This is a genomic window from Microbacterium sp. Ag1 (genome assembly GCF_001005635.1).
GTDB classification, from domain to species: Bacteria; Actinomycetota; Actinomycetes; order Actinomycetales; family Microbacteriaceae; genus Microbacterium; species Microbacterium oxydans.
Genome location: NZ_LBCR01000027.1, coordinates 1 through 55,410 on the forward strand (window position 1 = coordinate 1; position 55,410 = coordinate 55,410).

At 69.6% G+C, this 55,410-nt stretch carries 56 protein-coding genes (1 of these 56 only partly in view); 34 read left to right on the forward strand and 22 right to left on the reverse strand.

The features are described 5' to 3' along the window. Positions 1-235 precede the first annotated feature (235 nt). Together AAY78_RS06075 and AAY78_RS06080 are read right to left on the reverse strand one after the other, a co-directional pair. Positions 236-1,384, reverse strand: coding sequence for an MFS transporter (locus tag AAY78_RS06075; protein WP_046747450.1), 1,149 nt, complete (start codon positions 1,382-1,384; stop codon positions 236-238). Continuing rightward, positions 1,381-2,283: a MurR/RpiR family transcriptional regulator gene (locus AAY78_RS06080; protein WP_046747451.1), complete on the reverse strand. Its 903-nt coding sequence runs from the start codon at positions 2,281-2,283 to the stop codon at positions 1,381-1,383. The genes AAY78_RS06075 and AAY78_RS06080 overlap by 4 nt, the downstream gene beginning before the upstream one ends. A 164-nt stretch (positions 2,284-2,447) precedes the next feature. Here AAY78_RS06080 and AAY78_RS06085 point away from each other — a divergent pair, with 164 nt between their 5' ends. From AAY78_RS06085 to AAY78_RS06130, 9 genes are all read left to right on the forward strand, one after another. Next, a complete protein-coding gene (locus AAY78_RS06085) occupies positions 2,448-3,995 on the forward strand; it encodes an ABC transporter substrate-binding protein (RefSeq protein WP_046747452.1) in 1,548 nt (515 codons plus the stop codon). A 66-nt stretch (positions 3,996-4,061) separates the two neighbouring features. Then, entirely contained in the window at positions 4,062-5,033 is a 972-nt protein-coding gene (locus tag AAY78_RS06090) for an ABC transporter permease (protein WP_046747453.1), read from the forward strand. Further along, entirely contained in the window at positions 5,030-5,917 is an 888-nt protein-coding gene (locus tag AAY78_RS06095) for an ABC transporter permease (RefSeq protein WP_046747454.1), read from the forward strand. The genes AAY78_RS06090 and AAY78_RS06095 overlap by 4 nt, the downstream gene beginning before the upstream one ends. Then, a complete protein-coding gene (gene murQ, locus AAY78_RS06100) occupies positions 5,914-6,819 on the forward strand; it encodes an N-acetylmuramic acid 6-phosphate etherase (RefSeq protein ID WP_046747455.1) in 906 nt (301 codons plus the stop codon). The genes AAY78_RS06095 and murQ overlap by 4 nt, the downstream gene beginning before the upstream one ends. Continuing rightward, positions 6,819-8,009, forward strand: a complete 1,191-nt coding sequence (locus AAY78_RS06105) for an anhydro-N-acetylmuramic acid kinase (protein WP_046747456.1) — start codon at positions 6,819-6,821, stop codon at positions 8,007-8,009. Before murQ ends, AAY78_RS06105 begins: the two co-directional genes overlap by 1 nt. Continuing rightward, on the forward strand, positions 8,006-8,554 hold the full coding sequence (locus tag AAY78_RS19200) for a GNAT family N-acetyltransferase (RefSeq protein ID WP_052748667.1): 549 nt from the start codon (positions 8,006-8,008) through the stop codon (positions 8,552-8,554). Before AAY78_RS06105 ends, AAY78_RS19200 begins: the two co-directional genes overlap by 4 nt. Continuing rightward, the gene (locus tag AAY78_RS06115; protein ID WP_052748668.1) at positions 8,551-9,750 is read left to right on the forward strand and encodes an enolase C-terminal domain-like protein; all 1,200 of its coding nucleotides are present in this window, start codon (positions 8,551-8,553) and stop codon (positions 9,748-9,750) included. The genes AAY78_RS19200 and AAY78_RS06115 overlap by 4 nt, the downstream gene beginning before the upstream one ends. Further along, complete coding sequence (locus AAY78_RS06125; RefSeq protein WP_052748669.1) at positions 9,747-10,886, forward strand: serine hydrolase domain-containing protein; 1,140 nt, start codon at positions 9,747-9,749, stop codon at positions 10,884-10,886. Before AAY78_RS06115 ends, AAY78_RS06125 begins: the two co-directional genes overlap by 4 nt. Next, entirely contained in the window at positions 10,883-12,511 is a 1,629-nt protein-coding gene (locus tag AAY78_RS06130; protein ID WP_046747458.1) for an ABC transporter ATP-binding protein, read from the forward strand. The genes AAY78_RS06125 and AAY78_RS06130 overlap by 4 nt, the downstream gene beginning before the upstream one ends. 44 nt (positions 12,512-12,555) lie before the next feature. On the opposite strand, the gene AAY78_RS19880 is transcribed toward AAY78_RS06130, so the two are convergent. From AAY78_RS19880 to AAY78_RS06150, 5 genes are read right to left on the reverse strand one after another with little or no spacing between them, the layout of a single operon-like run. Continuing rightward, complete coding sequence (locus AAY78_RS19880; protein WP_164734122.1) at positions 12,556-12,720, reverse strand: hypothetical protein; 165 nt, start codon at positions 12,718-12,720, stop codon at positions 12,556-12,558. Next, positions 12,717-13,295, reverse strand: coding sequence for a YdeI/OmpD-associated family protein (locus tag AAY78_RS06135; RefSeq protein WP_046747459.1), 579 nt, complete (start codon positions 13,293-13,295; stop codon positions 12,717-12,719). Before AAY78_RS06135 ends, AAY78_RS19880 begins: the two co-directional genes overlap by 4 nt. A gap of 3 nt (positions 13,296-13,298) precedes the next feature. Further along, complete coding sequence (locus tag AAY78_RS06140) at positions 13,299-14,120, reverse strand: HAD-IIA family hydrolase (protein WP_046747460.1); 822 nt, start codon at positions 14,118-14,120, stop codon at positions 13,299-13,301. Positions 14,121-14,152: 32 nt separating this feature from the next. Beyond that, positions 14,153-14,782, reverse strand: a complete 630-nt coding sequence (locus AAY78_RS06145; RefSeq protein WP_046747461.1) for a metal-dependent transcriptional regulator — start codon at positions 14,780-14,782, stop codon at positions 14,153-14,155. A gap of 9 nt (positions 14,783-14,791) precedes the next feature. Further along, positions 14,792-15,448 (reverse strand): TetR/AcrR family transcriptional regulator, encoded by a 657-nt coding sequence (locus tag AAY78_RS06150; RefSeq protein ID WP_046747462.1) that lies wholly within the window; start codon positions 15,446-15,448, stop codon positions 14,792-14,794. Positions 15,449-15,529: 81 nt separating this feature from the next. Between AAY78_RS06150 and AAY78_RS06155 the strand changes: the two genes are divergently transcribed. Together AAY78_RS06155 and AAY78_RS06160 are read left to right on the forward strand one after the other, a co-directional pair. Further along, the gene (locus tag AAY78_RS06155) at positions 15,530-17,143 is read left to right on the forward strand and encodes an amidohydrolase (protein ID WP_046747463.1); all 1,614 of its coding nucleotides are present in this window, start codon (positions 15,530-15,532) and stop codon (positions 17,141-17,143) included. A gap of 62 nt (positions 17,144-17,205) precedes the next feature. Beyond that, a complete protein-coding gene (locus tag AAY78_RS06160; protein WP_046747464.1) occupies positions 17,206-18,651 on the forward strand; it encodes a Na+/H+ antiporter NhaC family protein in 1,446 nt (481 codons plus the stop codon). A gap of 15 nt (positions 18,652-18,666) precedes the next feature. Here AAY78_RS06160 and AAY78_RS06165 read toward each other — a convergent pair whose 3' ends face one another. Next, positions 18,667-18,966, reverse strand: a complete 300-nt coding sequence (locus tag AAY78_RS06165; RefSeq protein ID WP_046747465.1) for a hypothetical protein — start codon at positions 18,964-18,966, stop codon at positions 18,667-18,669. A gap of 19 nt (positions 18,967-18,985) precedes the next feature. Next, a complete protein-coding gene (locus AAY78_RS06170) occupies positions 18,986-20,254 on the reverse strand; it encodes an Nramp family divalent metal transporter (RefSeq protein WP_046747466.1) in 1,269 nt (422 codons plus the stop codon). Positions 20,255-20,348: 94 nt separating this feature from the next. On the opposite strand from AAY78_RS06170, the gene AAY78_RS06175 reads away from it, so the two are divergent. Then, complete coding sequence (locus tag AAY78_RS06175) at positions 20,349-20,987, forward strand: TrmH family RNA methyltransferase (protein ID WP_046747467.1); 639 nt, start codon at positions 20,349-20,351, stop codon at positions 20,985-20,987. Between the two features lie 19 nt (positions 20,988-21,006). On the opposite strand, the gene AAY78_RS06180 is transcribed toward AAY78_RS06175, so the two are convergent. Next, positions 21,007-21,318 carry a hypothetical protein gene (locus AAY78_RS06180; protein ID WP_046747468.1) on the reverse strand — a complete coding sequence of 104 codons (312 nt, stop codon included), beginning with the start codon at positions 21,316-21,318 and terminating at the stop codon, positions 21,007-21,009. Positions 21,319-21,436: 118 nt separating this feature from the next. Next, positions 21,437-22,759 (reverse strand): MATE family efflux transporter, encoded by a 1,323-nt coding sequence (locus tag AAY78_RS06185; RefSeq protein WP_046747469.1) that lies wholly within the window; start codon positions 22,757-22,759, stop codon positions 21,437-21,439. 84 nt (positions 22,760-22,843) lie between these two features. Between AAY78_RS06185 and AAY78_RS06190 the strand changes: the two genes are divergently transcribed. Further along, positions 22,844-23,413 (forward strand): J-domain-containing protein, encoded by a 570-nt coding sequence (locus AAY78_RS06190; protein WP_052748670.1) that lies wholly within the window; start codon positions 22,844-22,846, stop codon positions 23,411-23,413. A gap of 66 nt (positions 23,414-23,479) precedes the next feature. Here AAY78_RS06190 and AAY78_RS06195 read toward each other — a convergent pair whose 3' ends face one another. Both AAY78_RS06195 and AAY78_RS06200 read right to left on the reverse strand, forming a co-directional pair. Next, positions 23,480-23,968, reverse strand: a complete 489-nt coding sequence (locus AAY78_RS06195; protein WP_046747471.1) for a DoxX family membrane protein — start codon at positions 23,966-23,968, stop codon at positions 23,480-23,482. Beyond that, positions 23,965-24,420 carry a DM13 domain-containing protein gene (locus AAY78_RS06200; protein ID WP_046747472.1) on the reverse strand — a complete coding sequence of 152 codons (456 nt, stop codon included), beginning with the start codon at positions 24,418-24,420 and terminating at the stop codon, positions 23,965-23,967. The genes AAY78_RS06195 and AAY78_RS06200 overlap by 4 nt, the downstream gene beginning before the upstream one ends. A gap of 167 nt (positions 24,421-24,587) precedes the next feature. On the opposite strand from AAY78_RS06200, the gene AAY78_RS06205 reads away from it, so the two are divergent. The 5 genes from AAY78_RS06205 to AAY78_RS06225 all read left to right on the forward strand — a co-directional run bounded on the left by AAY78_RS06205 (position 24,588) and on the right by AAY78_RS06225 (position 29,986). Further along, positions 24,588-25,322, forward strand: coding sequence for a response regulator transcription factor (locus tag AAY78_RS06205; protein ID WP_046747473.1), 735 nt, complete (start codon positions 24,588-24,590; stop codon positions 25,320-25,322). Next, a complete protein-coding gene (locus tag AAY78_RS06210; protein WP_052748671.1) occupies positions 25,319-26,473 on the forward strand; it encodes a sensor histidine kinase in 1,155 nt (384 codons plus the stop codon). Before AAY78_RS06205 ends, AAY78_RS06210 begins: the two co-directional genes overlap by 4 nt. A 10-nt stretch (positions 26,474-26,483) precedes the next feature. Further along, positions 26,484-28,448, forward strand: a complete 1,965-nt coding sequence (locus AAY78_RS06215) for a M13 family metallopeptidase (protein ID WP_046747474.1) — start codon at positions 26,484-26,486, stop codon at positions 28,446-28,448. Positions 28,449-28,558: 110 nt separating this feature from the next. Next, positions 28,559-29,524: a serine hydrolase gene (locus tag AAY78_RS06220; RefSeq protein WP_046747475.1), complete on the forward strand. Its 966-nt coding sequence runs from the start codon at positions 28,559-28,561 to the stop codon at positions 29,522-29,524. Positions 29,525-29,566: 42 nt separating this feature from the next. Then, a complete protein-coding gene (locus AAY78_RS06225; RefSeq protein ID WP_046747476.1) occupies positions 29,567-29,986 on the forward strand; it encodes a hypothetical protein in 420 nt (139 codons plus the stop codon). 12 nt (positions 29,987-29,998) lie between these two features. On the opposite strand, the gene AAY78_RS06230 is transcribed toward AAY78_RS06225, so the two are convergent. Next, a complete protein-coding gene (locus tag AAY78_RS06230) occupies positions 29,999-31,441 on the reverse strand; it encodes an MFS transporter (RefSeq protein WP_082108591.1) in 1,443 nt (480 codons plus the stop codon). A gap of 69 nt (positions 31,442-31,510) precedes the next feature. Here AAY78_RS06230 and AAY78_RS06235 point away from each other — a divergent pair, with 69 nt between their 5' ends. Beyond that, positions 31,511-32,200, forward strand: coding sequence for a GNAT family N-acetyltransferase (locus AAY78_RS06235; protein WP_046747477.1), 690 nt, complete (start codon positions 31,511-31,513; stop codon positions 32,198-32,200). Between the two features lie 19 nt (positions 32,201-32,219). Here the strand turns inward: AAY78_RS06235 and AAY78_RS06240 are convergent, their stop codons facing one another. Continuing rightward, complete coding sequence (locus tag AAY78_RS06240) at positions 32,220-33,689, reverse strand: peptide MFS transporter (RefSeq protein ID WP_046747478.1); 1,470 nt, start codon at positions 33,687-33,689, stop codon at positions 32,220-32,222. A gap of 116 nt (positions 33,690-33,805) precedes the next feature. Between AAY78_RS06240 and AAY78_RS06245 the strand changes: the two genes are divergently transcribed. Beyond that, positions 33,806-35,191, forward strand: coding sequence for a glycine--tRNA ligase (locus tag AAY78_RS06245; protein ID WP_046747479.1), 1,386 nt, complete (start codon positions 33,806-33,808; stop codon positions 35,189-35,191). A gap of 124 nt (positions 35,192-35,315) precedes the next feature. On the opposite strand, the gene AAY78_RS06250 is transcribed toward AAY78_RS06245, so the two are convergent. Further along, on the reverse strand, positions 35,316-36,272 hold the full coding sequence (locus tag AAY78_RS06250; RefSeq protein WP_046747480.1) for a helix-turn-helix transcriptional regulator: 957 nt from the start codon (positions 36,270-36,272) through the stop codon (positions 35,316-35,318). A 69-nt stretch (positions 36,273-36,341) separates the two neighbouring features. Here AAY78_RS06250 and AAY78_RS06255 point away from each other — a divergent pair, with 69 nt between their 5' ends. After that, entirely contained in the window at positions 36,342-37,496 is a 1,155-nt protein-coding gene (locus AAY78_RS06255) for an epoxide hydrolase family protein (protein ID WP_046747481.1), read from the forward strand. 143 nt (positions 37,497-37,639) lie between these two features. Here the strand turns inward: AAY78_RS06255 and AAY78_RS06260 are convergent, their stop codons facing one another. Genes AAY78_RS06260 through AAY78_RS06270 form a run of 3 tightly spaced genes read right to left on the reverse strand, consistent with a single transcriptional unit; the run spans position 37,640 to position 39,963 of the window. Next, on the reverse strand, positions 37,640-38,065 hold the full coding sequence (locus AAY78_RS06260) for a DUF1801 domain-containing protein (RefSeq protein WP_046747482.1): 426 nt from the start codon (positions 38,063-38,065) through the stop codon (positions 37,640-37,642). Next, positions 38,062-38,634, reverse strand: coding sequence for an HhH-GPD-type base excision DNA repair protein (locus AAY78_RS06265; protein WP_046747483.1), 573 nt, complete (start codon positions 38,632-38,634; stop codon positions 38,062-38,064). The genes AAY78_RS06260 and AAY78_RS06265 overlap by 4 nt, the downstream gene beginning before the upstream one ends. 33 nt (positions 38,635-38,667) lie before the next feature. Further along, positions 38,668-39,963, reverse strand: a complete 1,296-nt coding sequence (locus AAY78_RS06270) for a glutamyl-tRNA reductase (protein WP_046747484.1) — start codon at positions 39,961-39,963, stop codon at positions 38,668-38,670. An 87-nt stretch (positions 39,964-40,050) separates the two neighbouring features. Between AAY78_RS06270 and hemE the strand changes: the two genes are divergently transcribed. Then, positions 40,051-41,073, forward strand: coding sequence for a uroporphyrinogen decarboxylase (hemE, locus tag AAY78_RS06275; RefSeq protein WP_046747485.1), 1,023 nt, complete (start codon positions 40,051-40,053; stop codon positions 41,071-41,073). A gap of 3 nt (positions 41,074-41,076) precedes the next feature. Here the strand turns inward: hemE and AAY78_RS06280 are convergent, their stop codons facing one another. Continuing rightward, positions 41,077-41,973: an NAD-dependent epimerase/dehydratase family protein gene (locus AAY78_RS06280; protein ID WP_046747486.1), complete on the reverse strand. Its 897-nt coding sequence runs from the start codon at positions 41,971-41,973 to the stop codon at positions 41,077-41,079. 67 nt (positions 41,974-42,040) lie between these two features. On the opposite strand from AAY78_RS06280, the gene AAY78_RS06285 reads away from it, so the two are divergent. From AAY78_RS06285 to hemL, 10 genes are all read left to right on the forward strand, one after another. Further along, on the forward strand, positions 42,041-42,364 hold the full coding sequence (locus tag AAY78_RS06285) for a metalloregulator ArsR/SmtB family transcription factor (protein ID WP_045264003.1): 324 nt from the start codon (positions 42,041-42,043) through the stop codon (positions 42,362-42,364). 66 nt (positions 42,365-42,430) lie between these two features. Next, a complete protein-coding gene (locus AAY78_RS06290) occupies positions 42,431-44,023 on the forward strand; it encodes a protoporphyrinogen/coproporphyrinogen oxidase (protein ID WP_046747487.1) in 1,593 nt (530 codons plus the stop codon). Between the two features lie 180 nt (positions 44,024-44,203). After that, a complete protein-coding gene (locus AAY78_RS06295; RefSeq protein ID WP_046747488.1) occupies positions 44,204-44,650 on the forward strand; it encodes a hypothetical protein in 447 nt (148 codons plus the stop codon). A 1-nt stretch (position 44,651) separates the two neighbouring features. After that, positions 44,652-45,059 carry a phage holin family protein gene (locus AAY78_RS06300; RefSeq protein ID WP_046747489.1) on the forward strand — a complete coding sequence of 136 codons (408 nt, stop codon included), beginning with the start codon at positions 44,652-44,654 and terminating at the stop codon, positions 45,057-45,059. Further along, positions 45,046-45,318, forward strand: a complete 273-nt coding sequence (locus AAY78_RS06305) for a hypothetical protein (RefSeq protein WP_046747490.1) — start codon at positions 45,046-45,048, stop codon at positions 45,316-45,318. Before AAY78_RS06300 ends, AAY78_RS06305 begins: the two co-directional genes overlap by 14 nt. A gap of 113 nt (positions 45,319-45,431) precedes the next feature. Next, positions 45,432-46,112: a hydrogen peroxide-dependent heme synthase gene (gene hemQ, locus AAY78_RS06310; protein ID WP_046747491.1), complete on the forward strand. Its 681-nt coding sequence runs from the start codon at positions 45,432-45,434 to the stop codon at positions 46,110-46,112. 4 nt (positions 46,113-46,116) lie between these two features. Continuing rightward, positions 46,117-47,112, forward strand: a complete 996-nt coding sequence (hemC, locus tag AAY78_RS06315) for a hydroxymethylbilane synthase (protein ID WP_046747492.1) — start codon at positions 46,117-46,119, stop codon at positions 47,110-47,112. Beyond that, on the forward strand, positions 47,109-47,906 hold the full coding sequence (locus AAY78_RS06320) for a uroporphyrinogen-III synthase (protein WP_046747493.1): 798 nt from the start codon (positions 47,109-47,111) through the stop codon (positions 47,904-47,906). The genes hemC and AAY78_RS06320 overlap by 4 nt, the downstream gene beginning before the upstream one ends. Then, a complete protein-coding gene (hemB, locus tag AAY78_RS06325) occupies positions 47,903-48,880 on the forward strand; it encodes a porphobilinogen synthase (protein ID WP_046747494.1) in 978 nt (325 codons plus the stop codon). The genes AAY78_RS06320 and hemB overlap by 4 nt, the downstream gene beginning before the upstream one ends. Positions 48,881-48,902: 22 nt before the next feature. Then, positions 48,903-50,225, forward strand: coding sequence for a glutamate-1-semialdehyde 2,1-aminomutase (gene hemL, locus AAY78_RS06330; RefSeq protein ID WP_046747495.1), 1,323 nt, complete (start codon positions 48,903-48,905; stop codon positions 50,223-50,225). A gap of 156 nt (positions 50,226-50,381) precedes the next feature. On the opposite strand, the gene AAY78_RS06335 is transcribed toward hemL, so the two are convergent. Then, positions 50,382-51,881, reverse strand: a complete 1,500-nt coding sequence (locus AAY78_RS06335) for an HNH endonuclease signature motif containing protein (protein WP_046747496.1) — start codon at positions 51,879-51,881, stop codon at positions 50,382-50,384. Positions 51,882-52,014: 133 nt separating this feature from the next. Here AAY78_RS06335 and AAY78_RS06340 point away from each other — a divergent pair, with 133 nt between their 5' ends. Then, positions 52,015-52,464, forward strand: a complete 450-nt coding sequence (locus AAY78_RS06340) for a hypothetical protein (protein ID WP_046747664.1) — start codon at positions 52,015-52,017, stop codon at positions 52,462-52,464. 103 nt (positions 52,465-52,567) lie between these two features. Here the strand turns inward: AAY78_RS06340 and AAY78_RS19695 are convergent, their stop codons facing one another. Next, positions 52,568-54,679 (reverse strand): ATP-binding cassette domain-containing protein, encoded by a 2,112-nt coding sequence (locus tag AAY78_RS19695; protein WP_156172620.1) that lies wholly within the window; start codon positions 54,677-54,679, stop codon positions 52,568-52,570. A gap of 113 nt (positions 54,680-54,792) precedes the next feature. Between AAY78_RS19695 and AAY78_RS06350 the strand changes: the two genes are divergently transcribed. After that, positions 54,793-55,410, forward strand: the 5' portion of a protein-coding gene (locus AAY78_RS06350) for an enoyl-CoA hydratase/isomerase family protein (RefSeq protein WP_046747497.1). It continues 444 nt past the right edge of the window; the window shows 618 of its 1,062 coding nt (coding positions 1-618); the start codon lies at positions 54,793-54,795; its stop codon lies beyond the right edge, outside the window.

The window sequence follows — 55,410 nt, forward strand, 5'->3', positions numbered from 1 at the left end:
TCGTCGACGGCGTCGATGCGGCGGACCATCCAGGCGGCGCCGACGAACATGCTCGTGCCGAGCGTCACCACGACGCCGACGGCGCTCATGATGGTCGCGAGGATCTCCGTGGACACGCGTGCTCTCCTTACTCGGCCGGGTACATCGACGACGTTACGCCGCTCATCCCGGTGTGCGCGCCGGTATTCCAGCATCTGTGAAGAGGTCGCGGAGGTTGCGCGATGTGGAGAAGAGGTCAGTGCGCCGCAGGCGTCTTCCGCGGCGCCCGGCCGGCGACGAGCATCAGCACCGGCACCAGCGCGCACAGCACCGCCGACACGAAGAACGTCGCGCTCGACGCGGGGTCGCGTCCGATCAGGAGGATCACCGTCGGCACGAACGTGCCGCCGACGGCGCCGCATGCGACGAGAGCACCGGTTACGGCGGCGCTGCGAGCGGGATCGAGGCGGTCGAGCGCGAGGCCGAGGATGAGCCCGTAGCTGGGGGCCAGCAGCACGACCACCACAGCCAGCGCGACGAGCGCGCCCCCGGGGGCGGACTCCACCAGCATCCCGGTGACGGCCATCAGCACCGCAGCGGTGCTCGTTGCGGCGACCAGGATCCCCACCGGCGACACCGCGAGTCGGCGCAGGGTCGCGGCACCGAAGCGCCCGATCGCCATGAGCGCCCAGAACGCCGAGGTCCCCAGGGCCGCCACACCGGGGTCGAGCGCGAGCGTCCGTGCCGGGATCACGGCCGACCACCCCGAGAGTACGGTCTCCACGCCGACGTAGAGCGGCAGCGCCACCGCGAACGGGAGCAGCGCGAGCAGGCCACGCGCATCGCGATGGGTCGGCTTCTCGGAGCGCGTGAAGGCGGTCGCCGGCCCTGCGAGCATCACGACGGTCAGGAGGGGTACGAGTGCCAGCACTCCGAGCACCGGCCGGATGTCGGATCCGGCGGCGACAAGCAGTGGCGTGACGGCCGCGCTCACGGCGACCGTGCCGAGGAGGGCGCTGAGCAGACCCGTCGCGCTGCCGACGGCCACGGACTTCGCCGCCACGGATCCCGAGGCCTCCACCAGTCCGAATCCCAGCCCCGCGACGACGGCAGCGGCGGTGAACACGGCGGGCGTGCCGGCCAGAGCCACCACGACTATGGCAGCGGCCTGGAGCGCGCTGCCGAACATCAGAGCGCTGCGCGGCGGCCGGTGCATCAGCAACGGCCCGGACACCAGCACTCCGACGAGGAGCCCGGCGAACAGTGCGGGCACCGCGACGCTGAGGTCGGCCGCCATCGCCCGTTCGGCGGAAGGCAGGATCGCCGGCAGGAAGGCGGCCGTGACGCCGAGTCCCGCGAAGGCGGTGAACAGCCCGGCCCGTGCGCGTCGGGCGTCGTCGATCACGCCCCGCTCGTCCGCACGCGGTGCACGGCGGCGAAGGTGTCGCGCAGCGCCTCCATCGAGCGGTCGTAGTTCGACTGGGCGACACCGATGAAGATGCAGTCGACCACCATCAGCTGGGCGATCCGGCTGCCGAGAGCTCCGGAGCGGAAGCCGGTCTCGCGCGCGGCGGTCGTGAGCACGATGTCGGCCTGATCGGCCAGCGGAGCGCCGGCGTGGTTGGTGATCGCGATGGTGGTCGCTCCCGCCTGACGGGCCAGCAGCAGGAACTCGATGGTGTCGGTCGTGGCGCCGGTGTGGGAGACCGCGATCGCGACGTTGCCCGGCCCGAGTGTCGCCGCCGAGGTCCAGGCGGCATGCGGGTCAGACCACTCCAGAGCGGTGCGCCCGATGCGCGTGAGCTTGCGCTGCAGGTCGAGCCCCACGATGGAGCTGGCGCCGACACCGAAGATGTCGACCCTGGTCGACGAGGTGATGGCGTCGACGGATGCGCGCAGCGATTCGGTGTCGAGCACCTTGGCGGTGTCGGCGAGGGAGAGGGTCTCGGCGAGAGAGACCTTCGCGACGATGTCGGTCAGGGTGTCGTTGCGATCGATGTCTCCGGAGACGGCGGGCAGCGCGGCCGTGTCGAAGGTCTCGCGCTCGACGTCGCGCAGCACGTGATTGCGGAGTTCCCGCACGTGCTCGTAGCCGAGGCGCTTGCAGAACCGGACGACCGAGGTGGTGGACGTGTCGCAGCGCTGGGCGAGCTCGGCGACCGAGAGGCCCGCGGTTCCCCCGGGGTCGGAGAGGAAGAGATCGGCGATGCGCTGCTCGCTCGGACGCAGCTCGGGGCGGATCGCCCGCATGCGGACGAGCACGGGGTGTGCGCCGGCTTCGTCGCGGGCGGCTTCATGAGGCATGGGGTCTCCGATCACTGTTCATAACAGTAGAGGAACTTCTGTTACATCAGTAGTGACGTTCGTGTACTTTTGGTACCAACCAAGACCGACGACGTTCACGGGGCGGCAGGCAACAGCGCCTGACCCGACGCCACGGCGGCCGTCACACTCAGGAGGATCCAGCAATGAGCACAGCACGCTGGGCGTCACTCGGCGCTCTCACGGCGACGGGCCTCGCCTTCGCCCTCGTCATCACCGGGTGCTCCGCACCCGCATCCGACCCGAAGCCCTCAGAAGGCGCTGCCGGAGGCGACCTCGTCATCGGCGTCACCAGCGACCCCGACACCCTGTTCCCCTGGAAAGCCACCCAGTTCCAGGCCGTCAACGTGCTGCAGAACCTCTACGGCACGCTGACCGAGTTCGACGAGGACCTGAACGTGGTCCCCGGCCTCGCCGAGTCGTGGGACGTCTCCGAAGACGGCCTCACCCTGACCTTCCACCTGCGCGAGGGCGTCACGTTCGCCGACGGCAGCACGTTCGGTTCGGAAGACGTGAAGTACTCGCTCGACGCGATCGCGGCCGAGGCCACGGCTGCCGTCGCGCGCAGCTCTCTCGCCTCCGTCACCGCGGTCGAGGCCACGGACGAGAACACCGTCACCCTCACGCTCAGCGCTCCGGACGCCGCCCTGCCCGCCAACCTCGCCGTGATCAACATGGCGATGCTGTCCTCGGACGACACCGAGGAGGGTCTGAACACCACGCCCAACGGCACCGGGCCCTTCATCCTGGATGACCGCAAGGCCAGCCAGTCGCTCACGCTCGCCAAGAACGACGACTATTGGGGTGACGCCGCACTGCTCGACACCGTCGAGTTCCGCGTGATCCCCGACGAGTCGTCGATCGTCTCGGCGATGCAGTCCGGCAATGTGCAGCTGGCCGTGTTCGACGACCCGCTCGTCGCACAGACCGCGGAGGGCGCCAACGTCGAGGTCGCCACGACCCCGCAGCTGAGCTACCACGCTCTGCAGCTGAACGCGCAGCGCGGCGACCTCGCCGACGTGAACGTCCGCCTCGCCATCCAGTGCGCGATCGACCGCCAGGAGGTGCTCGACACCGCAGCCCTCGGCGAGGGCGAGGTCACCGGCCCCATCACCTCTCCCGCATACAAGTCCGACCCCGATGCACGCCCCTGCCCGGAGCGCGACCTCGACAAGGCCGCCGAGTACCTGAAGAAGGCGGGCAAGGAGGACGGCGTCACCATCAAGACGATCGTCTCCCAGGGCGAGTACGCCACCTCGGTGAACGAGGCGCAGAACCTGAAGGCGCAGTTGGCCGACGCCGACATCACCCTCGACCTCGAGGTGCTCGAGTCCGGTGCGTTCGTCGACCGCTGGATCGCGGCCGACTTCGATGCCGCGGTCGCTCTCAACGGCGGTCGTCCCGACCCCGATGGCATGTACGGCCGCTACTTCACCAGCACCGGAAACCTGAACAAGGTCGCCGGCTACTCCTCGCCCGAGCTCGACGCGCTGTTCGCGGAGGGACGCCAGACGGCCGACCCCGACAAGCGCAAGGACATCTACGCGCAGGTCTCCGAGAACCTCGAGGACAACGCGGCGTGGATCTGGCTGTTCACGAGCTACACCTACACGGCGACCGCGTCGACCGTCGACGGCTTCGTCCCGATGGTGAACGGCTCGCTGCAGTACCTGCGGACCACCTCCATCAAGTAGCGGATCGAGGGGGCGCGGCCGCCCCGCGCCCCCTCCTTCCCCGACGACAGGCACCCACACACGCGCATGTTCAGACAGCTCCTCCGCAACAGCGTGCTGCGACGCATCCTCGCAGCCCTCGGCACGCTCCTCGGCGTCGCCATCTTCGTCTTCCTGATGCTGCGCGCCATCCCCGGCGACCAGATCAGCTCCGGCCTCGGCACCGAGGCAGCCGCGCTCACGCCCTCGCAGCGCGCCGCCCTCGAGGCGTACTACGGCCTCGACCAGCCGCTCATCGTGCAGTTCTTCTCCTGGCTCGGCAACATCTTCACGGGCAACCTCGGATTCTCCTCCCGGGCACAGACGAGCGTCCTCGACCTCACGGCCGCAGCCCTGCCCGTGACGTTCGAGCTCGCGATCATCTCGATCGTGATCGCGCTGGCCATCGGCATCCCGCTCGGCATGCTCTCCGCCTCGAAGCCCGACTCGTTCCGCGACGGCGTCGGACAGGTGGTGGGTCTCGCCGGTCTCTCGATCCCCGCGTTCCTGCTCGGCACCGCGTTGCTCGCCATCCTCGCCCAGTCGTTCGGATTCAACCCCAACGGGCAGGCGTACGCGACGCTCTTCGAGGACCCGCTGCTGAACCTGCAGCAGATGCTGCTGCCCTCGATCGTGCTCGGCTTCGGCATCGCCGCGCCGATCATGCGCACGACCCGCACCGCGGTGCTCGAGATCCGCTCCAACGACTTCATCCGCACCGCCAGGGCGAAGGGCGTGCCCCCACGTCGACTGCAGGTGCGCCATGTGCTCGGCAATGCCCTGGTGCCGATCGTCACGATGACCGGTCTGCAGTTCGGCTACCTCCTCGGAGGTGCGGTCGTGGTGGAGCAGATCTTCTCGCTCCCCGGCATCGGACGCCAGGTGCTGCTGGGCATCCAGCAGAAGGAGTACGCGCTCGTGCAGAGCACCGTGCTCGTGATCGCCCTCGCCTTCGTCATCGTCAACCTGCTCACCGACCTGCTCTACCGGGTCATCGATCCTCGGGTGCGTGCCGCATGACCGACATCTCTCAGACTCCGACCATCGCGCCCGGCGGCGGGCGCACCATGGAGCGCGTGCGTCTCCTGCTGCGCAGCCGCAGCGGTCTCGCCGGCCTCATCATCGTCGTGCTGCTCGCGGTGCTGAGCCTCGTCTCGGCGTTCGGCCTGCTGCCGTTCGATCCGCTCGCGCAGGATCCGCCGTCCCGTCTGCAGCCGCCGTCCGCCGTGCATTGGTTCGGCACCGACCAGTTCGGCCGTGACGTGTTCTCGCGCGTCGCAGCCGGCGTCGCCAACTCGGCGCTCATCTCCGTGGTCGCCGTGGCGTTCGCGACCGTCGTCGGCACGGTCTGCGGACTCATCGCCGGGTTCTACCGCGGGTTCTCCGACGGGGCGATCACCGCGATCACCAACGTGCTGTTCGCCTTCCCGCCGCTGCTGCTCGCCCTGTCGCTGGCGTCCGTGTTCGACCGCAATTGGTTCACCATCGCCGTGGCCATCGCGATCGTCTACGTGCCGATCTTCATCCGCGTCACGCGCGGACCCGTGCTGTCGCTGCGCGAGGTGGAGTACGTCAGGGCGGCCAAGAGCACGGGGCAGAGCCGCATGGCCACCATGTTCCGACACGTGCTGCCGAACATCACCTCGATCATCATCGTGCAGGTCACCCTCTCCCTCTCGTGGGCTGTGCTGACCGAGGCCTCGCTGAGCTTCCTCGGACTCGGCACGCCGCCGCCGGCGCCCTCGCTCGGGTCGATGATCTTCGAGGCGCGGACGCTCGTCACGATCGCCCCGTGGACGATGATCGCGCCGGGCGTGATCGTCGTGCTCCTCGTCGTCGGTCTGAACCTGCTCGGCGACGGCCTGCGCGACAGCCTCGACCCTCGGAACAGAGGAAAGCGATGACCATGGAGGATCTCGGCGCACTGGCCACCGAGGCCAGCGACCCCCGTTACGCGGAGCTCGACCGGATGAGCGTCGCCGAGCTCGCGCAGACCATGAACGAGGCGGATGCCACGGTGCCGGCCGCGGTGCAACGCGCTCTGCCGCAGATCGTGCCGGCGATCGAGGCGACGGCCGCCCGCATGGCGCAGGGCGGACGCCTGGTCTACGTCGGCGCAGGAACTCCCGGACGCATCGGCGTGCTCGACGCCTCCGAGTGCCCACCCACGTTCAGCACCCCGGCTGAGCTCGTGTTCGCGATCATGGCCGGCGGTCCGGGTGCGATCGTGAACCCGGTCGAGGGTGCGGAAGACGACGCGGAGGCGGGAGCTGCGGCCATCGACGCGGCGGGGATCGGTCCGCTCGACACCGTGATCGGCATCGCCTCCAGCGGACGCACGCCGTACGTGATCGCGGCAGTGCGCCGGGCACGCGAGCGCGGAGCACTCAGCATCGGCCTGTCGTGCAACGTCGACACCGCGCTGAGTGCCGCCGCCGAACACGGCATCGAGGTCGAGGTCGGTCCGGAGGTGCTCTCCGGCTCCACCCGTCTCAAGTCGGGTACCGCGCAGAAGCTCGTGCTCAACATGTTCTCGACCATCTCGATGGTCCGGAACGGCAAGGCCTACGGCAACCTGATGGTGGATGTGAAGGCCACCAACCACAAGCTGCGCGAGAGGGCGATCCGGATGGTGCAGACCATCGCGGACGTCGACCGCCCCGCCGCCGTCGCCGCCCTCGAGGCCGCGGCCTACGACGTGAAGCTCGCGTCGATCATGATCCGCCGCGGTGAGGACCTCGCCGCGGCCACCGCACGACTGGACGCGGCCGATGGTCGGCTGCGCACCGCACTGGAGGAGAACTGATGCGCGTCCTCGGACTGATCTCCGGCACCTCGCACGACGGGATCGATGCCGCCGTCGTCGACTTCACGACCAGCGGAGGGTTCACCGACCACGGCGTGGATCTGCGCGGGAGAGTGCTCGCGGCGACGAGCGTGCCCTATGCGCCCGAGCTGCGGGCACGGCTGATCGCGGCACTGCCGCCGGCGCAGACCACCCTTGCCGAGGTCGCCGAGCTCGACACGCTCATCGGCCAGGCGTTCGCCGAGGTCGCCGCCGACATCGCCGCAGAGGTCGGCGGCGTCGATGCGGTCTGTTCGCACGGTCAGACCGTGTACCACTGGGTCGACGGCGCCCACGCGCTCGGCACCCTGCAGATCGGTCAGCCCGCCTGGATCGCCGAGAAGGTCGGCGTGCCCGTGGTGTCCGACATCCGTATCCGCGACATCACCGCGGGCGGACACGGAGCTCCGCTGGTGTCGTTCCTGGACGAGCTGCTGCTGCGCGGCCGCGCCGGCGTCTCGGCGGCGCTGAACCTGGGTGGCATCTCGAACATGACCGTGGTGCGGCCCGACGGCCTGGTCGCCTATGACATCGGACCGGCGAACGCGCTGGTCGACGCGGTCATCGTGGAGCACGGCCTCAATCCGCTCGGCTACGACGACGACGCCGCGATCGCCCGCACCGGACAGGTCGATGAGGCGCTCCTGGCCGCGCTGCTCGACGACCCGTACTACGCGCTCACGCCGCCGAAGAGCACCGGCAAGGAGCACTTCCACCTCGGCTACGTGCACGAGCACCTGGCAGCGCAGGGCCGCGAGCTCGCGGTCGCCGACGTCGTGCGCACCCTCACAGAGCTCACGGTGCGCACGGTCGCGCGCGACGTGGAAGCTGCCGGGATCGGATTCCTCGCCGTGTCAGGTGGCGGCTGCCGCAACCCGCTGATCCTCGAGGGGCTGCGCGCCGCGCTCCCCGGGACCGAGGTCGTGCTGGCGGACGAGCTGGGGGCTGCGGCCGACAGCAAGGAGGCGATCCTCCTGGCGCTGATCGGCTGGTCCACGATGCACGGCGTGCCCGCGATCGTCCCCGGCGGCACGGGAGCGCGCGAGCCCCGGATCCTCGGCGCCATCACGCCGGGCGTCGGCCCGCTGCAGATGCCGGAGCCCGTCGCGTCGATCGACTCCCTCGTGCTCACGGAGGCCCCGGCATCGTGAGTCTCCAGGTGCGCCCAGCCACCCCGGATGACCTGTCCGGGGTGCTCGGCGTGTTCCTCGCCTGTTGGCGGGAGAGCTATCGCGGCGTGCTCTCGGATGCGGCGATCGATGCGATGACCGACGAGCGGGCGGAAGCGCTGTGGCGTCGGGTGCTCGCCGACCCGCGGGGCGTCGTGCTGCTGGCCGAACGCGAGGGCGAGATCGTCGGGATCACCCGCTACGCCGCCCCCACCGGTGACGACACCACCGGTGATGACACCACCGGTGATGACACCACCGCAGACGACGACCGTGTGGACGGGGCCGTGCACTCGCTGTACGTCTCGCCCCGAGCCCACGGCGGCGGGATCGGCGGCGCACTGCTGGCGCGCGCGTCCGACGACCTGCGGGCGGCGGGGGCCGAGGCGGCGACGCTCTGGGTGTTCGCGGCCAATGCCCCCTCGATCGGGTTCTACGAGTCGAAGGGCTGGCACGCAGACGGGGCCACCCGCACGCAGCCGGAGTTCGGCGAGCCGGAGCAGCGTATGCGCAAGGAGTGGGCATGAGCGCGGGATCGAACGCCGTGGTGGGTCTCCGCGTGCTCCGGGTTTCGTCGCCCCTGGTGCGCCCCTTCGTCACGGCCGTGCGCCGCACCGACCACCTCGACGTCGTGCTCGTCGAGGTCACGGATGCCGACGGTCGCCACGGATACGGGGAGGCCGCCACGAGCTGGCGTGTCACGGGGGAGAGCCCGCCGAGCGTGGCCGCTGCCGTGGCGGGGCCGCTCTCCGAGGTCGTCCTCGGCCGTCGCGCCGATGACGCAGGGATCGCAGCCGACATCGCACGGTCCGTCTGGGGCAATGTCGCCGCCCGCAGCGCGGTCGAGTGCGCCGTCGCCGACCTCGCCGCCCGGCAGCGGGGATCGTCGCTCGTCGCCGACCTCTCTCGCAGCCCCGCTGCCGTGCACAACTCCTCAAGACCGTCGCGCATCCGCACCGACATGACCCTGTCCGCGGGGGAGCCGTCGGCGTTGGCGCTGCTTTCCGAGGAGCACGTCATCGCCGGCTTCGGCTGCCTCAAGATCAAGGCCTCCGCCGCGCACGACACCGTCGCCGGACTCCGTGCCGTCCGCGCCGCGGTCGGGCCCGAGATCACGCTGCGCGTCGACGCGAACCAGGCCTGGGACGCCGAGACGGCGATCCGCATCATCCGTGCCGCAGAGGACGCGGGGTTCGGGGTCGAGCTGGTCGAGCAGCCGGTCGCCGCGCACGACCTGGACGCGCTCGCCGCCGTGACCGACGCGGTGGACACCCCGATCATGGCCGACGAGTCGGTGCGTACGGCGCGCGATGTGCGTCGGATCTCCGACCGCGGTGCCGCCGACCTCGTGAACATCAAGCTCGCCAAGACCGGCGGTCTCGCCGAGGCGCTCGCTGCCGCTGAGGCTGCGCGTGCGGCCGGACTCGGCCTCGTGATCGGCTGCATGATGGAGTCGCACGTCGGAGTGAGCGCCGCCGCCCATCTCGCGGCCGCCGTCGCCCCGGATGTCGTGCACGATCTGGACGCGGCGTTCTGGCTGCAGAGCTCGCCGGTGACCGGCGGAGTCGCGCTGACCCGGGATGAGCTCGATCTCGGCATCGAACTCGGCATCGAACTCGGCATCGACCTCGGCAGGGGGAACGGCATCGGCATCACGGGTCTCGTCGCCGAAGAGTCGGAGATCCTCCTCGACCTCTCCACGGGAGCAGGGGTGAGTGCATGAGCGCCGACGCAGCGGTCTCCGTGGTCCTGGCCGCACCCTCCGCCCCGCGCGGCGTCGTCGCGGGTGTCATCACGGACGCCGGGCGGGATGTCGCCGCCGGCGGTCTGGCCGACCTCGCCGGGACCGCTATGACCACCGGCACCGCCTTCGACATCGCCTCGGTGTCGAAGGTCGCCGCGACCACCACCGCGGTCCTCCGGCTGGTCAGCGGCGGCGAGCTGGGCTTCGACGACCCGGTCGACCGCTTCGTCCCCGGCACCGCCTGCGCGCCCGGGACGACCGTCCGCCACCTGCTGCAGCACCGTGCCGGTCTCTGGGAGTGGCAGCCGCTGTACCTCGACCGCGCGCATGCCGGGGATCCGGCGAGGGCGATCGACGCGATCCCGCTCCGATACGCCCTCGACGAAGGTCGACACTACTCCGACCTGGGATTCATGCTGCTCGGTCGAATCATCGCCGCGATCGCCGGACAGCCCCTGGACGCCGCAGTGCGGGAACTCGTCACCGCGCCGCTCGGTCTCACCCGCACCGGCTACGGTCCCGTCGGTCAGCCCGTCGCCTCCTCCGCTGTCGGCGATGCCGCCGAGCGCCGAATGGTCGCGACCGGAGTGCCGTACCCCGTGCTCACCGCGGACACCGACTTCGCCTGGCGCACCGACGAGATCAGCGGTGTCGTGAACGACGGGAACTGCTTCCACGCCCTCGGTGGCGTGTCCGGGCATGCGGGGTTCTTCAGCACCGCCGACGACCTGTTGGCCCTCGGTGCCGCGCTCGCCGCACCCGAACGGCACCCGGAGCTCTGGGAGCCGGATGCCGTGGCCGAGCTGTTCCGAGACGGCCCCGACACCGGCCAGGCACTGGGGTGGCGCAGCGACACGGTGGCCGTCGCCGGTCGGCCCACCCGGATGCTCTGGCATCCCGGCTTCACCGGATGCGCGCTCGGGATCGTGCCGGGGACCGGTACGTCCGCGGTGCTGCTGACCAACCGACTCTTCGCCTCCGAACCCGTGCCGACCGAGACGCTGTGGCGCGCAGCGCTCCCTGCGCTCCTGCCCGGCGGCACCGATCCCGGCAACAACGCTTCTGACAACGCTTCTGACAACGCTTTCGACACTGAAGGAACGAGTACCCCATGAGCACCACCGAGCCCGTGCTGAGCATCAGCGGCCTCGCCGTCGCCTTCCGGACCGGTTCCGAGCTGGTCACCGCGGTCAGCGACGTCACCATCGACATCGCCGCAGGTGAGACCGTGGCGGTCGTGGGGGAGTCGGGGTCGGGCAAGTCGACCACTGCGGCCGCGGTCAACCGTCTGCTGCCGGAGAACGGCGTGATCACGGCCGGCAGCATCCGCTTCGACGGTCGTGAGCTGACCGATCTGCCCGAGAACGCGATGATCTCGCTGAGGGGCGCCGGGATCGGGCTCGTGCCGCAGGATCCGATGTCGAACCTCAACCCGCTCATGCGCGTGGGCGAGCAGATCGGCGAAGCGCTCGAGGTGCACGGGTACACGCGCGGCGACGCCACCAAGGCACGGGTCGTCGAGCTGCTGGAGATGGTGGGGATCGCCGATGCCGCGCAGCGCGCGCACCAGTATCCGCACGAGTTCTCCGGCGGCATGCGTCAGCGTGTCCTGATCGCGATGGGCCTGGCCTGCAAGCCGCGCCTGCTGATCGCCGACGAGCCCACCTCTGCGCTCGACGTGACCGTGCAGCGCCGCATCCTCGACCAGCTCGATTCGCTCACCGACGAACTCGGCACTGCGGTCTTCCTGATCACGCACGACCTGGCCCTCGCCGCCGAGCGCGCCGACCGCATCGTGGTGATGTTCCGCGGTCGTGTGGTCGAGGAGGGCACCTCCGCCCAGGTGCTCGGCGCCCCGCAGCACGAGTACACCAAGCAGTTGCTCGCCGCGGCTCCGAGCCTCGCCTCGCACCGTGACGCCCTGCCGCAGCGCGAGACCTCCACGGGTACACCGTTCGTCGAGATCCGCGACCTCCGCAAGGAGTTCGCCCTGCGCGCGCCCAAGCCGGGGGAGCCCGAGACGTTCACCGCCGTCGACGGGGTCAGCTTCGAGATCCGCCGCGGCACGACGGTCTCGATCGTGGGCGAGTCGGGATCCGGCAAGTCGACCACGGCGAACATGGTGCTCGGCCTCGAGGATGCCACGTCGGGGTCGATCCTGTTCGACGGGCTCGACCTGACCACGCTCCGGCGCAAGGAGCTGTTCGCCCTGCGCCGTCGCGTGCAGCCCGTGTTCCAGAACCCCTACGCCTCGCTCGACCCGCGTTACACGGTCGAGCAGTCGATCGCCGAGCCCCTGCGCGTGCACCGCATCGGCACCGCGGCCACCCGGCACTCGCGCGTGCTCGAGCTGCTGGAGCAGGTGGCCCTGCCCGCGGCCATGGCCGAAAGACTGCCGCATGAGCTCTCCGGAGGGCAGCGTCAGCGCGTGGCGATCGCCCGGGCACTCGCTCTCGAACCCGAGCTGGTGGTGCTGGACGAGGCGGTGTCGGCCCTCGACGTGCTGGTGCAGGCGCAGATCCTCGACCTGCTCGCCGACCTGCAGAAGCGGCTCGGGCTCAGCTATCTCTTCATCAGCCACGACCTCGCGGTGGTGCGCATGATCTCCGACGAGGTGCACGTCATGCAGCGCGGTGTCGTGGTCGAGAGCGGCACCCCCGAGCGCATCTTCGATGCCCCGCAGCACCCGTACACGCGAGAGCTTCTCGCCGCGATCCCCGGGGCGTCTCTGGCGTCCTGATCGCGCTCGGTCGTCGACCACCGCCGTCGTCGACGACCGCAGGTTCAGCGCTTGCGGTCGTCGTCGTCCCAGGGGCCTTCCCACCAGCCGGCGCGGTCGTCGTCGCCGGGGCCGCGCCGACGGGAGCGGACGAACTGCACGATGAAGACCGTCAGCGTCGACAGCAGGATCACGAACATCACGAGGAACAGCAGGTCGCTCTGGTTCATGGGCGTCTCCCTTCCGCAGCGTCCGCCACGATCTTGGCGATGCGCGCCGCCCGGGTCTCCGGTCTCTTGGCCATCGCGATGTGGGTGAGTCCGAACTTCTTCACCGACTTCGGGAATGCGTCCCAGTTCGCGCGCGCGACGGGCAGAGCATCGAGCGCGGTGGTGAGTTCGTCCGGCTCGATACCCGCCTCCGGTCCGTCGAGCACGGTCCACGAGCCGTTGGCCTTCGCCGTCTCCAGCGCTCGAATGCCGGCGGGTGCGAGCATTCCTGCCGCTTCCAGTTCGGCGATGCGCGCCTTGTTGGTGGCCGCCCACCCGCTGCCGGGACGCCGCGGCGAGAACCACTGCCCGTTGGCGCGGTCGTCCGTCCCGTCGCCGAACACGCGCACGGGGCCGTCGATCCATCCGAAGCAGAGCGCCTGACGGACGGCATCCTCGTAGCCGACGCCGTCCGACGCCCCGCGCACGCTCAGCAGCCAGACCCCCGCCGTGCGCTCGTGATTCTCCTCGAGCCAGGCGCGCCACGCCGCCGCATCAGCGGCCCGGAACCGTTCCCCCTCGTCCAGCGCGCCCACGGGCTACTTCTTCGTCTTGCCCGGCTTCACCGTCGTGATCGTCTCGGTGATCCGCGGCAGCAGGTCGGCCACCGACTGCACGATCTCGTCGGGGCGGAACGGGTACTTCTCGATCTCGGCCTGGTCGCTGATCCCGGTGAGCACCAGCACGGTGTGCAGGCCCGCCTCGATGCCGGCGACGACGTCGGTGTCCATGCGGTCGCCGATCATGCCCGTTCGCTTCGAGTGCGCGCCGATCTTGTTCAGCGCCGAGCGGAACATCATGGGGTTCGGCTTGCCGACGACGTAGGGCTCCTTGCCCGTGGCCTTCGTGATGAGGGCGGCGATGGCTCCGGTGGCCGGCAGTGGACCGTCGGTGCTCGGGCCCGTGGCGTCGGGGTTCGTCACGATGAAGCGTGCGCCGCCGATGATGAGCCGGATCGCCTTCGTGATCGCCTCGAAGGAGTAGTTGCGCGTCTCGCCGACCACCACGAAGTCCGGGTTCGTCTCGGTCATGATGAAGCCGGCGTCGTGCAGGGCGGTGAGGATGCCGGCCTCGCCGATCACGAAGGCCGAGCCGCCGGGGAGCTGCTGCTTCAGGAAGTCGGCTGTCGCGAGCGCCGAGGTCCAGATGCGCTCCTCCGGCACATGCAGACCACTGATGCGCAGGCGTGCGGACAGGTCGCGTGCGGTGAAGATCGAGTTGTTGGTGAGCACCAGGTACGGGATGCCGGCGCTCTCCCATCCGGCGAGCAGTTCGGATGCTCCGGGGATGGCGTCGTTCTCATGGACGAGCACGCCGTCCATGTCGGTGAGCCAGCATTCGATGTCGTCACGTTTTGCCATGTGCACAGCCTAGGGGCCGCACCTTTCCGGCGTCAGGCCGTGAGCCAGATCGCGTCGGCGGCGTGCGCGACCTCGGCCTCCGCGCCACCGACGGAGAAGCCGCCGTCGGTCACCTCGACCTCGACGCCCACGGCGATCCCGGCAGCTTCGACGGCGCGGAGCACCTCGGGGTCCTGGTCGCTCACCCGCAGCACGCGGCCGACGTGTCCGACCGGGGCATCGGCGAGCAGCACGAACGGAGCGCGTTCGATGCGGCCCTCGGCGTCCGGGATCGCGTCGCCGTGCGGGTCGAAGCGGGGGCGTCCCAGGCGCGCATCGATGCCCTCCAGCAGCCGGTCGCTGATGGTGTGCTCGAGCACCTCGGCCTCGTCGTGCACCTCGTCCCAGCCGTAGTCGAACTCCTGCACCAGCCAGGTCTCGACCAGGCGGTGCCGACGCACCATGGCCAGCGCGCGCTTCGTCCCTGCCTCGGTCAATCGCACCGCTCCGTAGGGCACGTGCGAGACGAGTCCGGCGGCGGCGAGCTTCTTCACCATCTCGGTGACCGACGACGGCGCGATACCGAGCTTCGCGGCCAGCACCGAGGGGGTGATCGGTGCGTCCTGCCACTCGGTATGCGCGTAGACGGTCTTCAGATAGTCGTCAGCTGCAGGGGATGCCACCCGCCCAGCCTACGTGGTGCTCTCGCGCGCCCATGCGGTGAGTCCGTGGATGAGCGCCCGCACCCCGATCTCGAACGTGCGGCGGGCGGGGTCGGTGCTGAGCCGGGCCCTGGCGGCCTCGGCCTCGGCGAAGGTCGGGAACTGCGGGGCGAGCTCTCCCGGTGCCATGTTATCGGCGGGGGCGAGGGCGTCCAGCGCGGAGCCGATGATGAACGACTCCAGTGCCACGATGGCATCCACGATGGTCTCGGTGGGCCACCCGTCGTGCGCGAGCAGGCGTGCGATCTGGTCGTAGTCGGCGAACGAGCCTTCGTCGGCGTCGATCGGCGAGGTGGCGAGCATCACCATGGCCTCCGGTGCGGCGATCGCGGCGTCGCGGTAGCTGTGCGCCCAGGTGAGCAGTGCGTCCTCGACGGGCAGCTCGTGGAGGACGGGGGAGACGAGCGCACGGCTGACCTGCCCGCGCATGGCCCGGATCACGGCGTCCCGGTTGGCGAAGTGGTGATAGAGCGCGGAGGTGCGCACACCGAGAGATTCCGCGAGTGCGGTCATGGTGAACTGTCGCGGCGTGCGCTGGGCGCTCAGCCGGAACGCGGCCTTGAGGATGCGCTCCTCGGTGAGCACCTGGGTCGACGGCCGCCCGACGCTGCGCGGAGATTTCGTCATCGTGCTCGATTCTGCTCAGGTGTCTGGTATTTTATTGAAACTCTTTCAATACTGAACTCTTCAACGGACGAAGGCACAGTCATGACCGGTTTCGACGCCGACACCATTGTCACCGGCGCACGCGTGGTGACGATGGACCCGCGCCGCCCGTTCGCCACAGCCTTCGCCGTGCGCGAAGGGCGCTTCCTCGCGGTCGGGGACGATGCGCTGGTCCGAGAGCTGCGCGGACCTCGCACGCGCGTACGCGATCTCGGTGGAGCGGCCGTCACGCCTGGCCTCATCGACGCGCACCTGCATCCGATCCAGGGGATCGAGCTGACGGCGGGCATCGACCTCGGCGGTCTGACCACCGGGGCGGCGCTGCTCGCCGCCCTTCGCGTCGAGGCCGACCGCGCGCTCGCCGAAGATGCGGACCCGTGGGTGCGCGGCTGGAATCTCGACTACGACGTGTTCCACGACCTGCCGATGACCGCCGCCGCGATCGAGGACGCGGTGCGCGGACTCCCGGCGCTGCTCATCGTGTTCGACGGGCACACCGCTCTCGCCAGCCGCGCCGGCCTGGCCCGGGCGGGCATCACCGGCGCACGCGCGTTCGAGGATTCGTCGTGCGTGGTCGTCGATGCCGACGGCCACCCCACAGGGGAGCTGCGCGAACTCGGCGCCTACGAGCCGGTACGTCTGAGCGCGCCCGCCCGGACCCGTGAGCAGACCCTTGCCATCGGGCACGACCTGCTGCGCGGACTGCGCGACTCCGGACTCACCGGCGGCACGATCATGGACGGCGGCTTCGCCACGCTCGATCTGCTCGATGCTCTGGAGCAGGGTCCGGGTCTTCCCGTCCGCATCGTCTCGGCGATCGACCACGAGCCCGGCTTCGACGACGAACGGACGATCGAGAACCTGCGGATGCGGGACCGACGCGGCGAGCGCTGGCGGGGCGGATCGGTCAAGCTCTACGCCGACGGCGTGGTCGAGACGGGGACCGCCTGGCTGCACGCGCCCGATTCCGCCGGCGACGGACTGGAGCCGTTCTGGAAGGACGTGGCCGCGTACGGCCGCACCGTGCGCCGATACACCGAGGCCGGGTTCCAGGTCGCGACGCACGCGATCGGCGACCGGGCGGTGGGCGAGGTCGTCGACGCGTACCTCGCGGCCGGCGTACGCAGCGCTTCCGGCGCCCCGCATCGTATCGAGCACCTCGAGACGACGACCGACCGCGATGTCGCTCGCATCGCCGCCGCCGGGATCACCGCCTCGATGCAGCCCCTGCACATGCAGTGGCGCAAGGCGGACGGCTCGGACGACTGGTCGCACCGGCTCGGACCCGAGCGTGCCGCGCGCGCGTGGCGGGTGCGCGACTACTGGGATGCGGGAGCCCCTCTCGCCCTCGGGTCGGACTGGCCCATCGCGCAGAACGATGCTCGTATCGGCCTCGCATGGTCGATGCTGCGCCGGCGGCCCGGTGACCCTGATGCGCCCGTGTTCGAGCCCGACCAGGTGCTCACCCCGTACCAGGCGCTGCACGGCTACACCGTGGGCGCCGCCCTGGCTCAGGGAGATGCCGACCTCGGCCGCATCGCCCCCGGGTTCAAGGCCGACTACGCCGTGTGGGCGGAGAACCCGCTGCACGTCTCCCCGGACGACCTCCCCGACCTTCCCGTACAGGGGACGGTCGTCGGCGGCGTCGAGCCCTGACCCCGGCTCGCCGCTCCCTCGCGCCCGCATCCTCCACACTCCTTCACACTGAGGTGACCCCCATGCCCGAATTCGGCGCTCTCGCGCTCCTGCCCATCGTGGTGATCCTGATCGTCGCGGTCGCCACCAGACGCACCCTGTTCGCCCTCTTCTGCGGCACCGTCGCCGGGGCGCTGATCCTCGGCGGCTGGGGCGGCTTCGACGTCTGGGTCGAGTACACCGGCACAGCCCTCTCCAACGAGACGGCGCAGTGGCTGCTGCTGATCGTCGCGCTGTTCGGCATGCTGATGATGCTGTTCGAGAAGTCGGGCATCGTCACCGATTTCGCCGACTGGGCCGAGCGGTTCGTCACCTCCCGGCGCAAGTCGCTGGTGCTGACCTTCCTGCTCTCGATCGTGCTGTTCGTCGACGACTACCTCAACGTGCTCACCACCGGCACATCGATGAAGCGGGTCACCGACCGCTACCGGGTTCCGCGCACCCAGCTCGGCGCGATCATGAAGATGACGGCCGCGCCGATCGCCGTCCTCATCCCCGTCTCGACGTGGGCTCTGTTCTTCTCCGGGCTCTTCGAGGCGCAGGGGGTGACCGTCGGCGGCACCGGCTTCGGGGCGTACCTGCAGGCGATCCCGTTCATCTTCTTCGGCTGGGCAGCCCTGGCCGTCGCCCTCCTGATGAGCGTCGGCTGGCTGCCGAGGTTCGGCGCGATCAAGCGCGATGCGATCCGTGCCGAGCGCGATGGCGACGTCTTCCCGGTCGGCACGACCGACGAGGAGCGCAGGGCCGAGGGGGCGGCTCTCCTCGCCGAGCTGAAGGCGGACGACCCGGACGGCTCGACCGCGCAGCGGGTGGCGACAGCCCTCGCGACGTCGACCGAGACCGGGAGAAAGCCGCAGCCGTGGGGATTCCTGATCGCCATGGCCGTGCTCGTCGGAGTGACGATCGCGACGAACGCCAACGTGGTCGCCGGCACCGCCGCGTCTCTCGCGGTGACGATCGTGATCGTGCTCGTGCAGCGCCGACTCCGCATCCGCGGGGTGCTGGACGCCGCGCTCGAGGGCATCGAGAGCATGCTGTTCGTGATGGTGCTCACCGTGCTCGCGTTCATGGTGCAGGAGATGAACATCACCCTGCAGCTGGCGGAGTTCGTGATCCAGGTCACCGAGCCCGTGCTCACTCCGGCCCTACTGCCGGCGATCGTGTTCGCGGTGTGCGGCGTCTACGCCTACGCGACGGGATCGTTCTGGGACCTGGCCGCCGTCATCACCCCGGTCGTCCTCCCTCTCGCGATCGCGCTCGGAGCGGATCCGATCCTCGCGGGTGCCGCCGTGTTCTCCGGTGCGGCGCTCGGCAGCACCACGTGCCTGTACGGCGACGGCATCATCCTCGCGTCGCGGTCGATCGGCATCAAGCCGATCAATCTGATGCTCGCGATTTTGCCCTACGCGGGGATCGCGGCCGGATTGTCGTTCGTGCTCTACCTGGTGACGGGATTCGTCACGGCGTAGTGCCGTCAGCGCGGGTCAGTTCGCGACGGCGACCAGGATGCCGAACGCGGCCTGACCCGCGAAGAAAACGACGAGGAACCCGAGGAGCGCGGCGGCCAGAGACAGGCGGCCGTCGAAGTCCTCGATGTCGGCCATGCCGATCTTGCGTGCCCGGAACGCCAGCACGAGTGTGGCGATTCCGAGGGCGAGCTGCACCCACGGGCTCGCGAGGTCGATGACCTTCGGGAAAGCGATCAGCACGGCGCCGATCACGCCCGTCGCGAAGCCGGTCCAGGTGAGGATGCGGACGTTGCGGCGGGCGTTCTCGGCAGACATGTGTCGAGCCTATCCGGGCTCAGGCGCCCGTCAGCACCAGCCAGAGCAGGGCGCCGTTGAGCGCGATCAGGAGCACGGAGGCGATCACACCTGCCGCCGTCGTCCAGCGGCTGTTCACCCAGGAGCCGAGGGTGCGTCGCTGCGCGGTCAGGGCGACCAGGGGGATCAGTGCGAACGGGATCCCGAACGACAGCACCACCTGGCTGAGGACCAGCGCGAGCGTCGGGTCGAAGCCGATGCCGAGGATCACGAGCGCCGGGATCAACGTGACCAGTCGACGGGCGAGCAGGGGGATGCGCACATGCAGCAGGCCGTGCATGATCTCCGCCCCGGCGTAGGCGCCCACCGAGGTCGACGCCAGCCCTGAGGCGAGCAGACCCACGGCGAAGAATGTCGCCACGACCGGCCCGAGTCCGGCAGCGAGCGCGGCGTGCGCGCCCTCCAGGGAGTCAGTGCCCTCGACTCCCGCGAGGTTCGCGGCGGCGAGCAACAGGATGCACAGGTTCACGGAGCCGGCGACCACCATGGCGATCGACACGTCCCAGCGGGTGGCCGTGAGCAGGCGGCGGATACGCGACGCCTCGGTGCGCACGGCCTCGTCGCCGATGTGGTCGGTCGCGGCGCCGAAGCGGTCGCGGGCCAGGGAGGAGTGCGCGTAGATCGCATGCGGCATGATCGTCGCGCCGAGGATGGAGGCGGCGAGCAGGACCGAGCCGGTGTCTTCGAACCGGGGCACCATGCCGCCGATGACGCCCGCCGGGTCGGGGGGCGCGACGAACACGCCTGCGACGAAGCCGATCGTGATGATCGCCATGAGCGCGATGATGACGAACTCGAACGGACGGGCACCGCGACGGCTCTGCACCGTGAGCAGGATCATCGAGACCGCGCCGGTGATGAGGCCGCCGAGCAGCAGCGGCACGTCGAACAGCAGGTTGAGGGCGACCGCGCCTCCGATGACCTCGGCCAGGTCGGTCGCCATCGCGACCAGCTCCGCCTGCAGCCAGTATGCACGGCGGGCCCAGGGGCGCGTGAGCCGTGAGCCCAGCAGCTCCGGGAGGCTCTGCCCGGTGACGACCCCGAGCTTGGCCGACAGGTACTGGATCAGCCAGGCCATCACGTTGCCCGCGACCACGACCCACACCAGCAGGTAGCCGTACTGCGCCCCTGCGGTCATGTTGCTGGCGACGTTGCCGGGGTCCAGGTACGCGACGCCCGCGACGAGGGCAGGCCCGAGCAGCCACAGACTGCGCGGAGCCCTGGCCGGGGGAGCGGTCGGGTTCGTCATCGGAGCAGAAGCATTTTTAGGCACACCGAAACCGTAGCGTATTTTTCGGTGGGCCTAAATATCCCCGGACGTGTGGCGGCGCTAGCCTGGCGGGATGGATGACGCGAGCACAGGATCGATCGCCCAACCCGGGTACGGCGTGGGCCCGTGGCCCGGAGGCGAGACGGCCTGGCCGGAGGGCGAGCAGTACGACCCTGAGCTCCTGGCGGCGGGGGACACCCGCAACGTGATCGACCGCTACCGCTACTGGCGGATGGAGGCGATCGTCGCCGACCTCGACACCCGGCGGCATCCGTTCCACGTCGCGATCGAGAACTGGCAGCACGACATGAACATCGGGTCGATCGTGCGCAGCGCCAATGCGTTCCTCGCCGACACCGTGCACATCATCGGTCGCCGCCGCTGGAACAAGCGCGGTGCGATGGTCACCGACCGCTACCAGCACGTCGTGCACCACGAAGACGTCGAGACGTTCGCCGCCTGGGCTGCGGCCGAAGGAGTCCCGATCATCGCGGTCGACAACGTCGAGGGAGCGGTACCCGTCGACAAGGCCGATCTGCCGCAGCGCTGCGTGCTGCTGTTCGGGCAGGAGGGTCCCGGCCTCTCAGCCGAGGCGCTCGCCGCTGCGTCCGCCCACATCGAGATCACCCAGTACGGATCCACGCGCTCGATCAACGCCAGCGCCGCGGCCGCCGTGATCATGTACGAGTGGTGCCGGAGATACGCAGCCTGACCCCGGCTCGTGTGATCGGTCAGCCGCGGTCGATGCCGAAGATGTGGCGATAGATCGCGCTCACGTCGCGATCGAGATGATCCATGCGCTCATGCACCGCCCGGATCTCCGTGCGCACGCCGGCGAACTCGCTGCCCGTCTCGGTGCGCACACTCGCGAACTCGTTCCTCATCTCGGTGCGCACGCTCGCGAACTCGTTCCGCATCTCCGTGCGCACGCCCTCGAATCCGTTCTGCATCGTGCGCAGGAACATCGTCGAGATCAGTGTGATCGTGCCGAACATCCCCGCGGCGAAGACGCCGATCAGAGTCCATGCCTGTGGCTCCGTCATCCCCAACATCCCTTCAGTGTCCCTCGATCCTCGTCGAGGGCGCCAGGGGGCGGAGACCTAGTATTCCGCGGATTCCGGGCGTTGTGGAGAAGTCGTGATCGCCGGGTTCGGTGCAGTGTCAGGCTGTGGCGGAGAGCCAGCGCCCCGAGCGCACCCGCCAACCCAGAGTCCCGAGTCGCGCGAACAGGTACACGCCGAAGAAGGCGACCGCGAGCCACACGAGTCCCGCAGTGCCGTCGACCCCCGTCGCCGTGACGATCCACAGGGCGGGGAGGAACGGCACGAGGTTCAGGCCGCCGGCGATCGCGAGGTATCGGGCGTCGTTCGCGCCCATGAGCACCCCGTCGAGCACGAAGACCACACCGGCGATCGGCTGGGCGACGGCGAGCACGAGCAGCGCCGGTTGCACGAGGGAGGCGATCTCCGCTGATCCGGTGAAGACGATGCCGAGCACCCCCGACAGCGCGGCGATCAGCGCGCCGACGATCACGCCGAACCATGCGCCCCAAGCGACTGTGCGGGCCAGCACACGGTGCACCTGCTGCTCGTCTCCGGCTCCGAGTTCCTTGCCGATGAGCGCTTGCGCTGCGATCGCGAGGGCGTCGAGCGCGAACGCGGCGGCCGAGAAGATCGTGAAGACGATCTGCCATCCGGCCAGCTCGTCCGTGCCGATTCCGGTGGCGACGCCCACGGTCGCGAGCAGTGCGACGCGCAGGCTCACGGTGCGCAGGAACAGCCAGCCGCCCGATGTCGCGGTGCTGCGAAGACCCGCGCCCTGTGCGCGCAGCGAGGCGCTGTGCCGGGTGGCGAGACGACGGACGACCAGCACGTAGGCGGCGACCATCCCCCATTGCGCGGTCACGGTGCCGGCGGCGGAGCCCGCGATGCCCCAGCCGAGTCCGTAGATGAAGAGCCAGTTGAGCAGGGCGTTCGCGCCGAACCCGAGGCCCGCGATCCACAGCGGCGTCATGGTGTCCTGCATTCCGCGCAGGAGTCCGGTCGCGGCGAACACGATGAGCATGGCGGGAAGGCCCCACATCGAGATCACGAGGTATTCGTTCGCCTGGGCGGCCACGGCTTCGCTGGCACCGAACAGCGAGACCAGCCACGGCGAGGAGACCGCTCCGATGACCGCGAGCACGGCGCCGAGCCCGAGGGCCAGCCACATGCCGTTGACTCCCACCGAGACGGCCTCTCCCGGCTGCCCCGCTCCGAAGCGCCGGGCGACGGCCGGCGTCGTGGAGTAGGCGAGGAAGACCATGAGTCCCACGATCGTCTGGAGCACGGCTCCTGCGATGCCGAGCCCGGCGAGCGGTGTGGTCCCGAGGTGCCCGACGAGCGCGGCATCCACGATCAGGAACGCGGGCTCCGCGATCAGCGCGCCGAGAGCGGGGATAGCCAGCCTCAGGATCTCTCGGTTGAGGGAGGCGCGCGCGGTCATCCTCCGAGCCTATGACCTGGCGCCGACCTCGCCCGCTGCCATGGACGTAGGGTGAAGGAGACCCGGATGTCACGGAGGTGCATCATGACGGACCCCAGAGACGCGGCGGCGCGGTACCTCGCACGCAGGAGCGAGCGTGCGGACGCCGACGGGAGCGCGGACGGCGAAGCGAGCGAGGAGTCGGGGGCCGCACCGGGATTCGCCGCTGCCGTCGATCCTGCGGCGTTCATCGAGACGGCGATCCAGGTGGCGATCCGTCGCGGAGAGTTCGACGATCTCCCCGGCGCGGGCAAGCCTCTCGAAGGGCTCGGGACCCACCATGATCCCGACTGGTGGATCCGCCGCAAGATCCAGACCGAGAACCTGACCGGTCTCGGGCCGCCCGCGATCCTGCTGCGCACCGAGGACAGGGAGTTGGACGACCAGCTCGACCTGCTCGGGCGCGAGTCCGATGTGCGCGACGTGCTGGAGGACTTCAACCGTCGCGTGCGGGAGGCGCGTCGCCAGCTTCAGGGCGGTCCGCCGGTCGTGACACCCCTCCGTGACGTGGATCACGAGGTGGCCGCCTGGGCCGAGCGCCGTGCCGCACGCCCGGCCCCCGCCCCTGCCGAGCAGCCGCGTCGCCGACGCTTCCGCGCGCGACGACGCGACTGACCCGGACGCCCGCCCCTCCGCGACGCGATCCGGTCCCCTCTCGGCAGGTTCGGCCCTCCCGTCGCTTCAGCCCTCCCACAGGCCTGAAGTCGTCTCGGTGCCTTGTGCGCGACGCGCACGAAGCCATCCATCCACTCCGAGCCGTGCAGCGGCCCGGACGAGGAGCACGACAGCGGAGAGCATGACCATCGCCGGATACTGGGCGATCAGCTGATCGGCGCTCCAGTAGAGCATCAGTGTTCCGATCGACAGGAAGGCGGTGATCCTGGTCAGCAGGCCCGCGACCAGCAGCACGCCGAGGGCGACCTCGAGGGCGGGCATCACCACGCCGAACAGCTCGGGCGCCGTCCCCATGAACGACCCGAGCGGGGCGAAGAACCACGGCACCCGAGGGTTCCCCTCCGTGCTCTGTGCCACCAGCTCGATGTCGGCCGCCCCGAACCCCGCGCGGTACTTGAGGATGCCCTCGATCAGCCAGAGCACCCCGACCGCCACCCTGGCCCCGCCGCCGAGCAGCGAGAGGACCAGGGCGCGTGCCGGCCGCGCTCCGCTCATGAGAGCTCGGCTGCCCCGAACACGGCCTTCGCCTTGTCGCAGTGGATCACGACGTAGGAGTACTCGGACGTATCGATGCCGTCGAGGGCGAAGGTCTGCGTCGCGGTGTCGAACGAGACGGCATCCACGAGCATGCCGGCGGACACCGCGGCCTCGTCCGTGCCGTTCGTGAGGTAGACGTGCAGGTCGGGTCCCTCGTCGGACGAGAACCCGGACAGGGCGATCTCGTCGTCGGACACGGTCACGGTGCCCGAAACCTTCTTCTCGTTCAGACCCATGAAGGTGCCGGTCTTCTCGGACATCTTCATCTCGGTCGTCGAGGTACCGGAATCCGTACTCTGCGACGCCGACGACGAGGGCTTGGTGTCCTCGGTGGCGGCGGGGGAGCTGCACGCCGCGAGGGCGAGAGCGAGGGTGACGGCCGCGGTGGCGGCGAAGGCGGTCTTGCGCATGAGGTTCTCCTGTTCACGGTGTGTGCGACTGTGTGTCCGGAGCGACGGAGGCCGCGGCGGATCGCACTTCGAAGAACGCTACGAACGCGCGGAGGGCGATGGGGGAGACCTTTCAGAACCGTAAGGAACCGCCCGACGGCGCTGAGCCCGCGACTAGTGTCGACCCCATGCAGCAGGAGACCCCCAGGGGGCAGGAGGCACGCGGGCAGCAGACGACCGAGGTGGTGGTCGTCGAGGACGACCCCACCGTCAGAGCGGCCGTCGGCGCGTACCTGCGGGCCAACGGCTACGAGGTGTCGAGTTTCGGAGACGGTGTCTCGGCGCGCACAGCCCTGCGCGAGAGGACGCCGGACGTGGTGATCGTCGACCGCATGCTGCCGGGGATCAGCGGGGACGAGCTCTGCCGCGACCTGCGCTCGTTCTCCGATGTGCCGATCATGATGCTGACCGCTCTCGGGCAGGTGGACGACCGCATCGAAGGGTTCGAGTTAGGTGTCGACGACTACCTTGCCAAGCCCTTCTCGCTGCGGGAGCTGTCGATGCGCGTCGGCGCCCTGGTCCGCCGCGCGCAGGCCGTCCAGGCCGCGGCGGGCGAGGTGCGCGCCGGAGTGTTCGCGATCGATCCGCTGCGTCGCCGTGTCTGGGTGCGTGGCGAGGAGATCGCCCTCACCGGCCGCGAGTACGATCTGCTGCTCTTCCTCGCGCGCAACGAGGGGCGAGCACTCGGGCGGGAGGAGCTCTTGCGCGAGGCGTGGGGGTGGAGCTTCGGCGAGGCATCGACCGTCACGGTGCATGTGCGCCGGCTCCGGGAGAAGATCGAACAGGATCCGCGCGACCCCGTCCACCTGCGCACGGAGTGGGGCGTCGGCTACCGGTTCTCGAGCGACGGGGATCGATCATGATCGTGCTCGCCGCACCCGATGTGCTGCTGATCGTGCTGACGTGCCTGCTGGCGGCCGTGGTCGTCGCGGCGCTCACCCTCGCCCTGTTGCGAATGCTCCGGCGCCGGTCGGTCCGTGCGCAGCTCATGCTGGTCGCCAGCGCAGGGGTCGTCACGATGGCGGCTTCGGTCGTCGCGATCGCGGTGGAGATGTACATCTCCACACACGACCTCACGGTGCTGCTCGCCGTGATCGGGGTGTCCCTCGTCCTGGGGCTGGCGACCGCCTGGGTCGCGGCGAGAGCGATGAGGGCGTCGTTCGACCGTTTCTCGGCATCGCTCGAGGAGATGGGCCGCGGCGGAGTGATCGTCGCGGGAGCCGGCGGATCCCGCGAACTGGACGGCCTGTCGATGCAGCTGGCCGAGGTCTCGGCGAAGGTGGATGCCGCCAACGCCGAGCTGGAGCGTCTCGATTCGGCCCGGCGGCGCTTCTTCGCCTGGATCTCTCACGACCTCCGCACTCCCCTGACGGCGGTGCGCGCGCTCGCCGAGTCGATCGAGGACGGGGCTGCCGACGCACCGGAGCGCTTCGCCGGGCAGGTGCGGGCGCAGGTGGAGACGATGAGCCGCATGGTCGACGAGCTGTTCGAGCTGTCGAAGCTGACATCCGGCGCCGTGCAGCTGCAGACGCAGCAGGTCGAGCTGCTCGATGTGGTCTCCGACGCGGTCGCCGACGTCGCGGTCGCGGCTGCCGCACACGACGTGCGCCTCGTCGAGCGCGGGGTGGGTGGGCACGTGCTCTGGGCCGACCCGCATCAGCTCGGGCGCATCATCGTCAATCTGCTGACGAACGCGATCCGGCACGCGCCACGCGGCACGGAGATCGTCATCTCCGCCACCGAGGCGGACCGGAACAGACTCGTGCTCGGCATCCTCGATCACGGAGCCGGAGTGGCGGTGGAAGACCTCGACCGCATGTTCGACGTGGGCTGGCGCGAGGACGCCGCCCGCACCTCGGCCGGCGATCAGGGCGGTGTCGCCTCCGGAGCGGGGCTCGGACTGTCGATCGCCCGCGGCCTCGCCCGTGCCCACGGCGGCGAGGTGTTCGCCGAGCGCACCGACGAGGGATTCCGCATGAACGTGCTCCTGCCGTTCGGGGGAGGCGGGTCATAGGCTGGAGCGCATGACTGACGTTCTTCCCGTGGGCCTCGCCCTTGATGAGTTCAGCTCCGACATCCGCCCCCAGGACGACCTGTACCGCCACGTGAACGGCGCCTGGCTCGCCCGTACCGAGATCCCGGGCGACAAGGCGCGCTGGGGCTCGTTCCACCTTCTCGCCGAGCAGGCGGAGAAGGATGTGCGCGCCATCATCGAGGAGTCGCAGGACGCCGCGGAAGGCACGCTCGCCCGCAAGATCGGCGACCTGTTCGCGAGCTTCATGGACACCGAGCGCATCGACGCCGCCGGGGTCGCCCCGCTCGCGGAGACCCTCTCCGAGATCGACGCGATCGACGACGTCCCGGCATTCCTGCGCACGGTGGGCGCCTACGACCGCGACGGCCGCGCCTCGATCATCGGTCTCTACGTCGACGGCGACCCCGGCGACCCCGAGCGCTACCTCCCCGTGCTCGTGCAGGCGGGTCTGTCGCTTCCCGACGAGAGCTACTTCCGGCTCGACACCTTCGCCGACACGAGGACCGCGTACCGCGCGCACCTCGAGCGTCTGCTGACCCTGGCCGGCGTGGGCGATGCCGCGGCGAACGCCGACCGCGCGATCGCTCTCGAGACCGAGTTGGCGGGCCACCACTGGGACAACGTGCGCAGCCGTGACGCCGTGGCGACGTACAACCTCAAGACCTGGGACGAGCTGCAGGCACTCGCGGGCGTCGACCTGGCTCCGTGGCGCGAGGCGGTCTCGCCGTCGAACCCCACCGCTTTCGACGAGGTCGTCGTCGCGCAGCCCAGCTTCTTCGAGGGGCTCGGTTCGCTGCTGACCCCCGAGCGGCTGGACGACTGGAAGGCCTGGCTGCGGGCCAAGGCCGTGCACGCCGCCGCCCCGTACCTGACCGACGACCTCGTGCAGGAGAACTTCTCGTTCTACGGCACCGAGCTCACCGGAGTGCCGACGATCCGGGAGCGCTGGAAGCGTGGCGTGTCGCTCACCGAGGGGGCGCTCGGCGAGGCCATCGGCAAGGTCTACGTCGAGCGGCACTACCCGCCGACGGCGAAGGCCGCCATGGACGAGCTGGTCGCGAACCTGATCGAGGCGTATCGGCGGAGCATCACCGACCTCGAGTGGATGACGGCCGAGACCCGCGAGCGCGCGCTCGCCAAGCTCGACTCGTTCACCCCGAAGATCGGGCATCCCGAGGTGTGGCGCGACTACTCCAGCCTCGAGATCGACAGGGGAGACCTGTTCGGCAACGTGCGCCGGGCGTCGATCTTCGAGCACGACCGCAACGTCGACAAGGTGGGCAAGCCCATCGATCGCGACGAGTGGCACATGCCGCCGCAGATGGTCAACGCGTACTACAACCCGTCGATGAACGAGATCGTCTTCCCCGCGGCCATCCTGCAGTACCCGTTCTTCGACGCAGGGCGTGATGCCGCGGCGAACTACGGCGGCATCGGCGCGGTCATCGGTCACGAGATCGGGCACGGCTTCGACGACCAGGGCAGCCGCTACGACGGCGATGGACGCCTGCAGGACTGGTGGACCGATGCCGACCGCTCGGCGTTCGAGGAGCGCACCAAGGCGCTCATCGCGCAGTACGACGCGCTCGTCCCGGAGGGCCTCGACGCCGAGCACCACGTGAACGGCGCGCTCACCATCGGCGAGAACATCGGCGACCTCGGCGGTCTCGGCATCGCGTTGAAAGCATACGAGCTGTCGCTGGACGGCCAGGAGGCCCCGGTCATCGACGGGTACACGGGGGTGCAGCGCCTGCTGCTGTCATGGGCGCAGGTGTGGCAGCAGAAGAGCCGTGACGCCGAGACGCTGCGCCTGCTCACGATCGACCCGCACTCGCCCAACGAGTTCCGCTGCAACCAGATCGTGCGCAACATCGACGCCTTCTACGAGGCGTTCGGCGTGACCGAGTCCGACGCGCTGTGGTTGCCTGCGCCGTCGCGTGTGACCATCTGGTGACAGATCGTCGCACTCTGTGAATCATCCCCCGGCGGTGGGGTTACGATAGCCCTGCCGCCGGGGATCGCCTTCCCGCGGTATCCCGCACATCCACCCCCCTAAGGATCAGCGTGGGCGCTCTCGAGCCTGGTGAAGGCTTCCGCAACTCCTCGGCCCCCGAGTCTCTCGACGGTGCCCAGGAGGCCTCGGGTGCTGGGCGCCGTTCGCAGCGCACCAGCCGCCGGCTTCCGCGCCGCGCGGCGGCGGGACGACGCTCGTTCACGGCCACGCTCCGTGCGCTGGAGGGGCTGGTCGATTCCGGAGCGCAGGTCTCGGTGCACGTGGTCGACCTCGACAACCATGTGCATGTGCTGGCCGGCGACGACCACGTGACGATGCCGATCGCCGGTCTCGGCGTGGTGCCGCTTTTGATCGAGGTCGCTGCGGGCTTCCAGAGCGGTGCTCTCGATCCGTTCGAGATCGTCGAGCGCGAGAGTGTCGACGCCGTGGAGACCTCGGGGCTGTGGCGGCATCTGCACGCGCCGGCGCTGCCCCTGGAAGACCTCGCGGTGATGGCGGCGACCGCGGGCGATCCGATCGCGGTGAACGCCCTGCTGCAGAGGGTGGGGCATGATCGCGTGCGTGAGCGCATCGAGTCGCTCGGACTGCGCCGCACGGCTCTGCTCGATCGCTTCCGCGACCGCCGCGGCCCCGACGACGCCCCGCAGGTGGCCGTGGGGTCGGCGCGCGAGCTCGCCGGGCTGTTCTCCGCCCTCGTGAACTCGCAGGTGGTCGATGTCGCCGTCAGTGCACAGGTGTCCGAGTGGCTCAGCCTCAACCAGGATCTGAGTCTGGTCGCGGCCTCCACCGGCCTCGACCCTTTCGCACACGATCACGATGCGCACGGCCTGCTGTTCGTGAACAAGACCGGGAGGGATCGCGGAGTGCGGGCCGAGGCGGGTGTGCTGGCCGGGCCCCGAGCCGGTGTCGCGTACTCGCTCATCGTGTGCTTCGACGACCTCTCGATCACCCACCGTCTGCGCGCGCACGACGCCTTCCGCGTGCTCGGCGTCGAACTCATGGAGTACACGCACTGACGTCGCCGCGGGCGAGCTCACCCGCACCGCTAGCATCGGGGGATGCCTCGATCTGACTGGACCCCGCATCGCCGCGACGACGGCGAGCTGCTCGGGTGGATCCATCCCGAGGGTGAGGGCTGGGTGGCGGTCGACGTGCTCGGACGCCCCGCGTCGGTTCCCACCGAATGGCTCGACGCCGAAGCGGCACTCGAGGAGCACGGCATCGCCTGGCTCGCCGACCCCTGGATGCTCGAGGGCGAGGCGCTGTCGGACGGCGAGGCCGACCGTCCGCTCCGGGTGCGCATCCTCGAGGTGACCCCCGACGAAGACGGTTCGCCCGGTCGAATCGTCGTGAAGATCGACGACTTCGGCGACATGACGCGTCCGGCTGCTGCGCAGTTCGTTCTGGCATGGCCGATCCCGGACCGCCTCCGCCCGCCGCGCGCCGACGACCCCGACCCCCGCACGATCGCCGGCTGACGCCGACGCGTCTCAGCCCGGCAGCGAGGGGCGCTGCTCGGAGCTCCGCTGCTTCGGGATGAACAGCGACAGCACCACCGCGATGATGCCGGCGGCGATGGCGAGCCAGAAGCACACCTCGAAGGCAGCGCGTGTCGGGACGGCGACTCCGCCGACGTCGACGCTCATCGCGGCGAGGACACCGCCCATCACCGCCGAGGCGCTGGATGTGCCGACCGATCGGAACAGGGCGTTCAGTCCGTTGGAGGCTCCGGTCTCGTTCGCCGGGACCGAGCGCATGATGATCATCGGCATGGCCGCGAACGTGAACCCGATGCCCACTCCGATGAAGATGTTGGCCACGAAGATGTGCCACACCTCGGAAGACCACAGCAGCACGAAGACGTAGGCGAGCACGATCGCGCCGGCACCGACCGTGAACAGCGGACGCGGTCCGACGGTGCGCTCGAGCCAGCCGGAGAGGGGCGAGATGACCATCATCACGAGACCGGCCGGCATGATCACGAGGGAGGCGGCGAGCATGTCGAGACCGAACCCCGCACCGCCGATCGTCGGCATCTCGAGCAGCTGTGGGAACGTGACGTTCGAGGCGAAGAGCGCGAAACCCATCCCGATCGCGGCGATGTTCGTGAACAGCACCGCGGGGCGGGCGGCGACACGCAGGTCGAGCAGCGGATCCTTCGTGCGCAGCTGATACCAGCCCCACACCAGCAGCACCACGAGTCCGCCGATGATGCAGGTGAGCGTCAGGGGAGACGTCCATCCCCATTGCGCACCCCGCGAGACGAAGAGCAGGATGCCCGTGAGGCCGATCGCGAGTCCGATGGCTCCGATCACGTCGAGCCGCCCGGGAGAGCGCAGCACATCTTCGGGGATCACCGCCAGCACCAGGGCGAGGCCGACGACACCGAGTGCCGCGGCGAGCCAGAAGAGCATGTGCCAGTCGGCGTTCTGGGCGAGGAGCGCGGCCACCGGCATCCCGATCGCGCCGCCGACGCCCATCGTGGCGCTCATGAGGGCGACCGCGGTGCCCAGCCGTTCGGGAGGGAGCACATCGCGCATGATCGCGATGCCGAGCGGGACGACGCCGGTCACCGCACCCTGCAGCGCGCGGCCGATGATCACGCCGACGATCGAGCCGGAGACGGCGGCGATCACGGACCCCAGGATCAGGACCGCGAGCAGGGCGATCACGACTCGACGCTTGCCGTACATGTCGCCGAGCCGGCCGGAGATCGGAGTGGCGACCGCGGCGACGAGCAGCGTGATCGTCACGACCCAGGTGGTGTCCTCGCGGGAGGCGTTCAGCAGCTGGGGCAGCTCGGCCTGCAACGGCACGACCAGCGTGAACATGAACGACGAGCAGAGCCCCGCGAAGGCGAGGACCGCGACGATCGCCCAACGGGGAGGAGTGCGGGAGAGACGCTTCCTCGCTCTGTCATCGCTCGCACCCACCGGCTCAGGCTATCGCCGAATCCTCGTGCCGGATTCCTCGAACGGGCCGAGGAGGGGCAGACTGGGTGCGTGCGAACCATCCGTGATCTCGACACCGTTGAACTCATCCTCGACGCCCAGGGCCTGCTCGACTCAATCAGGGGTCCGCAGCGCGTGGTGGATGCCGGAACCCTGCGCGCCCTGCAGCAGTCGGGCAACTACGTCGTCGGCTTCTTCGACGGCGAGGGCGAAGACGAGCGCATGGTCGGCGCGTCCATCGCCTTCTTCGGCGAGCCGGCCCGACGTGCGATGCACTCCCACATCACCGCCCTGCTGCCCGAGTACCGCGGGCGTGGCTGGGGCCGCGAGCTCAAGGAGCATCAGCGACAGTGGGCGTTCTCCCGCGACGTCGGCCGCATCACGTGGGTGTTCGATCCGCTGGTGGCGCGCAATGCGCACTTCTTCTTCACGGTGCTGGGTGCCCGTGCCACCGGATACTCGGTCAACCGCTACGGCATCTTCGGCGGCGGTGACGCGGGCGACGAGAGCGACCGACTCGACGTCGAATGGGCACTCGCCGACATCGCCAAGCCCCCGGCCGACGACGCGGTCGTGGAGACCCTCCAGATCCCGGCCGACATCGAGGCGCTGCGCGTCTCCGATCCTGCGGCCGCCCACGAGTGGCGCCTGCGCCTGCGTGCGCAGATGGAGGGCCTGCTCGGCAGCGGCCTCCGGATCGCCGGGTACGACACCGAACGCGGCTACCTCTTCACGGCGTGATGCGGGATGCGCGGAGTGCTCAGCGCACCCCGCGCATCAGCTTCAGCACGGGCTTCACGCTGAGCAGCAGTCCGATGCCGACGACGATCGCGATGCCGCCGAGGATCGAGAAGAACGGCACCTCGTCGTCGGGGTTGTAGAACCGCACGAGCTCGCCCGAGATCGCCGTGCCGAGCGCGATCGACAGGAAGAACAGCGCGACCATCTGGGTGCGGAAGACGGTCGGTGCAAGCTTGGTGGCCGCCGACAGACCGACGGGGGAGATGAGCAGCTCCGCCACGGTGAACACGAAGAGGATCCCGACGATCGCGAGCAGCGGTGTGGAGTTCTCCCCGCCACCGGCGAACGGCAGGAAGAGCAGGAACGCCGACCCCATGATGATCGCCGCCAGGGCGAACTTGACCGGCGTCGAGGGCTGACGCTTCCCCAGACGGGTCCAGATCGCCGCGAAGACGCCGGACAGGATGATGATGAAGACCGGGTTGATCGACTGCACCCACGACACGGGCATCTCCCAGCCGAACAGGTTCCGGTCCAGGCGCTGGTCGGAGTAGATCGTCAGCACCGTGAACTGCTGCTGGTACAGCGACCAGAATGCGACGCTGGTGATGAAGAGCGGCAGGAAGGCCCACACGCGCGAGCGTTCGGTGGCGTCGATCCGACGGCTGCCGAGGATCACCGAGAAGTAGGCGACGGCGGCGACGATTGTGACGCCGATAACCAGGGCGGCCAGGTTGTCCGGGCGGATCACCCCGGTCAGCACCAGGACGGCGATGACCACCACCGCGGCCCCGGCGATGACTCCGACCAGGAGGTACCGGGACTTCGGGAGCGGATTCGGCACCTCACGCGCTGACGCGGGGAGCGACTTGCGGCCGAACGAGTACTGGATGAGTCCCAGCGTCATGCCGATGGCCGCGAGGCCGAAGCCGTAGTGGAAGCCCAGCGACGACTGCAGGATGCCGGTGAGGATCGGGCCCAGGAACGCGCCGAGGTTGATCCCGAGGTAGAAGAGCGAGAAGCCGGCGTCGCGTCGAGGATCGTCTTCGCTGTAGAGAGTGCCGACGACGGACGACGCATTCGCCTTGAGTCCACCGGATCCGACGGCCACGAGCACGAGACCGACGCCCACACCGACCGCGCCGGGGAGCAGCGCGAGGGCGAGGTGTCCCGCGACGATGACCATCGCGCTGACGAACAGCACCCGCTCGGCGCCGAAGAGGCGATCCGCGAGCCAGGCTCCCAGGATCGTCGACAGGTAGACCGATCCTCCATAGGCGCCAACGATGCCGCCGGCTACGGCCTTGGGGATGCCGAGGCCGCCCTCGGTCACCTCGAAGTACAGGTAGATGAGCAGGATGCCCTGCATGCCGTAGAAGCTGAAGCGCTCCCACATCTCGACGCCGAAGATGTGCACCAGTGCCCACGGCTGCCCGAAGAAGCGGGTGTCGTCGTCGCGGGTCCGCGGTGTTCGCGCTGCAGTGCTCATCCCCAGGACGCTACTCCGGCGCAGCCGCGGAGGCCAGGGAGCGCGCGGGAACGACGGATAGAATGGGATGCCCGTGTTCGCGGGTTCTCCTCCCGCATCCGACCATTGGAGCCACCATGGCCGAACAGTCCCGCCTCGACAAGGTCATCGCCCTCGCCCGCCACCGCGGGTTCGTGTTCCAAGCGGGTGAGATCTACGGCGGTTCCCGGTCGGCCTGGGACTACGGCCCCCTGGGCACGGAGCTCAAGGAGAACATCCGCCGCCAGTGGTGGCAGACCTTCGTGCGCGGTCGCGGCGACATGGTGGGCCTGGACTCCAGCATCATCCTCCCCAAGCGCGTGTGGGAGGCGTCGGGCCACGTCGCGACCTTCACCGACCCGCTGGTCGAGTGCCTGCAGTGCCACAAGCGCTTCCGTGCCGACAACCTCATCGAGGACTTCGAGGCGCGCAAGGGCCGCAAGGCCGAGAACGGCCTGGCCGACATCCCCTGCCCGAACTGCGGCACCAAGGGGCAGTACACCGAGCCGAAGGCCTTCTCCGGTCTGGTGAAGACGTATCTCGGCGTGGTCGACGACGAGTCCGGCCTCTACTACCTGCGCCCCGAGACCGCGCAGGGCATCTTCGTGAACTTCTCGAACGTGCTCACCGCGAGCCGCAAGAAGCCTCCGTTCGGCATCGGCCAGGTCGGCAAGGCCTTCCGCAACGAGATCACTCCCGGCAACTTCATCTTCCGCACGCGCGAGTTCGAGCAGATGGAGATCGAGTTCTTCACGCCGCCGGCTGAGGCCCAGGAGTGGTTCGAGCACTGGGTCGAGGCCTGCTGGAACTGGTTCATCGACCTCGGCATCGATCCGGAGAACATGCGTCAGTTCGACGTGCCGGAAGACGACCGCGCGCACTACTCGGCCGGCACGATCGACGTCGAGTACAAGTTCGGCTTCGCGGGCAAGGAGTGGGGCGAGCTCATGGGCGTCGCCAACCGCACCGACTACGACCTCTCCAGCCACAGCGAGGCATCCGGCCAGAGCCTGACGTACTTCGACCAGGCCACGGGCGAGCGCTACACCCCGTACGTGATCGAGCCGTCGTTCGGCCTCACCCGCGCGATGATGGCGTTCCTGGTCGACGCCTATGTTGAGGAGCAGGTGCCCAACGCCAAGGGCGGCACCGACGTGCGCACCGTGCTCAAGCTCGACCCGCGTCTCGCACCGGTCAAGGCCGCGGTGCTGCCGCTGTCGCGCAACGAGAAGCTGTCGCCGCTCGCCCGCGAGGTCGCCGACACGCTCCGCAGCTCGTGGGCCGTCGACTTCGACGACGCGGGTGCCATCGGCCGCCGCTACCGTCGCCAGGACGAGATCGGCACCCCGTTCTGCGTCACGGTCGACTTCGACTCTCTCGACGACCGTGCGGTCACCGTGCGCGACCGCGACACCATGGCGCAGGAGCGCGTCTCGATCGACGAGCTGCACGCCTACCTCGCGGAGCGTCTGCGCGGCGCCTGAGCGCTCTCACCTCTCTCTCGCCCTTCGCCGAGACCCATCCCCACCGCCGAGACCCATCGTGATCGGAGCACGTAGGAGTGGGTCTCGAGGGGGAGGGTGGGTTTCGATCCCGTCATGATCCCCGTCATGATCCCCGCACGGCGCGCGCGTAGCGCTCGGAGAGGAGCTGCAGGCGGGGGAGCAGCTCAGGCGGACTCTCGACCGTGAAATCCATCATCAGCATCCCGATGTAGGCGGCGATGGTGTCGAGGCTGTCGGCACCGGTGACGAGGATGCAGTGCTCGTCGTCGACGGGTTCGACCACCCCGACCGCGGCGTGGATGCGGTCGAGAACGGCCTCCGCCGGCGCGTCGATGCGCAGTCGGGCGTGCACGATCCACCCGCTCACCGCGATGGTCCGCATCGCGAAGGCCGTGTAGTCGCCACCCGGGAGCGGTCGCGCGTCGAAGCGGCGGTGCGTCGGCATCCGCAGGTCCATCCAGTCGACCCGGTACGTTCCCCACTCGTCGGCGTCGGGGTCGCGTGCCACGAGGTACCAGCGCCGCACCCAGGTGAGCAGCCGATACGGCTCGACCAGCCGGGGAGCCCCCTCGTAGTCGAAGCGCAGCCACTCCTGGTCGCGGATGGCGCGCGCGATGGCCTGCAGCGACGCGGCGTCGACTTCGGGGTCGGGCGCGTCGGTGTCGTTGTTCTCCGGGGCGCGGTCGACGCTGGAGCGGAGCGCGTCGACGGTGGGGCGCAGGTGCGACGGCAGCACCTGCTCCAGCTTGGCGAGCGCTCTCGCCCCCGACTCTTCGACCCCCGCGATGCCGGCGGCGGCGCGGAGTCCGACCGTGACCGCCACGGCCTCCTCATCGTCGAGGAGGAGCGGAGGGAGGGTGCCGCCCGCCCCGAGACGATATCCGCCGACGGATCCGCGCGTGGCATCGACGGGATACCCGAGTTCGCGCAGTCTCTCGATGTCGTGCCGCACGGTGCGCGAGGAGACACCGAGTCGGACGGCGAGGTCGGTGCCGGAACGCCCGGGGCCGGTCTGCAACAGGGCCAGCAGCGCGAGCAGTCGAGCGGTCGGATCGGCCATCGGAACTCCTCGAAAAGTCGTGCATCCATTAGGAACAAATCCAACCTAATGCGCTCCTATCTTCGAGCTATGGACAACACGACGCTCAGCTTCCGCCCCTTCACCGTCTCGGTCTCCGCTGCCGAGGTCGCCGATCTTCAGGATCGCCTCGCCCGCACCCGCCTTCCGCAGCCCTCGCCGACGGACGACTGGGATGCGGGCACCCCCAACTCCTACCTGCGTGAAGCCGTCGCCGCCTGGCGCGACTTCGACTGGGCAGCCGCTCAGGAGCGGATCAACGCCGTCCCGCACTTCACCACCGAGATCGACGGCCAGACGATCCATTTCCTCCACGTGCGTTCGGCTCACGAAGGTGCGACCCCACTGCTGCTCGCCCACACCTACCCCGGCTCCTCGATCGACTACCTCGACCTGATCGATCGGCTGGTCGATCCCGTGGCGCACGGCGGCCGTGCCGAGGACGCGTTCGACCTCGTGATCCCGGATGCACCGGGCTACGGGTTCTCGCAGCCTCTGGCGTCGGCGGGGTGGACGACGGCGCGGGTCGCTGAGGCGTACGACCGTCTCATGCGCGGTCTCGGTTACGAGAGCTACGGCATCCACGGTTCCGACAACGGCGCCATGGTGGCTCGAGAGCTGGGCCTTCGGGAGCCCGAGGGCTTCCTCGGCCTGCACGTGCTGCAGCTGTTCTCGTTCCCCTCGGGTGACCCTGCAGAGTTCGAGAAGCTCGAGCCTGCGGACTACGCCGGCCTGGAGCACATGCAGTGGTTCCAGTCGGTGGGCGGGTACAACACGATGAACTCGTCGCGTCCGCAGACCGTGTCGGTGGGGATCAGCGATTCCCCGGTGGGGCTGCTGGCCTACAGCGAGCTGTTCAACTCGTTCGGCAACGGTACGTCCCTGGTGCCGCTGGAGAAGATCCTGCTCGAAGTCAGCGTGAACTGGTTCGCCAACGCGGCATCGGGCATGAGCCGCAGCTACCTCGAGAACGCCAGGGCGGACGCCGCTGCTGCTGCCGAGGGCGTAGAGCCGCAGATCAACGCCGCGCGCACCGGGGTCGCGGTGTTCGCGGACGACTTCCAGACGATCCGGGTGTTCGCCGAGCGCGACAACTCGAACATCGTGCACTGGAGCCGCTTCGAGGAGGGAGGGCACTTCGCCGCCCTGGAGCGCCCCGACCTGCTGGCGGGCGACATCCGCGCGTTCTTCGCCCCGCAGCACTGACTCCTGTCACGTCGGGCCAGACCCACGCTCCTCGCCGAGACCCATCCGCGCAAACGCTGTTGCGGATGGGTCTCGGCGCGCAGCATGGGTCTCGAACCTCGCGAGCACGCGAGCACGCGCGTGGCGCGACTCTTCGCCCGGACTCAGCCCGTGACCGTGAGGCGCACGCCCTCGCTGCCGCCGGCCTCGACCCAGGCCAGCGAGCGCTCCAGGATGCCGCGCAGCACGTCCAGGTCGACCTGCTCCAGGTCTTTGATGTACAGGCAGCCGACACCGGTCGTGTGGGGGCCGAGTTCCGCCAGAGCTTCGGTGTGCGCGTCCACTCCGTCGAACAGGTAGATCGTCGTCGCGGCCTTGCGCGGGGCGAAGCCGAGCAGCCCGCTGTCGCCCTCCGTGCCGGTGGGGTAGCGGTAGTGGCAGGAGCCGAATCCGATGATGGTGCCCCAGGTCTGCGGCTCGCGACCGGTGATCTCCTGCATGAGCGCGGTCAGCGTCTCGGCGTCCCTGCGGCGCACTGCGGGGGAGGCGCGGGCGATGAGCCCGGCTACGTCATCCCCCGTCGGCTTCACTTCGTGGCCTTCGCCGCCGCCTTCATGGCCTTCTTGTGCTCGCGCACCTTGGCGAGGGAGTCGGGCGAGACGATGTCGGCCACGCTGCGGTACGACCCGTCCTCGCCATAGGGGGCTGATGCCTCGCGCCAGCCCTCGCCGGTGAAGCCGTACTGCTTGCCGAGGAGGGCGAGGAAGATCTTGGCCTTCTGCTCTCCGAACCCGGGGAGTGCCTTGAGCCGCTTGAGCACCTCGGGTCCCGACGGGTCGCCCTGGGTCCACAGCGCGGCCGCGTCGCCGCCCCAGTCGTCGACCAGGGTCTGGCACAGCGTCTGAACGCGCGTCGCCATCGACCCGGGGAACCGGTGCACGGCGGGAGTCTGCTTGAAGGCCTCGAGGAACTCGTCCGGCGCCATGCCGGCGATGGTGGCGGCATCAGCCGCTCCGGTGCGCTGCTCGATCTTGAGCGGACCGGCGAACGCGGTCTCCATCGGCACCTGCTGGTCGAGCAGCATCCCCACCAGCAGAGCCAGCGGGTTGTCGGTCAGCAGCTCGTCGGCGGCGGTGTCTCCGGTGATGTGAAGGGCCATGCCTCCAGTCTGCCACCGCGTGGGCTGAGCGCGTCAGGCGCTGGCGGCGTCGTCCACGGAGTCGGCCTCCGGCGCGATGCCGTACAGGGCGGCCAGCGCGGCGGTGAACTCGTCGGCGCGGCCCGCGGCGGCGAGTTCGTGCGCGCGCACGGTCGGGGTGTGCAGCAGCACGCCGGAGAGGTGTCGCAGGGCCTGCTCGACCTTGCCGTCCTCGTCGCCGCGTGCGCGGGCCCGGGCGATCTCCCGCTCGAGCAGTTCGAAGATGTGCGAGCGGAAGGCCACGACCGACGGGGTCACGCTCTGGCGCGCGCCCACCACGTGGAAGGTCTCGGCGGCCTCGCGGACGACGCTGCGAGCGGCATCCGTCGCCTGCAGCTCTTCGAGGGGCGCGTGCAGTCGGATGGTCTCGAGGTCGAGCAGTGCGACGCCCTCGAGCGACGCGACGGCGGGGTCGACGTTGCGGGGCATGCCGAGGTCGACCACGAGCTGACTGTGCGTGCCGACGGGGCAGCCCGCCGCAGCGGGGCCGGTCGGCAGCTGCAGGTGCTCAGGGCCGAGGACCGGTTCCGTGGCGGTGGTGCAGGTGATGAGAAGGCTCGATCGTGCCGCGGTGCCGGCGTACTCGTCGGCGGTGATCGGCCGGATGCCGTGCTTCGCGGCGAAGACCTCGGCACGGCCGGAGGGCGAGTACACCGAGATGTTCACGGCGCCGCGCTCGCGGAGCGTCGCGAGGGTGACGGCCGCGTAGGCGCCGGTTCCGACCAGCAGCACACGCTCCGCAGACCAGTCGGCGATGCGGCTGTCGGCGAGTTCGAGCGCGAGGCGCACCAGAGAACGACCGGCGCGGCCGAGGGCGGTCACGTTCTTGACCTTGCGCTGAGCCTGGCTGGCGCGCTGGAAGAGGCGCTCGAGCTCGGGCGAGGTGGTGCCGTCCTTGCGAGCGGACTTGAGGGCGCGGCGCACCTGACCGGCGATCTCGCCCTCTCCGGAGACGACGGACTCGAGCCCGGATGCCACGGAGAACAGGTGCTCGGCGACGCGGCGTCCGGCGTGGACGGTGTAGGCGCCGTCGAGGTCGGCGGCGGGGATGCCGGTGGCGGACTCGACCGCTTCGATCACGGCTTCGACGCCGATGGCACCTGCGGCGGTGACCGGCTCGTCCATCTCCACGTACGCCTCGAAGCGGTTGCACGTCGCCAGCACGACCGCACCCTGCACACACGGCGTCATGCCCACGATGGTGGGAGCGACGTCGTCGGGGGTGCGGCTCAGGCGTTCGAGCAATTCGAAGGAGGCGGTCTTGTGACTCGCCGTGACACACAGCAGCACAGATCGATTGTACCGGAGCGTCTGCGGGCGAAGGGTCGGCAGCTCGAACTCGGCGGCTCCATAAGGGGTGGATGGGAGGATGGGAGTATGGCCCTCTCCGATGCCCCGCTCCTGCGCGCCCTCGCCGGCGACCGTCCCGCACACGCCCCCGTGTGGTTCATGCGGCAGGCCGGCCGCTCCCTCCCGGAGTACCGTGAGCTGCGTGTGGGCACCCGGATGCTCGACGCCTGCCTGACTCCCGACCTCGCCGCGGAGATCACCCTGCAGCCGGTGCGCCGTCACGGTGTGGACGCGGCGGTCTTCTTCAGCGACATCGTCATCCCGCTGCGGCTCGCCGGGGTCGAGGTGGAGATCGAGCCGGGTCGCGGTCCGGTGTTCGCGAACCCGGTGCGCACGGCGGCCGACGTCGAGCGCGTCACCGCGATCGATCCGGACGATCTGGACGGCACGGCCATCGCCGAGGCCGTGCGGCTCGTCACGGCCGAGCTCGGCGACACCCCGCTGATCGGATTCGCGGGCGCCCCGTTCACCCTCGCCGCCTACCTCGTCGAGGGCGGGCCGTCCAAGGAGCACCTGCGGGCCAGGGCCATGATGCATTCCGACCCGGAGTCGTGGAACCGCCTCGCGGGCTGGTTGGCGCGTGTCTCCCGTCGCTTCCTCGAGACTCAGCGCGACGCCGGGGCATCCGTCGTCCAGCTCTTCGACAGCTGGGCCGGTTCCCTCAGCACGGCGGACTACCGCGCCTTCGTGGCCCCGCACTCGCACGCCGCCCTGTCCGGCATCGGCCTGCCGACGATCCACTTCGGGGTCGGGACAGGTCCCTTCCTCGCCGACATGCGCCTCGACGGTGTTGCCGACGGCGTGGGTGTCGACTGGCGGCTGCCCCTCGACGAGGCCGCTGCGATCCTGGGGCCGGATGTCACGGTGCAGGGCAACATCGACCCCGCGCTGCTCTCCGCCCCGTGGCCGGTCCTGGAGGCCCATGTGCGCGACGTCGTCGAGCGGGGTCGCGCGGCGCGCGGGCACATCCTGAACCTCGGCCACGGCGTGCCGCCGGAGACCGACCCGGATCAGCTCACCCGCATCGTCGAGCTGGCGCACACGATCTGACCGTCACCGCCCCCTGCGAATCCGGCGCGTGAGGCGCAGGTCCGTGAGGGTGAAGCGTCCCGACGGGAGGGCTACGCGGATGCGCTCGTCGTCGAAGGAGCGTGACGGGCGGATGTCGATGGGCGCTTCCGGAGCGAACGGCGCGGGTTCGCTCACGCCCTCGGCGAGCATCCGTGCCTGCGCCTTCGCGACGAGAGGCACGACCATCGTCCATTCCGTCACCTGCGCCAGCACCCGCACCATCCACGTCGGCACCGGGATGTACGCGGGGCGACGTCCAGCGACACGGGCGATGCGGCGGATGGCCTCTCCGAGGGTGACCTCGTCCACCCCCAGGACGGCGATGGTCGGCTCGGCGATCCGTCCTTCGAGCGCCGCGACGAGCACATCGACCGCATCTTCGACCGGCACCGGTCGTGCCGTGCGCTCGCGGTAGCCGACGGTCCAGAAGAAGGGGAGGGTTCGCACGGCCTTGGTCACGTGGTCGACCATGTGATCGCCGGGGCCGTAGATCATCCCGGACTTGAGGATCGTGTGCGGGATGCCCGAGGCGCGCACGATCTCCTCCGCCTGCCACTTCGACTCGTGGTAGCCGGAGCCGCAGTCGGGGCGGGCTCGGAGGAAGCTGACCAGGACGATGCGCTTCACGCCCGCGCGGCGAGCGGCCTCCACCACGGCGCGTGTGCCGTCGACGTGCACGCGGCGGAAGGTCTGGTCGCCGATCTCGCGGTTGATCCCCGCGCAGTGAGCCACGGCGTCACAGCCCTCGAACGACCTGATCAGCGCCTCGACGTCGGTGATGTCGACCCCGCTGCGGCGGGAGACGACCACGGCATCGTCGAGTCGCTCAGCGAGGTTCCTGCCGACGAATCCCGTGCCGCCTGTGATTGCCACTCGCATCGTGCATCTCCTTCGCTCATTAGCTATACGGCTAAAGAGTATCTAGCAAGGATGCTATATTGCAACCATGACAGACAGCGCGACGGACATCTTCGCAGCGCTGGCGCACCCCACCCGACGTCAGATCCTGCAGGACCTGAAGGACGGTGAGCTCGCGGCCGGCGAGATCGCCTCCCGCTTCTCGGCGAGCGGACCGACCATCTCCCGCCACCTGAGTGTGCTCCGCCAGGCGGGTCTCATCAGCGAGCGCCGCGATGCCAACCGCATCCTGTACTCGCTCGTCGGTGAGCGTCTCGCGCTGTCGGTCGGCGATTTCCTCTCCACGGTGTGTCCCGAGCAGATCGTGCTGCGCGAAGTCCGCAAGCGAGGACGCGGCTCCGTCGACGCGTGACGAGCGCGCGCAGGCGGGGCTGCACCGCAGAAGTCGTGCGGCGCACCCGGTGCGAGAATTGACGGCATGAGCCCTGAGTCCTCGTCCGCCGAGCCCTTCGACCTGGCCGCCCGCGCGGCCGAGAAGCACGTGGTGGTCGTCGGCGGGGGCATCGGAGGGCTCGTCGCCGCGCGCGAATGCGCCAAGGTCGGGATGCGCGTCACCGTCCTCGAAGCCGAGGCGGAGCTGGGCGGCGCGATCCGGCGGGTCGACCTCGACGGGGTCACGGTCGATGCCGGGGCGGAGAGCTATGCCACCAGGGGTGGTCTCGTCCGCGCTCTCGTCGAGGAACTCGATCTCACGGACCGCATCGTGGTTCCGCAGGCCGGTGGCGCCTGGCTGGCCGGCATCCCCGGTGTCGGAGCTGCCCCGCTTCCGGCGGGCGGCATCCTCGGCATCCCTTCGAATCCGTTCCAGCCCGACGTCCGTCGCATCATCGGGTGGTCGGGTGTCTGGCGCGCATACCTCGATCGGGTGCGTCCGCCCCTCACGATCGGGCACCAGCTGAGCCTCGGGAAGCTCGTCGCGTCGCGCATGGGGGCGAAGGTGCGGGATCGACTCGTCGCCCCCGTGACGACGGGCGTCTACTCCGCGTCTCCGGACGACGTCGATATCGACGTCGCGGCCCCGGGGCTCAATGCCGCCCTGACCAGGGTCGGCTCGCTCTCCGGCGCGGTGCAGACCCTCCGCGACGAAGCCGCGGCGAAAGCTGCGGCGACAGCGCCGGAGGCCGACGGCACCGCCCCAGTCGTGGCGAAGACTCCTGGAGCTGCCGTCGAGGGCCTCTCCGGGGGGATGAGCACCCTCATCGATGCGCTCGCCGCCGACCTGAAGCGCCTCGACGCCGACGTGCGCACGGGCGTTCGGGTGCGCAGTCTCCGCAGGGCGGGTGCGACGTGGTCTGTCGAGGCCGAGTCCGCGGCGGATGCGGAGCACGGCGGTGAACCGGCGCTCGAGGGTGCACCGGCCGATGAGGACGTCGCGGCGGAATCCGCGCCACCGGTGATCGAGGAGCTCGACGCGGACGCCGTCATCATCGCGACGCCCGAGTCGACGGCGCGAGGACTCCTCGCCGCGGTGATACCGGACCTCCAGAAGACGCAGGCCGCGGCCTCGCCGGAGATCGAGATCGTCACGCTTCTCCTCGACGCCCCCGAGATCGCGTCCGCCCCACGGGGAACAGGTGTGCTCACCGTTCCGGGGAGCCACACGGCCAAGGCCCTGACGCACTCGACCGCGAAGTGGGGCTGGGTGGGGACTGCGGCGGGTTCCCGGGAGATCGTCCGCGTGTCGTTCGGAGCTCAGGGCGAGCCGGCCGCCACCGCTCGGCTGACCGACGACGCGGCGGCTGCACTGGCGCGGAGCGAGGCGGCCGCCCTGCTCGGAGTCGCCATCGCTCCCGAAGCCGTGATCGCCTCGCATCGCGGTCGGTTCGTCCAGTCGCAGCCCGCATCGATCATCGGATCCGGTGAACGGCGCACGGCCGCGCGCGCGGCGATCGAGGCGGTGCCCGGCATGGCCGTGGTCGGCGCCTGGCTTGCGGGGACAGGACTCGCCCAGGTGATCCCCGACGCCAGGGATGAGGCCGACCGCCTCCGGCGCTTCCTTCTGTGGGACTGAGCGCTTCGACGGACTGAGCGCCATGACGGAGAGAGCGCTCCGTGTCAACCCTCTGACCCATAGATGCCGAAATCGGCATACGGGGTTACGCTGGGTACCTGGCCGCGGGGTGCGAGAGCCTGCGACCGATCCCAACCGGGCGAATCTGGCCGGACTACCGGAACAAGGTGAGGAGACCCCATGAAGGGGAAGATCGGACTCGTCGTCGGACTCGGCGTGGGCTACGTCCTCGGCACCCGTGCCGGACGTGAGCGCTACGAGCAGATCAAGACGCAGTGGCTCAAGGTGTGGCACCTCGATCCCGTGCAGGAGCAGGTCACCAAGGTCAAGGGCTTCGTCGGCGACAAAGCCGCAGCCGTCCCCGGTGCGCTCTGGACCGGCGTCGTGAAGGTCGCGAAGTCCGTCAGCGGCAACGGCACGCCGGGTCAGCGCCTCGACTCCGCGATCGCCACCGGTCGTGAGGCCGCGGAAGACCTGGCCGAGGCGACGGAGGAAGCGGTCGAGGCGGCGAAGGCCACGGCTTCGTCCAGCAAGACCTCGACGTCCGCCTCTTCCAAGCCCGCCGCGAAGAAGCCGGCTGCCAAGAAGCCCGCCGCGAAGTCGGCCACCAAGAAGTCCGGCGCCTGACATGCCCCGCGGATACCGCGATCGTGCCGACGACAGTCTGCTGACTCTCCTCGGGGATCTGCCGGAACTCGTCACGAATCTGGTCAAGGCCGAGATCGACGCGGCGAAGGCGTGGATCTCGCGCACCTCGAAGGACGCCGGCATCGGTTCCGTGTGGTTCCTCGTCGCGCTGTTCTTCCTGTTCTGGGCCGTGCCGGTGATCCTGGTCTTCGCGATCGCGGGTCTGTCGTCATGGTGGCCCGTATGGCTGTCCGCGATCGCGGTGTTCGGCATCCTGATCCTCGCGGTGCTGCTGTTCGCTCTGCTGGGCGTCCTCAAGTTCCGCAAGGTGCTCGCGCGCCAGAATCCGGCTCAGGCCGTAGCCGAAGACATCCGAATCGTGAAGGAGGCCGGCGATGACGAATTCTGAGTCGCTGCCGCGCACCGCCGTCCCCGGCGGGATCGTCGACCCGGTCGCCTCGGCTCGTGCGGAGCTGAAGGCCGCCCTCGCCGCGATCGAGATCAAGGGGAACATCCCGCGCCGGGTCGAGAAGGCGTCGACGCGTGCGGTGGCCAGGGCGCGCGTGTTCGCCGACCGCAACCCGATCGGGGCGGTCGCCGCCACCGTCGGCATCGCGGCGGCGGTCGGCGGCGCGGTCTGGGCGATCGCACGCTTCATCTCGCGCTGACACGCATCTCGCACTGACACGCATCTCGCACTGGTGCGCAGTATTCCAGGATGTCGTGAGGCGCCCGTCCGGGTGATTAGCGGCTCCTGCGTAAACGAGGCAGACTGGGGAGCATGATGTCCGAAGAGCGCGATGAGAACCCGTCCGGCTTCACCCTCTGGGCCGTCTGGCGACGAAACCCCGACGTCCCCGTGACGGAGAACGACTCGACCGAGCTCGAGACGATCGTCTCCTACATCGAGGATTCGGGCGTGACCGTCCGCGGCTTCTACGACGTCTCCGGGCTCAAGGCCGACGCCGACCTCATGGTGTGGCTGCACGGTGATACGGCGGAGGAGCTGCAGAAGGCGCTGCGCCGCCTGCGTCGCACCGAGCTGCTGCGCTCCCTCCTCCCGGTGTGGAACGTGATGGGCGTGCATCGCGACGCCGAGTTCAACCGTTCGCATGTGCCGGGCTTCCTCCGCGGCATCGGCCCCAAGGACTGGCTCTGCCTCTACCCGTTCGTGCGCACGCCGGAGTGGTACCTCGCCCCGGAGGAGGAGCGTCGCACCATGCTCGCCGACCACGGACGCAAGGGCGCGGCGTTCAAGGGCGTGCTCGCCAACACCGTCGCCTCGTTCGCGCTCGGCGACTACGAGTGGCTGCTTCCGCTCGAGGCCGATGAGCTCACCGACCTCGTCGACATGATGCGCGATCTGCGGTACACCGACGCCCGCCTGTACGTGAAGGAGGAGGTGCCCTTCTACACGGGGCGCAGGCTCCGGTTCGACGAGATCGCGGACGTCCTCCAGTAAGCGCATGAGCACTCCCATCCGTCTCGGTACCCGTCGAAGCGCGCTCGCGCAGGCGCAGTCGGGTCATGTCGCCGCGGCTCTCGAGAAGCTGTCGGGGCGCCGGGTCGAACTCGTCCCGATCACCAGCGAAGGCGACACCAACCGCGCGTCGCTCTCCGAGATCGGCGGGCAGGGCATCTTCGCGACGCGTCTTCGCGAGGCGTTGTTCGCGGGGGAGTGCGACTTCCTGGTGCATTCGCTGAAGGATCTCCCCACCGCCATCCCTGAAGGGCTCGTGATCGCGGCGACCCCGAAGCGCGAAGACCCGCGTGACGTGGTCCTGACCCGTGACGGCACCGCGTTGCACGAACTCCGCTCGGGAAGCACCGTCGGCACCGGCTCACCGCGACGCATCGCCCAGGTCCACCGGCGAGCACCCGGCACCGAGGTCGTCGACATCCGCGGGAACGTCGATTCCCGGCTTGCCAGAGTCGTCTCCGGTGAGCTGGATGCGGTGATCCTCGCGGCAGCCGGTCTCTCGAGGCTCGACGCGAAGTCGCCGCTCCGACGCGAAGAGCTCGGTCTCGCAGAATGGCCCACCGCGCCGGGACAGGGTTCGCTCGCGGTCGAGACCCGGGCGGACGCCCCGCAGGAGCTGCTCACGGCCCTCGCCGGTCTCGACGACACCGACACGCGTCTGGCCATCACCGTCGAGCGCGCGATCCTGCAGGGCCTGGATGCCGGGTGCCAGGCACCGATGGCCGCTCACGCCGTCGTCGACGGCTCCTCGATCCGCGTCAGGACCGTCGTGTACGCCGCTGACGGGGGTCGCCGGATCGGCCTCGACGTCACGGAAGACCTGAACGGGGAGTATATTCGTCGGAACGGCAGTGGCAATGGAGCGGATGCTGCCGATGGTGCAGACCCGATGCACGCAGCGCGCGAGCTCGGGTTCACTGTTGCCCGTCGGCTGCTCGATCAAGGGGCGGCCGGCCTCGTATCCCGAGAGCAATCCTCATGACCACTTCCGAAATCAAGCAGGACCGACCGCTGGACGGCTGGCGCATCCTCGTGCCCCGTGGCGGGCCGTGGGGCGACAGCGTCGCCGCGAGCCTGCGCGCGCTGGGCGCGGTCCCCGTCGTCGCCCCGCTCATCAACTTCGCGCCGACGACCGACCAGGCGACGCTCGACTCGGCGTTGGCGCAGCTGGCCGCCGGGGAGTTCGACTGGCTGACGGTCACGAGCGCCACCACCGTCGACGTGCTCTTCGCCCACAGGGCGGTCGTGCCGCGTTCGACCAAGATCGCCGCTGTCGGCGAGACGACCGCGGCGGCTCTGCAGGCGGTCGGCTACGAGGTCACGCTGGTCCCGGAGCAGGACAACTCCGCAGAGGGGATGGCACAGCAGCTCATCGCCCTCGAGAAGGAGCCGCGCCGCATCCTCGCGCTGCGCAGCGAGATCGCGAAGCCCGTGCTCAGCCGGCTGCTCTCCGAAGCGGGCCATGATGTGCACGGTGTCGTGGCGTATCGCACGGTCGGCGTCCCGGTCACGGAGCGGATTCGCCGCGATGTGGAGAACGGTCGGATCAACGCGATCCTCATCACGAGCGGTTCGGTCGCCGAGCAGGTGCGCGAGCAGTTCCCGGAGATCCCCGACGACACCCTGCTCGCGGCTATCGGCCCCCGCACCGCGAAAGACGCGCAGCGCGCCGGGCTTCCCGTGTCGGTGGTGGCCGACCGTCAGACGATCGACGCCCTGATCGAGGCCGTCTCGCACTTCACCCTTCCGCACGCGGCCGACGAGTTCGCGCCGTGAGCTTCCCCGACGTGCGACTGAGACGACTGCGGCAGTCTCGTGCAGTGCGCGATCTGGTGCGCAAGACCTCGCTGCTGCCGGGGCAGCTCGTCCTCCCGCTGTTCGTGCGAGAGGGCATCACGGAGCCCGTGCAGATCGGGTCGATGCCCGGTGTCGCTCAGCATTCTCTCGATTCGCTGCGTGCGGCCGCGGTCGAGGCTGCGGAGGCGGGGGTCGGTGGCGTGATGCTGTTCGGTGTCCCCGAGGTGCGCGACGCCCTCGGCTCGGGCGCCGATGATCCGCATGGGATCCTCAACGTCGCAACCGAAGCGCTGGCGGCAGAGGTCGGCGACGCGCTCGTCGTGCAGACCGATCTGTGTCTCGATGAGTTCACCGACCACGGACACTGCGGCGTGCTCGCGGCCGACGGCTCCGTCGACAACGATGCGACGCTCGAACGGTACACCGCGATGGCTCTCTCCCAGGCGCGCGCGGGGTCGCAGCTGCTCGGGCTGTCCGGCATGATGGACGGCCAGGTCGCCGTGATCCGCAAGGCGCTCGACAGCGAGGGCTTCACGGACACGCTCCTGCTGGCCTATGCGGCGAAGTACGCGAGCGCGTTCTACGGACCTTTCCGGGAGGCAGTGGACTCTCAGCTGAAGGGCGACCGCCGCACGTACCAGCTCGATCCGGGAAACCGTCGCGAGGGCGTGCGCGAAGCAGTGGTGGACGAGGCCGAGGGTGCGGACATCGTCATGGTGAAGCCGGCGATGGCCTTCCTCGACGTGCTCCGCGAGGTGCGCGACACCGTGAGCATTCCGGTGTGGGCATATCAGGTCTCCGGCGAGTACGCGATGATCGAGGCCGCCGGTGCGAACGGGTGGATCGATCGTCGAGCAGCCGTTCTCGAGTCCCTTCTCTCCATCCGCCGCGCCGGTGCGGATGCGGTGCTCACCTACTGGGCCACCGAAGCGGCCGGCTGGCTGCGCGACTGATTCACCGAGGAGCACTCCTTTCATGAACGACCGTAACGACGACCTGTTCTCCGCTGCCCGCGCGGTCATCCCCGGTGGGGTCAACTCCCCGGTGCGTGCTTACGGTTCGGTGGGCGGGACGCCGCGGTTCCTCGCTTCGGCGAAGGGGGCGAAGGTCACGGATGCCGCCGGCCGCGAGTATGTCGACCTCGTCGCGTCGTGGGGTCCTGCGCTGCTGGGGCACGCGCACCCGGAGATCGTCGCCGCGGTGCAGGAGGCCGCAGCTCGCGGCCTGTCGTTCGGCGCTCCGACGGAGGGCGAGGTCGAGCTCGCCGCGTTGATCGCCGACCGTGTGCGGTTCGGCGAGATCCGTCCTGTCGAGCGCGTGCGTCTGGTCTCCACGGGTACTGAGGCGACCATGACGGCCATCCGCCTTGCGCGGGGCGCCACGGGTCGCGACCTGTTGGTGAAGTTCGCCGGTCACTATCACGGGCATTCGGATGGCCTTCTCGCCGAAGCAGGTTCCGGCGTCGCGACGCTCGCGCTTCCGGGGTCGGCAGGTGTCCCGGCACCGATCGCGGCGCAGACGCTCGTGATCGGGTACAACGATCCCGAGGCGCTGGCTGCGGTGTTCGCGGAGCATGGCCAGCGCATCGCCGCGGTCATCGTCGAAGCCTCGGCCGCGAACATGGGCGTCGTGGCCCCGCTGCCCGGTTTCAACCGTCTGATCGCGGAGACCGCCCACGCCCACGGAGCGTTGATGATCCTCGATGAGGTGCTCACCGGATTCCGGGTGCACCCGGCAGGGTTCTGGGGTCTGCAGGCCGCTGCGGGCGAGGACTACCTGCCGGACATCTTCACGTTCGGCAAGGTCGTCGGTGGAGGCATGCCCCTGGCCGCGCTCGGTGGTCGAGCCGATGTCATGGATCTGCTCGCTCCCCTCGGGCCGGTCTACCAGGCGGGCACTCTCTCGGGGAATCCGCTCTCGGTAGCAGCGGGTCTCGCGACGCTGCGGCTCGCGACACCGGAGGTCTACGCGACGGTGGACGCCGCATCTCTTCGAGTCTCTACCGCCCTCGACGCGGCCCTCACGGACGCCGGCGTGACGCACGCGGTGGCCACCGCGGGCAACCTGTTCAACGCCTCGTTCCGGGCGTCGGCGCCGAGGGACTACGCCGAAGCTCAGGCTCAGGAGTCGTTCCGCTACGCGCCGTTCTTCCACTCGCTGCGTGAGCAGGGGGTGGCGCTTCCCCCGAGCGTCTTCGAGGCGTGGTTCCTGACCGCGGCCCACGGTGAGGACGAGCTGCAGCAGATCGAAGCTGCTCTTCCTGCCGCAGCCGCTGCGGCCGCAGCTGCTCGTCCATGACCGCGCGTTGGTGACTGTGCGTTCGTGAGGGCGCGTCCAGGACCGCGCGTCCGTGACCGCGCGTCCGTGACTGTGCGTTCGCGCCTGTGCCTTCGTGGCGTCCGTGACTGTGCCTGTGCTTTCGTGGCGTCCGCGGCTGTGCGTTCGGGACCGCGGTCAGACGAACATGACGCGGCGCGGTGATGCGTCGGTGTAGCACCGGCCGAGCGGGCTGGTCCACTCGATGTCGCCGCCGGGGGTCTGTCTCGCGCGCCATCGGTGCTTCTCGGCGATGTCGGGATGCTTCAGCGCGTGGTGCCCGACGCAGAAGTGGCTCAGGTTGTCGATCGACGTCGCTCCGCCCTTCGCATGGTCGTGATTGTGGTCGATCTGACACCGGTGGACGGGTGTGCGGCACCCGGGGAATCGACAGTGCTGGTCTCTGGCCTGGAGGTGCCGCCGCATCGCCGCCGTCGGGGCGTAGGCGGCTGTGGCCGTCACGATGCCGGCGCGGTCGAGGAAGAGGCGGGACCAGCCGCCGTTGCGTCCGGCGAGGTCGCGGGCGATGTCGGGGTGCAGTGCACCGATGCCGTCGAGCTCGGCAGGCCGTTCGTCGATTCCGGCCAGCGTCTCGGCAGCGATCGTGACCTGGATGCGGGCGTGGATGCCCTCCAGACCTGTGCCCGCCGCGGCAGAGGGATCCGTGGTCAGGAGCAGGTCGCTGAGCAGGTCGGTGCGGACCGCATCGATGCCTCGCTCATCGGTCGGGGCGGATGGGACACCGAGTGACGGATCCGTCGTGAAGGTGTCTCCGTCGCCGAAGATGACGTGGGCGTCGACGCGTGCGTCGCCGGTGTCCGGTCCGCAGGGGGGCTCGCCGTCGTACGGGTGGCTGTTGAGCACAGGGTCTTCGCGACGGGAGTCGTCGGCTCGCAGCTCCTGCAGAAAGACCCGATCGGCGCCCGAGTCGAGGTCGTCCGAGGACAGCGCCGGTGTGTCATCGCCCGAAGAGGGATGGTCGCCTCGCGTGGCGATGACGTGCTGTGCGAGCCGGGTCAGTCGGTCGAGGATCGCGTGGGCGAGATGCTCCGGCAGCACGACCTGCAGCAGCGCGAGGCCGTCGTCGAGCGACCGCAGCGTGACAGACCGCTCCCCGTATGCCCGCCGATGGCGCTCGACCACGGTCTCGCAGGCGAGGGACGACGCGACGCGGCGCACCATCGCGCGGGTGCGTGCGGGAGAATCCTGCTCCGCGACGACGAGTGCGGCAGTGTCGTACAGGGTGAGCGCCTCGGTGGCGGCTCGACCATCGCGAACGGCCTGCCGCACGATGGCGCCCTCGCGCACGATCTCTCGAACGTGTGCCGCACTGATCGCGCCGCGTCGGAACGCGTCTCTGACGACCGGGTGCTCGGCCTCGAGGAAGAGGGCGTCTGTGAAGGCGTACTCGATGCTGCCCTTCGACACGCGACCGGCCGCCGAGTACTCGGCGATCATCGAGCGGTGGATCGCCTCGCGGTGCTGCGGCTGCTCGTGGACATCTTCTTCCTGCAGCCGCAGACGATCGGCGAGCAGCGCAGACGCTTCTGCCTCGAGTATCGCGATGCGTCGGCGCTTCTCCACCCACGCGTCGAGCAGCGTCTCGCGCTGATCGACGTCGTTTGTGGAGGGAGCCATGAGTCGAGTATAGTACATATGTTCGAATAGCGGAAGGGGATGTGGATGACTGGTGCTGATCGACAAGGGATCGTTGCGTTCCTGTGAGCAACTTCCAGACAACTGGCAGGGCCACGCTGGCAGACTGGGGGACATGGTGACGTTGCTGCTGGACCAGACGCAACTGGAGGTCGTGCTCTCGCCGATCGAACGTGCCGCCACCTTCCACCGTGACAACCTCCGGATCGCGCGCGACACCATCGCCAAGGTGCAGCTGACCGAAGATGCCTGGACCTGGCTCCGTGGCGTGCCGAACCCCGGCACGCACATCCCCGGCGTCCTCGCTGCCGGCAGCTGGAAGGCCGCGGGCAGCCTCGACTTCGTGCTGATCCGTCGCCGTCGTCCGAGCGTCGTGATCGATCTCGAGGGCGACGAGCAGTACCGCCGCCTGATCCTCACCACGAGCCACGGGCTCGCGCTCACGCAGGCTCTGCGACTCGACGTGTCGGATGAGCCCGCCAACGTCGAGGAGATCGTGGCGACCGCGCCTGTGCCGGTCTCGAAGGGACGCCGTCGTCCGGTCATCCGTCCTCGGCCTGCCTGACGCGAGGCGGCTCAGGCTTATGAATCCACGGTCGACCCGCCTCTGAATGCGGAACGCCCTCCGGGCCGAGAGGCCGGAGGACGTTCGTCGTCAGCCGAGTCGCTCAGTTGCGACCGTGTTCGTCGTGACCGTGCTCGTCGTGACGGTGTTCGTCGTGACGGTGTTCGTCGTGACGGTGTTCGTCGTGACGGTGCCCGTCGTCAGGCTCGCTCTGCTCGCCGGCATCGGCGTCGGCGGTTCCGGACTGCTCGGTGCCGTGTTCGTCAGCGCCGAACCCGTCGGGCAGGGACTCCTCGGTGGGCGACTCCTCGGTTGGGGACTCCTCCGTGGGGGCCTCCACCGTGGGGGACTCCTCAGCGCCCGGCTCCTCGGCTTCGGATGCGGCGGTGTCGCCCTCCTCTCCGGAATCCGTCGATGCGGCCAGCGGCACCGTGTCGATGACACCGGTGGATGCGACGGTCCAGTGCGCGCCCTCGTCGGAGACGCCGCCCTCGCCGTGCTGCTCCTCGGCCGTCTGGTTCTCGGCGCTCAGCGGGTAATCCCTGGGTTCGTCCTCGTAGTAGGCGCGCGCAGCCGCCGCGAGCATGGAGCTCACCGCCGCGGAGCGCGGATCCTCGTCGTCGGCGGTGACAGCAGCGACATCGTAGGAGGAGTCGGAGTCGGAGTCGGAGTCGGAGTCGGATTCGTCAGAGGTGGACGCGAGAGTGTTGTCCTCCGTTGGGCCTGCGCCGAGCTGGTCGTCGGACTCGTCGGTGTGCGTCGATTCGGGTGCGTCGTGAAGATCGGCGAAGACCTCGACACCGCTGTGGTGCTCGTCTCCGCTCGCTGGATCCGCTGCCTGATCGCCTGCTGCATCGGCCGGTGCGGCGGAGCCGAACAGGATCTCATCGAACGATCGTTCCGGAGACTCCTCGAAGGGTGCCTGCTCGGCCTGCGCATGCTCCGCGTCGAGTTCGGCGGCAGGAGCTTCGTCCGTCGAAGCCGAGGCGTCGGACGAAGGCACGTCCGATTCGTCCGACGTGTGCTCGGAGCGGTCGCCCGTGTCCACGGATGCGGCGAGGTCGTCGACAGGGGCCTCGCCCGCAGGGGCGGCTGCGGCCTCAGCCGCCCAGGCGGCAGCGGCCGCCACCGGGATCGCGACCACGGAGTCGGCCGGAGCCGGCCCGGCCACGGAGGTCTCCGCCGCGGTGGCCTCCGCTGCGGTGTCTTCGGAAGCGGTGTCTTCGGAAGCGATGTCTTCCGCCGCGGTGACCTCCGCTGCGGTGTCTTCGGGGGCCGTCGCAGCGAGCTGCGGTGGCGTCGCCGAGATGCTCGGGGCGAACCGGCCACCGCGCATCAGGTCGATGAAGACGTCTTCGAGTGTCGGCCCTCGCTGGACGAGGGTGCTCAGGGCGATGCCCGCGTCGGCGGCGACCGCTCCCACCGTGCCGGCGTCTCCGCCGCGCACCGTGAGGCCCGAACGCAGCACCTCGATGTCGAAGCCGGCCTCCTGCAGTGCGGTCGTCAGCGCGCTGCGGTCCGCGGCGTCCACGATGACGGATCCGCCCTTGGGGTCGGCGAGCGTCTCGATCCCGCTGGAGAGCACGAGCGTGCCCTTCGAGAGCACGAGCACGTTGTCGGCGACCTGCTCGACTTCGCTGAGGACGTGCGACGACACGAGGACCGTGCGCCCTTCGTCCGCGAGGCGACGCATCAGGAGTCGCATCCAGCGGATCCCCTCGGGGTCGAGCCCGTTGGCCGGTTCGTCGAACACGAGCGCGCCGGGATCGCCCAGCAGGGCGTGGGCGACGCTGAGCCGCTGACGCATGCCGAGGGAGAAGCCCCCGATGCGGGAGCCGCCTTCACCCTCGAGGCCGACCAGGGAGAGCACTTCGCCGACGCGGGCCAGGGGGATGCCGTTCGCCTTGGCAGCGATGGTCAGCTGACGCTCGGCGGTGCGTCGAGGGCGGTAGACCGTCTCCTCGAGCACGGATCCGATGGTGCGCAACGGCTGCCGCAGCTCGGCGTAGGCCGTACCGCCGATGGTCGCCGTGCCTGAGGTGGCGCGCACCTGGCCGAGGAGGATCCGCAGCGTGGTGGTCTTGCCGGCACCGTTCGGGCCGAGGAAGGCGGTCACGGCACCGGGCTCCACGCGCGCGGAGAAGTCCGAGACGGCGGTCACCTCATTGAAGCGCTTCGTCACGTGCGTGAACTCGAGCACCTGTCCTTCAGGCATCCGTGACCTCTCGTCGCATTTGAACAGTTCCTCCCTATCCTGCCGGAAAAGCCTGTCGGATCCCGCATTTCGCGCGGAATACAGCCCTTCCCGGAAGGGGTAGCCTGGCGAGCGTGACCGAATCCCACGCTGCAGACCGCATCCTCGTCCGCACCGAAGGCGCGCTCGGACGACTCACCCTCAACCGTCCGGAGGCGATCAACGCGCTCGACGTCGACATGATCGAGAGCCTCACCGCGGTCCTGAACGCCTGGCGTGACGACACCGACGTGCAGATCGTGCTGCTCGACGGGGCAGGCGAGCGCGGCATGTGCGCGGGAGGAGACGTGCGCGCTCTGCATGGGCAGATCGTCGCGGGTCAGGCTGACCAGACGGCGGAGTTCTTCCGTGCGGAGTACGCCTTGAACGCCATGATCGCCGAGTATCCCAAGCCCGTGGTGGCATTGGCCGACGGCATCACGATGGGTGGTGGCATCGGGCTGGCCGGCCACGCCGCGATCCGCATCGTCACGGAACGCTCCAAGCTCGCCATGCCGGAGACCCGTATCGGATTCACTCCCGACGTCGGGGGAACCTGGCTGCTCGGCCGCGCTCCTGGGCGCCTGGGCGAGTACTTCGGTCTCACCGGATCCACCATGAGCGGCGCTGATGCCGTCTACCTCGGCTTCGCGGATCACTTCGTGCCATCCGACCGTCTGGACGCATTGCGCGAGGCCCTCGCCTTCCGTGCC

What these genes read in the sequence shown, in the direction of transcription:
- AAY78_RS06080 (WP_046747451.1), bottom strand. Translation starts at nt 2,283, where the DNA reads ATGCCTCATGAAGCCGCCCGCGACGAAGCCGGCGCACACCCCGTGCTC.
- AAY78_RS06085 (WP_046747452.1), top strand. Translation starts at nt 2,448, where the DNA reads ATGAGCACAGCACGCTGGGCGTCACTCGGCGCTCTCACGGCGACGGGC.
- AAY78_RS06090 (WP_046747453.1), top strand. Translation starts at nt 4,062, where the DNA reads ATGTTCAGACAGCTCCTCCGCAACAGCGTGCTGCGACGCATCCTCGCA.
- AAY78_RS06095 (WP_046747454.1), top strand. Translation starts at nt 5,030, where the DNA reads ATGACCGACATCTCTCAGACTCCGACCATCGCGCCCGGCGGCGGGCGC.
- murQ (WP_046747455.1), top strand. Translation starts at nt 5,914, where the DNA reads ATGACCATGGAGGATCTCGGCGCACTGGCCACCGAGGCCAGCGACCCC.
- AAY78_RS06105 (WP_046747456.1), top strand. Translation starts at nt 6,819, where the DNA reads ATGCGCGTCCTCGGACTGATCTCCGGCACCTCGCACGACGGGATCGAT.
- AAY78_RS06115 (WP_052748668.1), top strand. Translation starts at nt 8,551, where the DNA reads ATGAGCGCGGGATCGAACGCCGTGGTGGGTCTCCGCGTGCTCCGGGTT.
- AAY78_RS06125 (WP_052748669.1), top strand. Translation starts at nt 9,747, where the DNA reads ATGAGCGCCGACGCAGCGGTCTCCGTGGTCCTGGCCGCACCCTCCGCC.
- AAY78_RS06130 (WP_046747458.1), top strand. Translation starts at nt 10,883, where the DNA reads ATGAGCACCACCGAGCCCGTGCTGAGCATCAGCGGCCTCGCCGTCGCC.
- AAY78_RS19880 (WP_164734122.1), bottom strand. Translation starts at nt 12,720, where the DNA reads ATGAACCAGAGCGACCTGCTGTTCCTCGTGATGTTCGTGATCCTGCTG.
- AAY78_RS06140 (WP_046747460.1), bottom strand. Translation starts at nt 14,120, where the DNA reads ATGGCAAAACGTGACGACATCGAATGCTGGCTCACCGACATGGACGGC.
- AAY78_RS06150 (WP_046747462.1), bottom strand. Translation starts at nt 15,448, where the DNA reads ATGACGAAATCTCCGCGCAGCGTCGGGCGGCCGTCGACCCAGGTGCTC.
- AAY78_RS06155 (WP_046747463.1), top strand. Translation starts at nt 15,530, where the DNA reads ATGACCGGTTTCGACGCCGACACCATTGTCACCGGCGCACGCGTGGTG.
- AAY78_RS06160 (WP_046747464.1), top strand. Translation starts at nt 17,206, where the DNA reads ATGCCCGAATTCGGCGCTCTCGCGCTCCTGCCCATCGTGGTGATCCTG.
- AAY78_RS06165 (WP_046747465.1), bottom strand. Translation starts at nt 18,966, where the DNA reads ATGTCTGCCGAGAACGCCCGCCGCAACGTCCGCATCCTCACCTGGACC.
- AAY78_RS06170 (WP_046747466.1), bottom strand. Translation starts at nt 20,254, where the DNA reads ATGACGAACCCGACCGCTCCCCCGGCCAGGGCTCCGCGCAGTCTGTGG.
- AAY78_RS06175 (WP_046747467.1), top strand. Translation starts at nt 20,349, where the DNA reads ATGGATGACGCGAGCACAGGATCGATCGCCCAACCCGGGTACGGCGTG.
- AAY78_RS06180 (WP_046747468.1), bottom strand. Translation starts at nt 21,318, where the DNA reads ATGACGGAGCCACAGGCATGGACTCTGATCGGCGTCTTCGCCGCGGGG.
- AAY78_RS06185 (WP_046747469.1), bottom strand. Translation starts at nt 22,759, where the DNA reads ATGACCGCGCGCGCCTCCCTCAACCGAGAGATCCTGAGGCTGGCTATC.
- AAY78_RS06190 (WP_052748670.1), top strand. Translation starts at nt 22,844, where the DNA reads ATGACGGACCCCAGAGACGCGGCGGCGCGGTACCTCGCACGCAGGAGC.
- AAY78_RS06195 (WP_046747471.1), bottom strand. Translation starts at nt 23,968, where the DNA reads ATGAGCGGAGCGCGGCCGGCACGCGCCCTGGTCCTCTCGCTGCTCGGC.
- AAY78_RS06200 (WP_046747472.1), bottom strand. Translation starts at nt 24,420, where the DNA reads ATGCGCAAGACCGCCTTCGCCGCCACCGCGGCCGTCACCCTCGCTCTC.
- AAY78_RS06205 (WP_046747473.1), top strand. Translation starts at nt 24,588, where the DNA reads ATGCAGCAGGAGACCCCCAGGGGGCAGGAGGCACGCGGGCAGCAGACG.
- AAY78_RS06210 (WP_052748671.1), top strand. Translation starts at nt 25,319, where the DNA reads ATGATCGTGCTCGCCGCACCCGATGTGCTGCTGATCGTGCTGACGTGC.
- AAY78_RS06215 (WP_046747474.1), top strand. Translation starts at nt 26,484, where the DNA reads ATGACTGACGTTCTTCCCGTGGGCCTCGCCCTTGATGAGTTCAGCTCC.
- AAY78_RS06225 (WP_046747476.1), top strand. Translation starts at nt 29,567, where the DNA reads ATGCCTCGATCTGACTGGACCCCGCATCGCCGCGACGACGGCGAGCTG.
- AAY78_RS06240 (WP_046747478.1), bottom strand. Translation starts at nt 33,689, where the DNA reads ATGAGCACTGCAGCGCGAACACCGCGGACCCGCGACGACGACACCCGC.
- AAY78_RS06245 (WP_046747479.1), top strand. Translation starts at nt 33,806, where the DNA reads ATGGCCGAACAGTCCCGCCTCGACAAGGTCATCGCCCTCGCCCGCCAC.
- AAY78_RS06250 (WP_046747480.1), bottom strand. Translation starts at nt 36,272, where the DNA reads ATGGCCGATCCGACCGCTCGACTGCTCGCGCTGCTGGCCCTGTTGCAG.
- AAY78_RS06255 (WP_046747481.1), top strand. Translation starts at nt 36,342, where the DNA reads ATGGACAACACGACGCTCAGCTTCCGCCCCTTCACCGTCTCGGTCTCC.
- AAY78_RS06265 (WP_046747483.1), bottom strand. Translation starts at nt 38,634, where the DNA reads ATGGCCCTTCACATCACCGGAGACACCGCCGCCGACGAGCTGCTGACC.
- hemE (WP_046747485.1), top strand. Translation starts at nt 40,051, where the DNA reads ATGGCCCTCTCCGATGCCCCGCTCCTGCGCGCCCTCGCCGGCGACCGT.
- AAY78_RS06280 (WP_046747486.1), bottom strand. Translation starts at nt 41,973, where the DNA reads ATGCGAGTGGCAATCACAGGCGGCACGGGATTCGTCGGCAGGAACCTC.
- AAY78_RS06285 (WP_045264003.1), top strand. Translation starts at nt 42,041, where the DNA reads ATGACAGACAGCGCGACGGACATCTTCGCAGCGCTGGCGCACCCCACC.
- AAY78_RS06290 (WP_046747487.1), top strand. Translation starts at nt 42,431, where the DNA reads ATGAGCCCTGAGTCCTCGTCCGCCGAGCCCTTCGACCTGGCCGCCCGC.
- AAY78_RS06295 (WP_046747488.1), top strand. Translation starts at nt 44,204, where the DNA reads ATGAAGGGGAAGATCGGACTCGTCGTCGGACTCGGCGTGGGCTACGTC.
- AAY78_RS06300 (WP_046747489.1), top strand. Translation starts at nt 44,652, where the DNA reads ATGCCCCGCGGATACCGCGATCGTGCCGACGACAGTCTGCTGACTCTC.
- AAY78_RS06305 (WP_046747490.1), top strand. Translation starts at nt 45,046, where the DNA reads ATGACGAATTCTGAGTCGCTGCCGCGCACCGCCGTCCCCGGCGGGATC.
- hemQ (WP_046747491.1), top strand. Translation starts at nt 45,432, where the DNA reads ATGATGTCCGAAGAGCGCGATGAGAACCCGTCCGGCTTCACCCTCTGG.
- hemC (WP_046747492.1), top strand. Translation starts at nt 46,117, where the DNA reads ATGAGCACTCCCATCCGTCTCGGTACCCGTCGAAGCGCGCTCGCGCAG.
- AAY78_RS06320 (WP_046747493.1), top strand. Translation starts at nt 47,109, where the DNA reads ATGACCACTTCCGAAATCAAGCAGGACCGACCGCTGGACGGCTGGCGC.
- hemL (WP_046747495.1), top strand. Translation starts at nt 48,903, where the DNA reads ATGAACGACCGTAACGACGACCTGTTCTCCGCTGCCCGCGCGGTCATC.
- AAY78_RS06335 (WP_046747496.1), bottom strand. Translation starts at nt 51,881, where the DNA reads ATGGCTCCCTCCACAAACGACGTCGATCAGCGCGAGACGCTGCTCGAC.
- AAY78_RS06340 (WP_046747664.1), top strand. Translation starts at nt 52,015, where the DNA reads ATGGTGACGTTGCTGCTGGACCAGACGCAACTGGAGGTCGTGCTCTCG.
- AAY78_RS19695 (WP_156172620.1), bottom strand. Translation starts at nt 54,679, where the DNA reads ATGCCTGAAGGACAGGTGCTCGAGTTCACGCACGTGACGAAGCGCTTC.